We start from the raw sequence: 57671 nt of genomic DNA, 5'->3' as shown, positions 1-57671 counted from the left end.
TAATTCTCTTTTTAAGTCTAAAATTTGAATCTCACCAAAATGAAAAACACTGGCAGCAAGAGCGGCATCAGCTTTCCCTTTTTGAAATGTATCAACAAAATGCTGAACGTTTCCTGCACCACCAGATGCAATTATGGGAATGTTTACCAAATTTGACAATGTAGCTAAGGCTTTATCAGCAAAGCCTGATTTGGTTCCATCGTGATTCATTGAGGTAAACAGAATTTCTCCTGCACCACGTTGTTCAACTTCCAGAGCCCAGTCAAATAGCTTCAACTCTGTTGGAATAGTTCCTCCTGCCAAATGCACAAACCATTCACCATTGATCTCTTTTGCATCTATAGCAACCACAACACATTGGCTTCCAAACTTCTTTGACAATTCATTAATCAACTCTGGTCGTTTTACTGCACTAGAATTTATTGACACTTTATCAGCACCACAATGCAACAGATCATCAACATCTTCAACTGACGATATACCACCTCCTACTGTAAATGGGATATTGACATATTCAGCAACTTTTAGTACCATGTCATGCATCGTTTTTCTTCGCTCTTGTGTAGCAGAAATATCTAAAAACACCAATTCATCTGCACCGAGTTTAGCATATTGTTTTGCTAATTCAACCGGATCACCTGCATCACGCAGATCTACAAAATTGACACCTTTTACAGTTCTACCATTTTTAATATCCAAACAAGGAATAATTCGTTTAGTTAGCATAGTCTAAAAGTGTGTTTCTAAATCTCTTAATCTAATATGTCCTTCGTAAATAGCTTTACCAATAATAGCGCCTTCACAACCTAAATCCTCCAACTTGTTGAGGTCTTCTATAGATGTTACGCCTCCTGACGCTATAAGCTTTATATCTTTTGAACTTGACAAAATACGTTTATAGAGATCAAATGAAGGACCTTCAAGCATACCATCTTTAGAAATATCTGTACATATCACATAATTAATACCTTTACCTTCATAAGTCTTTATAAAAGGAATTACATCCATATCACTCTCTTCCTGCCAACCACTAACTGCAATTTTATCATTGTAACAGTCGGCACCAAGAATGATTTTTGTACCACCATATTTTGCAATCCAACTCTCAAACGTATTTGGATTTTTAACTGCTATACTTCCTCCTGTTATCTGTTTAGCACCAGAATTAAAAGCAATATGCAAATCTTCATCAGATTTAAGTCCGCCTCCAAAATCGATCTTAAGATTAGTCTTAGATGCAATCTGCTCCAACACTTTATAATTGACAATGTGCTTTGCTTTTGCTCCATCGAGATCAACCAAGTGTAAATACTGAATTCCCGCACCTTCAAAGGTCTTAGCGACTTCTACAGGGTTTTCATTGTATACTTTTTTAGTATCGTAATCGCCTTTTGTTAAGCGTACACACTTACCTCCAATAATATCAATAGCTGGTATTATTCTCATAATTCTATAAAGTTTTTTAAAAGTTGTTCTCCAGCCACACTACTTTTTTCAGGGTGAAACTGTACACCATAAAAATTTTCATTTTCCAAAGCTGAAGCATATTCTAATTCGTAATCTGAAGTTGAAATCGCCTGATTGCAATTTTCAGCATAATAACTATGCACTAAATACATATATTCTCCTTCATTAATACCTTTGAATAAATCAGATTTCAGATGTTTTATTGTGTTCCATCCCATTTGAGGAACTTTAACATCATTACTGAATCGTTTTACGTCGACATCAAAGATACCAAGACCTTTAGTGTTTCCCTCTTCGGTCGTATTACACATTAACTGCATGCCTAGACATATACCCAAAACAGGCTGTGTTAGCTTAGGAATAAGTGTGTCTAGTCCGCTCTTTTTCAACATATACATTGCAGAACTTGCTTCTCCTACACCAGGAAAAATCACCTTATCTGCAGCTTTGATAACTTTAGGATCACTTGTTAGTTTCGCATCAAATCCCAGTCGTTTAAACGTAAACTGGATGCTTTTTATGTTTCCAGCACCATAATTAATAATTACTAGTTTCATTATAACATTCCTTTAGTTGATGGAAGGATCATTTTCTCTACATCACGTTTTACAGCCATTTTAATCGCTTTTGCAAAAGCCTTAAAAATGGCTTCTATTTTATGGTGTTCATTAGTTCCTTCTGCTTTAATATTCAAATTACACTTAGCACCATCAGTAAATGACTTAAAGAAATGATAAAACATTTCAGTAGGCATTTTACCTATCATTTCACGCTTAAAATCGGCTTCCCATACTAACCAGTTCCTACCTCCAAAGTCAATAGCAGCCTGAGCAAAGCAATCATCCATAGGTAATGAAAACCCATAACGTTCAATTCCTAATTTATTACCAAGCGTTGTTGCAAATACCTCTCCTAAGGCAATAGCTGTATCTTCTATAGTGTGGTGTTCATCAACTTCAAGATCACCATCAACTGTTATATTGAGATCTAATTCTCCATGACGTGCTATCTGATCTAACATATGATCAAAAAAAGCGATTCCTGTATCGATATTGCTCTGACCTGTTCCATCGAGATTGAGATCAATTTTAATCTTGGTTTCATTGGTGTTTCTTTCAATACTACCTAGACGTGCGTCGGCTTTTAGAAAAGTATAGATCGCTTCCCAATCATTACTCTCTAAAGCTATAAAAGCATTCAATTCGTCACGTTTTACTGTAATTTCATCAGTTCCTAAATTGGTGTTGTCATTAATAAAAACACCTTTAGAGCCTAGGTTTTTAGCCAGCTCAATATCAGTTAATCGATCTCCAATAACAAATGAATTTGCAAGGTCATATTCCGAAGAAAAATACTTTGTCAATAATCCTGTATTTGGCTTTCTTGTTAGTGCATTATCTTTTGCAAACGTTCGATCAATAAATTGCTCCTCGAAAGTAACACCTTCTGATTCAAAAGTTTTTAAAATAAAGTTGTGTACTGGCCAAAATGTATCTTCTGGATACACATCTGTTCCTAAACCGTCTTGATTAGTAATCATGACAATCTCAAAATCCAGCTCTCTGGCAATTTTACTTAAATATTGAAATACTTTAGGATAGAATTCCAGTTTTTCAAAGGAATCTATTTGTTCATCTGCTGGCTCTTTGATCAAAGTCCCATCTCTATCTATAAATAATACTCTCTTCATAATTTTATTGTTGTTATGCTGAATTTAGTTCAGCATCTCATTATTTGTGTTAATCTGAAACGAGCTCAGAATAACAAATTCTAAAGTTCTTTTAGTGCTGTGATTAGCTTTATATTTTCTATTTGCGAACCGACTGTGAATCGTAAACAGTTCTCACAGAGTGGTTGTGTGGTTCTATTTCTTACTACAATACCTTTGGCTATTAATTCCGAATATCTTCTATTAGCATCATCTACTTTGACTAAAATAAAATTAGCATCAGATGGATAAACATGTGTTACAAAAGAGATGGTTTCTAATTCTAAACTCAACCAATCTCGCTGCTTCAAAATTCTTTGAATTTCCGTAGAAACTTCTTCTGGTACAGATAAGCGCTCTAGAGATTTAATCTGTGTGAGGGCATTAACATTGTATGGTGGTTTTATTCTGTTTAAAACTGAAATAATCTTGTTTGAAGCATAGCAAATTCCTAATCTAACTCCAGCCATGCCATAAGCTTTTGATAAGGTTTGAGTGACAATTAAGTTGGGATAATCAACTAGTCTACTGATCCAGCTTTCTGCATTAGAAAAATCGATATAAGCCTCATCTATCACCACTATACCTTTAAATCCAGAAATTAAACGTTCAATATCCTTAGCTTCAAAACTGTTAGATGTTGGATTGTTAGGTGAGCATAGAAATAATAATTTAGTTGATTCATTAGCTGACTGTAATATCTCATCAACTTTAGGATTGAACTGGTCATCTAGTTCAATTTTAAGTACTCCTATAGCATTTACATTGGCTAAAACTTCATACATACCGTAAGTTGGAGGCAATGTAATAATACAATCTTTATTTGGTTCGCAAAACGCTCTAAATATAAGATCCAACACTTCATCGCTTCCATTACCAAGAAGTATTTGTGCTTCTGTCACACCTTTCAATTCACAGATCTTAGCTTTAAGATCACGCTGTTGTGGATCAGGATAACGATTTACACCGTTTTCAAATGGATTTTCATTAGCATCAAGAAATACCATATCACCAGTTACACCTTTGTACTCATCTCTTGCCGAAGAGTATGGCTTCAGACGTTTGATATTATCTCTTACTAGTTCATCCAAGCTAAAATCTTCCATTATGTCAAATCTTTTAATCGTAGTGTAACTGCATTTTTATGTGCTTGTAAGCCTTCAGCTTCTGCCATTAACTCAATTGTATTTCCAATATTTAAAATACCTTCTTTAGAAATCTTCTGAAATGTGATGCTCTTAGTAAAGCTGTCCAGATTCACACCAGAGTAGGCTTTACTAAATCCGTTAGTAGGTAAGGTGTGATTAGTTCCAGATGCATAATCTCCAGCACTCTCAGGTGTATAGTTTCCTATGAATACAGAACCTGCATTTTCAATATTTTCAATGTAATACTGATCATTATTAGTACAAATAATAAAATGTTCAGGTGCGTACTCATTAATAATATCTAGAGCCGTTTCTTTAGTATCTACATAAATGAACTTTGAATTATCAATGGCTTTTTGAGCCATCTCTTTTCTTGGTAGCTCAAGCATCTGTTTTTCAATTTCGGTTTGAGTGCTTTTAATCAAATCTTTCGAGGTTGATACTAAGACTACCTGACTGTCAGCACCATGCTCAGCTTGACTTAGCAAGTCTGATGCTACATAACTTGCATTTGCTGAGTCATCGGCAACTACGAGTAACTCACTCGGGCCAGCTGGCATATCAATAGCAACGCCATATTTTGTAGACAATTGTTTCGCCACAGTCACAAACTGATTTCCTGGTCCGAAAATTTTATAGACCTGCGGAATAGTTTCGGTACCAAAAGTCAATCCAGCAATCGCTTGAATTCCTCCAACTTTGATAATTTTAGTGACACCACATAATTGCGCTGTGTATAAAATTTCATTTGCGATTTTACCTTCTTTATTTGGAGGAGAACATAGTATGATATCTCTACATCCTGCGATTTGAGCAGGAACAGCTAGCATTAAAACCGTTGAAAACAAAGGTGCTGTTCCGCCAGGAATGTAGAGTCCAACTTTTTGAATAGCTCGTTTTTCTTGCCAGCATTCAATACCTTTTGACGTATTCACAGTTACTCGTTCAGTTTTTTGAGCTGTGTGAAACGCTTCAATATTTTGTTTAGCGGTTTGGATTGCTAATTTCAAATCGGCTCCAATCAACTGAGACGCTTCATTGATCTCATTGACTGTTACTGTTGCTGTTTCTATTTGCGCTCCATCAAATAACTCTGTGTATTTAGATATGGCCTGATTACCGTGCCTTTGTACATCATTAAAAATCTCATTGACAGTGTGTTCAATATTCTCTACTGTTTGGGTTGGTCGTTGTAATAGCTCTGACCAATCTGCTCTATTTGGGTTGATTATTGTGTTCATTATAATACCATGTTTTCGATTGGACATACCAAAATTCCTTCAGCTCCGTTTTTTTTAAGCTCATCAATGACCTCCCAAAATTCATTTTTGTTGATTACAGAGTGAAGTGAACTCCAACCCTCTTTGGCCAAGGGCAATATTGTTGGGCTATTCATTCCAGGTAGGATATTGATAATGGCATCTAATTTTTCATTAGGCGCATTGAGAAGTACATATTTGTTGCGTCTTCCCTTTAAAACAGACTGTAATCTGAATTGAATCTTATTAAGAATCTGTTCATTTTCCGAAGAAATTAAAGGCGATACAGCTAATACAGCTTCTGATTTCAATAAAACTTCAACTTCCTTTAATCCGTTCTTAAATAATGTACTTCCACTGGATACAATATCTACAATTGCATCTGCCAATCCAATATTAGGTGCAATCTCAACAGATCCATTAATGATATGTAAGTTGGCATTGACATTATTTTTCTTTAAAAACTGATTTACTGTATTTGGATAAGATGTTGCTATACGCTTTCCTTCAAGGTCTGTAATAGAATTATAACTAACTCCTTTAGGTACTGCAATAGAAACTTTACAGGAAGAAAAACCAAGCTTTTCAATACTAGGAATATCGCTTCCTTTTTCTATTAAAACGTTTTCTCCAATAATAGCCGAATCAACAACTCCATCTTTTAAATACTGTGGAATATCTCCGTTTCGTAGGTAAAATACTTCTAAAGGAAAGTTCTTGGCTGATGCCTTTAACTGATCTTTTCCGTTGTCGATAGAAATCCCAATGGCTTTTAAAATCTTCATGGAATCATCATGAAGTCGACCAGATTTTTGAACTGCAATTTTTAATTTACTCATGTTTTAGTTTTACTTATTTGTATTTGAGTAAATCGATTAACGGACATTGTTATAGAAACAAAAAACCGTTTGATTTACTCAAACGGTTTTTAAATATGTTGAATTTATTCAATACATTCTCACCTCGCTTGAGCGCTAGTATGAAAATGATGATGATGTAGTTGAATAAAAGTCATTTGTTATTTTGTATACACAAAGGTTGCAATTTTTTATTTACAATTCCAAATCCTTTTCAAATTATTAAGATTAATTTAATATTCGTCTTATTTTGGACATGTAGTCCATGGATAAGCACATTGATCTTCAAAACTTAACCAACCTTCAACTTTTTCTTTCCCTACCATAAAACTAACCTTTGCCCATAAGTCGGTCGTCTCTGCAACAGCTACCAACTGAAAATTATCCACCTTGTGAATTTTGTTAGAATACTTAGTTGGTTCATCATAAAGATATACATGATGATTAACATCATAATTATCGACAGCTATTAAGAACCCTTGGGTTTTAACCCAATGATCTTCGTAATCAAAATCTTTAAAAGAGCTTGGTAATCTTTGAATATTTTTAATCTTAAACCATCCATATTCACTATCCAGTATAGCTATTTTATACCAAGAGTTTTTATCTTCTACATTGGATAAAGTATCTACAATTTTACCGTTTTTTGCATTGTAAATAAAGATAGGCTTTGCATTAGTTTTGTCGTAATATGACTCTACTAAATTGGTATAATGAAATTGCACCTGATCTTGTGCCAAAAGACTAAAACAAGAGATCAAAAAGACAAAAACGACCTTCATTAAATTGTTACTGATTTCCTAGAATGATTGGCATTCCAGAATCTCCTGAACCAATCACAATAACTTTGCTGTTTGGAGATTCTGACAATTTAATTGTTGCATCAATTCCTTTATCTTGCAAAATTTTATCGGTTAGTGATGCACTTAAAATTTTATTTGCATCGGCTTTACCTTGTGCTTCAATTCTAACTTTTTCAGCTTCTTTTTCAGCAGTAACTAATCTAAACTCATACTCTAGAGATGCTTGCTCTTGCTTTAACTTACGTTCAATAGCGTCCTTAATTGTTGGAGGTAAAGTTACATCTCGCACTAACACCTCATTTAATTGAACGTGCTGTTTATCAAGTATTTTTTTTGTTTCTTCAAAAATTTCAATTTGAATGGCATCACGTTTAGTTGAATACAAATCGTCTGGCGTATAACGTCCGATAACACTACGTGCCGCACTTCTAATAGCAGGTTGAATTACACGTTGCAAATAGTTTTCTCCAAGATTCTGGTGTAATTGTCCGAGTGTTGCATATACAGGCTGATACCATGCAGAAGCATCTATTTGAATCTCTAAACCGTTAGATGATAATACTTTCATCTTTTCAAATAGCTCCTGCTGTCTTACTTCATATACATATACTTTATTCCAAGGAGCAATAATATGAAAACCTTCTCCTAAAGGTGGCTCATCTGTAACAACTCCACCTCCAAAAGTCTTATATAAAACACCAGCTTCACCCGATCCAATCGTAACCGCTGATTTGGCTAATAATATGATTAATACAACTGCAATAAAAATAACTGGCAGTGCAATTTTTGGTAATTTTTCCATAGTTTAAGTTTTTTAAATTAGTCCGTTATATTTTCTAATAAACCACTCAGCAGCTAGACTTAATGCGATGAGTGCTAGAAGATATTTCCAATCTATCAAAGGTACGACTTTTTTAGTGCTTTTTTGAATAGTTGCAAATCTGGAATCATTTAATAAATCATCAATTACTGACGATGTATTATCAATGAAATAGGATTTTCCATTGCTATTATCAGCTAGACCCTGAAGCTTTGCCACATTAGCGTTTAAGAATTGTTGCTCAACGTTATATTCCAGAATCTTGAACTCGCCTGATCTAGATATATTTTCATTATTTACCTTTACGGTAAAGGTGTAATTTCCAGCTTCTAAACCACTTAGATCAACTTCGTAATTGGTATTTCTTAATACAAACGGAAGCAATCTGGTTTCGTTGGTATCTTTATTGAGTAGTGAAATAGTTAACGTCGCGTTATCTTCAAATTCGTAGTTTTTATTAAAGAACTGGGCAGTAATATTAACATTGTCATTACCATTGTAAAACGATTCATGATTCACGTTAAGTCGAGTACGTTGACGATTTGTACTCAAGTACTGAACAAGTTTTCCTATAAAGTTATCAAAGGTATTGAATGAGTTCTCATTGATAAACGCTTGAGCTCTCCATCTCCAAATACCTTCGCCAAGAATTAAAGCCTCTCTCTTATCATTAATCTCAAAAGTTGCAAAAAGCGGCTCATCAATGTCATTACCGTTTATGGTTTTATATAATATGGTTTCGTAAGGCACAGTAAATGATGTTTCTCCAAACTCTGCAAGTAAAGGTGGAAATTCACTAAAATTCAAATTATCAACAATAAATGTTGCGTAGTTTTGATTTAAAGTGGGTTGATATTCTTCAGTTTGATTGGTTTGTTGCTGCTTGTAATTGCTTTGCAACTGGTTTAACAAAGACCAATTTGTTTTTGTACCTGCAATGACAATTTTGTTAAGTTTTAGCTTTTCAATTTCATCAAATAAAGCCCTAAAATTATTAGTAGGTTGATATACGATAACTAACTGAAAATCATTAGACTTGTTTAAAAACTCTGTGGTCGATAAAATCTCAGCATTACGCTGCTCATTACTTTCAATCGACTTCTTAAGGGCTCCTAAATCTGGATGCAGTAGATCAGAAACTATTGCAACATTAGTTTTTTGATCAATGACTTCTACAGCAAAATTTTTAACGTTATTAATGGTATTCTTTTCATTGTCTAATGGGATCACTTGCGCTTTGTAACTCGTTACTCCTACTCGATTTGCTGGCAGTGTGAAATTAACAATTTGAGATGCAACAGATTTGCTGAACGTTATAGGTTTTGAAAACACTGTAGCATTTCCAACTGTAATTCTCAATTGTGTATTAACTGTGGAATTACCGTTATAAGTGGCGATGACTTCAACAGGAAATTTGTTCTTCAAATACGCATAGCGATTAACATTTAATTGCTGAATCTTAATATCTGTATAGGTTGTTGTATCACCAAGTATTACAGGAAACACAGACTGCTTATATCGTTTCGTCATATAGGCATAATCATTTCCGTAGGTTTGATTTCCATCGGAAATGAGCAAAGTTGGAGAGATGGAGTTATTATAAACTTCAGATAAACGTTCAAAAGCTAAAGCTAAATTGGATTGCTTTTCATTAAATGAAAGCGAATCTGTAGGGTTGATCTCTTTTCCGAAGCTATAAAACTCAAGATTGAAATTTTCGTTGAGAGCTTCATTAACTTTTAAACTATTAACAAAGCTTATTGCGGATTGTGATTGATTAAGGTAGTCTATCGATTCTGAATTATCTACAGCAACAATCAGATTTGGCTTTTCGTTATAATAAGTAGTTTTATCAAACTTAGGATTAACCAATAACATCAATACAGAAAACAGACTCACAAACCTAAGAGCCGTCAATAACCAGGCTCGCCTACCTTTAATTTTTGATTTGTAAGCATACTGAAAAAGCGCTAAAAATAGCGCTATGATTCCAGATAAAATGATATATACAATTGTGTCTGTCTGCAATTACTTGACTAGATATTAGGTTAACATTCCTCCATCGACATTCAAAGTCTGGCCAGTAACATAAGCACTCATGTCACTTGCAAGAAAAACACAAGCATTAGCAATGTCTTCTGGTGTACCACCACGTTTTAACGGAATAGCATTTCTCCAGCCTTTAACGGTTTCTTCATCTAATTTTGCGGTCATTTCGGTTTCGATAAACCCTGGAGCGATCACATTACTTCTTATATTTCTTGAGCCTAATTCTAAAGCTACCGACTTTGAGAATCCAATAATTCCAGCTTTTGAAGCTGCATAATTAGTCTGACCTGCATTACCTTTTACACCAACAACAGAACTCATATTGATAATAGATCCTTTACGTTGTTTCAGCATTGTACGTTGAACAGCTTTAGTCATATTGAATACAGATTTCAGATTCACTTCGATGACTTTATCAAAATCCTCCTCACCCATTCTCATCAATAGATTATCTTTAGTAATACCAGCGTTGTTGACCAAAATATCTATACTGCCAAACTCTTCTAATACATCTTCAGCTAGTTTCTGAGCGTCTTCAAAACTAGCAGCATTACTCTGATACCCTTTCGCTTTTATACCTTGGCTATTCAATTCTTTTTCTAATGCATTAGCAGCTTCTACCGAAGAACTATATGTAAATGCAATATTAGCACCATGTTGTGCAAAAACTTCAGCAATACCTTTTCCAATACCTCGACTAGCACCAGTGATAATTGCTGTTTTGCCTTCCAATAATTTCATATTTAATTTTTTAATAGTTGGTATTCAAATATAGCAATTACAAGTTGCATGAAATAAAAAAACCTCACAAAATCTTGTGAGGTTTTTAACAATATTCAATTACGATTATTTCTTCTCTTCAACCTTGTCTAATGGCTGAATCTCTAGTTTGATCTTTTTATACAAGTCTAATTGAGGACGTGTTAATATATCATTCATTTCTTTAGTTTCCACTTCTTGCATCTCATATAATAATTTTAATTTTTCCTTACCCTTATATGCGTTTTCAATTTTTTCTCTACGAATTAAAAATTCTTCAACTGTTTTTTGAAATAACATAAATTGCTTACCAGTTAATGATAATTGATCGCTATATGTTTGTGTGATTTTTACAGCCTTATCCTCCAGTTGCTCATTATTACTTTGAAGCATTGAGTCCTGAGCATAAGTATTGTATGTGATTAATGAGATTAATAATAATATCAGCTTTTTCATCTTTATGTGTTTTTAATTAGTATTTCAATATAATAACTACAATATTGATGATTAATCTTTGCTCATTCTGAATAAATATTGATTCAAAAAAAAAAGCAACTAAATCATTTAGTTGCTTTTTGTATTTTAAGTAGTATGATTATTACGCAATCACTTCAGCTACTTTCTTTCCTATTTCAGCTGGAGAATCAACCACGTGAATTCCGCAGTCTCTCATAATTGCCTTTTTCGCCTGAGCAGTATCATCACTACCACCAACTATGGCACCAGCATGCCCCATTGTTCTACCAGCAGGTGCAGTTTCACCAGCAATAAACCCAACTACAGGCTTTTTGCTTCCACTGTTTTGGTACCACTTAGCAGCATCAGCTTCTAACTGACCTCCAATTTCTCCAATCATAACAACACATTCGGTTTCAGGATCGTTGATTAATAATTCAACAGCCTCTTTAGTTGTTGTTCCAATAATTGGATCTCCTCCAATACCGATTGCTGTAGTAATTCCTAAACCTTGCTTTACAACCTGATCTGCAGCTTCGTAAGTTAAAGTACCTGACTTAGATACAATTCCTACCTTTCCTTCTTTGAATACAAAACCTGGCATAATTCCAACTTTAGCTTCACCTGGAGTAATTACTCCTGGACAGTTAGGGCCTACTAACCTACAATCTCTTCCTTTAATATAATCTGAGGCTTTAATCATGTCTGCAACAGGAATACCTTCAGTAATTGTAATGATCACTTTTATTCCAGCATCAGCTGCTTCCATGATGGCATCTGCAGCAAAAGCAGGTGGTACAAAAATAATTGTAGTATCTGCTCCTACAGCTTCCACAGCTTCTGAAACCGTATTAAAAACAGGCTTATCCAAATGTGTTTGTCCTCCTTTTCCTGGAGTCACACCTCCAACAACATTGGTTCCATACTCAATCATTTGTCCAGCATGAAATGTTCCTTCGCTTCCGGTAAAACCTTGTACAATTATTTTCGAATCTTTATTAACTAAAACGCTCATTTGTGTTTGTTTTATTTGATTTGTGTTTGTTTAATAGATGAATTTATAGTGTCAAATTTGCTTTGCAAAAATAAGTTATTGGATATAATTTTTAAACCTTTTTAAACTTTTATTTCAGCATAAGAATTTAAACTATCAGAACTATCATCAGCAAGCTGACTTATTTCATGACCACGATATAATTTATTGTCTTTAACTTCCCAAATAGAAATAAAATGCGCTAGGGCTTCTTCCTGCTCAGGCTTCTCTATTGGTGTGACATAGATTGTATATCTGGCAGTCACCATATTTTGATCTTCGAGTAAATGACTGATTCTATAGTTAAACGATAGGAACGCTTTCTTTAAACCCTCAAGCATAGTTTTAACGCCCTCATAGTCTAAAGATGTAAAGCCATTACTACTGTTCCACAACAATTTACAATCTTTATGGATTAGATCTATCGCATTATCAGCTTTGGCTAAATCCAAATCATAGAACGATCTAACAACATCTTTTGCAGTCATTTATAAGTTTTTTAATTTTTCTAAAATCTCAGGAATCTTTCGTATTGCAGCAATTTCTTTGTATTTACTTCTGAAATCATCAGCTGGAACACCAAAATAACTTTTATGTCCTTCAAGTGATTTACTTACGCCTGCCTTAGCAGAAATAACAGCTTTCTCTCCTATGGTAATTCCGCTGGTAATACCAACTTGTCCCCAAATGGTTACTTCATCTTCAATAATCACACAACCAGCAATCCCAACTTGAGAAGCGATTAAACATTTCTTACCAATGATAGTATCATGTCCAACTTGAATTTGATTATCCAATTTTGATCCTTCACCTATAGTTGTGTCGGCAGTCACTCCTCTATCAATAGTGCACAAGGCTCCAATATCAACATGATCTTCAATAACCACTCTACCACCAGAACGTAACTGGTCAAAACCTTCTGGGCGATTCTTATAATAAAATGCACTAGCTCCTAAAACGGCTCCAGCATGAATCGTGACATTATCACCAATGATGGTATCATCGTAGATACTTACATTAGAATGTATGATGCAATTTTTACCAATGGTGACATTGTTTCCTATAAAGCAATTGGGTTGAATAACTGTTCCCTCTCCAATAGTTGCTGTATCTGAAATCGCAACATTAGCTGTTTTAAACGGCTTAAAGTGCAATGTAAGTTTGTTGAAGTCTCTGAATGGGTCATCACTTATCAAAAGCGCTTTACCTTCAGGGCATTCTACTTTTTTGTTTATAAGAACAATAGTTGCTGCAGAGTCTAGTGCTTTATCATAATATTTAGGGTGATCGACAAAGACAATGTCTCCTGGCTCTACTACATGGATTTCATTCATTCCCAGAACAGGAAAGTCATCTGCGCCTACATATTCTGTATGTATAATATCCGCAATCTCTTTGAGTGTATGCTGTTTAGGAAATTTCATCTACTCCTTGATACGTTCTTTATAAGTTCCCTTTTCAGTTTCTATTTTAATCTTATCACCTTCATTAATAAACAAAGGCACATTTACTGAAGCACCAGTTTCAACAGTAGCAGGTTTTGTAGCATTGGTAGCTGTGTTTCCTTTAACTCCAGGCTCAGTATGTGTTACTTCTAAAATAACACTGGCAGGCATATCTACTGATAGCGGCATATTATCTTCTGTGTTGATCAAAACAGTTACAACTTCTCCTTCTTTCATAAGATCTGGACGATCTAAAGCAGCCTCTAATAATCGTATTTGAGTATAATCTGCTTCATTCATAAAATGATAAAATTCCCCATCATTATATAAGTACTGAAACTTATGTGTTTCCACTCGAACATCATCAATCTTATGTCCAGCAGAAAATGTATTATCGATCACTTTTCCAGTAGTGACACTCTTTAGTTTAGTTCTTACAAAAGCAGGTCCTTTACCTGGTTTAACGTGTAAAAACTCAATAATTTTGTAGATATCGTGATTGTATCTAATACATAATCCGTTTCTTATATCTGAAGTACTTGCCATTTCTTAGTTATTAAATTGTTTAAATATTATTTTCCGAAGAACACTTTAGTTTGATTTGAAATATCCTTTCATGATACCTCTATGAGAATTCTTTATAAACTGAAGAATCTCATCTCGTTCTGGAGTGGCTTCCATCTCAGCTTCAATTAAATCGGAAGCTTGAGAGTTATTATAATTTTTTTGATACAGTATTCTGTATATATCTTGTATTTCTCTGATTTTTTCGGTTGTAAATCCTCGTCTACGAAGACCAACTGAATTAATCCCAACGTAAGATAAAGGCTCACGAGCTGCTTTAACAAAAGGGGGTACATCTTTTCGTACTAATGATCCACCAGTAACAAAAGCGTGATTTCCGATAGAACAAAACTGATGCACAGCAGTCATACCTGCAAGAACAACGTAATCTCCAACTGTAATATGTCCAGCAAGTGTACTGTTGTTAGAAAAGATGCAATTATTGCCAACAACACAATCGTGAGCTACGTGGCAATACGCCATGATCAAACAGTTATTTCCTATGACTGTTTTCATTCTATCAGTAGTTCCTCTGTTGATCGTAACACACTCTCTTATAGTAACATTATCACCTATTATTGTAAGTGTATCTTCATCATTATATTTTAGGTCTTGAGGCACTGCTGAAATCACCGAACCTGGAAAAATATTACAATTTTTTCCAATGCGAGCACCTTCCATAATGGTAACATTACTTCCAATCCAGGTGCCTTCACCAATAGTTACATTACTATATATGGTTGTAAAAGGTTCTATGACTACATTCTTAGCAATTTTTGCTCCAGGATGTACATAAGCTAAAGGTTGGTTCATTTTCGTGATTTTATTTTTGATGCATAGGAGAAAATGTGTTCACCTATTAGGTTATCCAAACTATATCGTGCACTAATATGGGCTCGGTTCATTTTATTTTACTTTTGAAATTTGTGCCATTAATTCTGCTTCTGCACAGAGTTTTCCGTTAGCATAAGCGTATCCTTGCATGTGGCAAATACCACGACGTATTGGAGTGATGAGATCACATTTAAATATCAAGGTGTCACCTGGAACAACTTTCTGTTTGAATTTCACTTTATCAATCTTCATAAAGAAAGTAAGGTAATTTTCGGGATCAGGAACGGTACTTAACACAAGTATTCCTCCTGTTTGAGCCATGGCTTCAACAATCAACACTCCAGGCATCACGGGAGCTCCAGGAAAATGCCCTTTGAAGAATTCTTCATTCATCGTTACATTTTTCATCCCAATAACATGAGAATCTGAAAGCTCAAATACCTTATCTAATAATAAGAATGGTTGTCTGTGAGGTAACATATCCATAATTTGATTAACATCCATAAGTGGTTGTTGATTCAAATCAATTTGAGGGACATTATTACGACGCTCGTTTTTAATTATCTTGGATAATTTCTTTGCAAATTGTGTATTTATAAAGTGTCCAGGTTTATTAGCAATTACCTTTCCTTTAATTCGTGTTCCTACCAAAGCAAGATCACCAACAACATCAAGTAATTTGTGTCTTGCAGCTTCATTAGGATGATGCAATGTTAGGTTATCCAAGATCCCATTAGGTTTAATAGCCAATGAGTCTTTATTGAAAGCAACTTTAAGTTTTTCGGTGGTTTCAGGAGATAATTCTTTATCAACATAAACAATAGCATTATTGAGATCACCACCTTTTATGAGTCCGTGTTCCAACAACATTTCTAGTTCATGTAAAAAGCTAAAGGTTCTTGAATCTGATATTTCATCTTTAAAATCTGAAATATGATTCATTGTTGCATTTTGAGTTCCTAAAACTTTAGTTCCAAAGTCAACCATAGCAGTCACCTGGTATTCTTTAGCAGGCATAACAATAATCTCACTTCCAGATTCTTCATCAGAATAAGATATCACATCAGATACTACATATTCTTCTCTAAAATCATCTTGCTCGGTAATACCAGCTTTTTCAAGGGCTTCAACAAAAAACTTCGAAGAACCGTCCATAATAGGCGGTTCAGAAGCGTTTAGCTCTATGATTGCATTGTCAATATCTAAACCAACTAAAGCTGCCAGGACATGTTCTGAAGTTTGTATGGTTACCCCATTTTTTTCTAAACAGGTACCACGTTGTGTATTTGTCACATAATTCGCATCTGCTTCTATTACAGGCGAACCTTCCAGATCCACTCTTTTAAATGAATAGCCATTATTAGCAGGTGCAGGACAAAAGGTTAAAATTACATCTTTACCTGTATGTAATCCAACACCAGTTAACGACACCTCTTTTTCTATGGTTCTTTGCTTGACGTCTGTTTTAATTATTGCCATCTACTTTTTTTTCTAAATCATTAATAGTTTTAACAATCTTTGGTAAATTTTTAAAGTATACATAGGATTTGTTCCAATCTCCATAATTGAACGACGGAGACCCTTGCAATACTTCATTATCTTTTACATGTCTACCTATTCCAGATTGTGCTTGAACTCTAACATTATTACCAATTGTAATATGACCAGCAATTCCAACTTGTCCTCCAATTTGGCAATTTTCACCAATTTTAGTAGAACCAGCAATTCCTGTTTGGGCTGCAATTACCGTGTTTTTTCCTATTTCAACATTATGAGCTATCTGAATCTGATTATCCAGCTTAACACCTCTTCTTATTACTGTTGAACCTAATGTAGCTCTATCAATAGTGGTTGCCGCACCTATGTCTACAAAATCTTCAATAATTACATTTCCTGTTTGTGGCACTTTACTATACTCTCCATTTTCATCTGGTACAAAACCAAATCCATCTGCACCTATAATAACTCCAGAGTTGATCACACAATGATTACCAACAGTACATTCTGAATAAATTTTTGCTCCGGAAAATATAATTGTATGATCACCTATAGATACATTATCTCCGATATATGATCCGGGAAAAATTTTAACATTTTCACCAATGGTCACATTATCTCCAATGTAGCTAAAAGCCCCTACATAAATCTCATCTCCATAAGTAGCAGAATCAGAAATAAATGAAGGCTGCTCAATACCATGCTTGTTAAGTTTTACCTGATTGTAGTACTCCAGAAGCTTAGAAAACGATTTGTAAGCGTCCTCAACCTTGATTAGGGTTGTTGAAATATCGTTTTCTGGCTCAAATGTTTTATTTACAATAGTAATTGACGCTTTGGTCGAGTAAATAAATGACGTGTACTTTGGGTTTGCCAGAAAGGTCAAAGAGCCTTCTGTACCTTCTTCAATTTTTGAAAGTTTAGAAACTTCTACCTCAGGATCTCCTACGATATCTCCTTCTAAAATTCCAGCTATTTGTTGTGCTGTAAAGTTCATTCTCGCAAAAATAGGAAAAATGTGTTAAAGTTTATTTAGGATAACAGATATAATATTTAGTTACAGGTTTAGATAAGGCTTTGATACTAAATTGATCTGATGCTTTTGTGATATCTACAACTTTTCCTGTTTTTTGTAATATCTTAATATTCTGCTTTTTTGATTGATACGCCTGGTTTGAGATTTCATCAGTAAACACAAAGTATTTTGCATCTTCATTTGAAATATTATAGCGCTCAGTAAGGCTACTTATATGCTTGTTTAGTGTAGAAGCCTTTATAGGTTTATTCTTCAATTTTATCTTCAAAAGCTCTCTATTTATGATCATCTCACAGAGGTTTTTTAGAATGAAATCATCATGGTATTGCCAATCTTTCATTGCAGCCATAATATCCGTATCGTCCAATCTTGAAAAAATCTCAAGGGTGTTATCATCAAAATTTTTGGCAGTAATCTCATTTTTTAAAAAGAAATCCAAAGCATCACTAGCCCTAAGATGCACACCAGCATTGGTGAGTTCTTTAGCTCGTTTTAAAACACGAGTCAGTAATTGTTCGGCTACAAGGCCTGTCTTATGAAGATAGACTTGCCAATACATAAAACGTCTGGCTACTAAAAACTTTTCAACACTATAAATACCTTTTTCTTCTACAACCAATTTATCATCAACTACATTGAGCATAGTAATTAAACGTTCGCTATTGATATTCCCTTCCGCTACACCTGTATAAAAACTATCGCGTTTTAAATAATCGGCTCTATCCATGTCAAACTGACTTGAAATCAGCTCACACAAAAAGGGTCTGTGGTAATTTCCTTTAAAGATTTGAATGGCCAGCGTTAAACTTCCGTTAAATTCTTGATTGAGTTTTTCCATGAATCGCATCGATATCTCTTCATGTGATATACCATTTACGATGCTATGTTCCATCGCATGTGAGAATGGGCCGTGACCAATATCATGTAATAATATTGCAATATAAAGTGCTTTTTCTTCCGCTTCGGAAATGCTAACCTCCTTAAAACGAAGAACATTGACAGCTTTTTGCATCAAATGCATACAACCAATAGCATGATGAAAACGCGTGTGGTGCGCACCAGGATATACCAAATATGACAATCCCATTTGAGAGATGCGACGCAATCGCTGAAAGTATCTGTGTTCAATTAAATCGAAAATATCCGAATTTGGAATAGTAATAAATCCGTAAATTGGGTCGTTAAAGATTTTAAGTTTGTTGTTGGTCTTCAAACGCTAAGCTTTTACATTAATTTTAAACAAATATACATGAACACTATAAATATTCTTTGGGTTGACGACGAAATCGACCTTTTAAAACCTCATATCATCTTTCTGGAACAAAAACAATATAATGTCACAACGTGTCAAAGTGGTACAGAAGCTATTGAAATTATTGACGACACTAACTTTGATATTGTGTTCTTAGATGAAAATATGCCAGGATTAACAGGGCTAGAGACCTTAAATGAAATCAAAGAACGTCGTGCTAATCTTCCTGTGGTGATGATCACAAAGAGTGAAGAAGAATATATTATGGAAGAAGCTATCGGAAATAAAATTGCCGATTATTTGATCAAGCCTGTAAATCCTAACCAGATCTTATTGAGTTTGAAAAAGAATTTGGATCACTCTAGGCTTGTTTCAGAAAAAACAACATCCAACTATCAGCAGGAATTTAGAAAGATTGCCATGGATATGTCTATGGTGAACACTTACGAAGAATGGAGCGACTTATATCAGAAACTTATCTATTGGGAATTACAGCTTGAAGACATTGAAGATGTTGGCATGACAGAGATTTTGGAATCTCAAAAAAATGAAGCTAATGTACAATTTGGGAAGTTTATTGATAAAAATTATCCAGATTGGTTTGATCAAAATGCTGATGCACCAACACTATCCCACAATTTATTTAAAGACAAGGTTGTACCAGAATTAAGTAAGGATCAGCCTACATTACTAATTGTAATTGATAATTTACGATATGACCAATGGAAAGCATTTGAACCCATAGTCAACAACTACTACAAAAAAGATTCTGAAATTCCATTTTATAGTATTTTACCAACAGCTACGCAATATGCGAGAAACGCTATTTTCTCGGGATTAATGCCTTTAGACATGGAAAAGAAGCATCCCGATCTCTGGAAAAATGATATTGATGAAGGCGGGAAAAATATGCATGAAGCCGAATTCTTAGAAGCACAAATGAAGCGTTTAGGGTTGCAACATTTTAAAACAGAGTATCATAAGATTACCAATTTAAGAGCAGGTAAAAAACTGGTTGAAAATTTTAAAACACTCAAGGATAATGATCTCTCTGTTGTGGTTTACAATTTTGTGGATATGTTATCTCACTCAAAAACTGAAATGGATGTAGTCAAGGAACTAGCGTCAAATGACAAGGCATACCGATCTTTAACAGTGAGCTGGTTTAAGAATTCACCACTTTTAGAGATGATCCAGCAAGCTCAAAATTTAGGGTTTAAGCTTATTCTAACTACGGATCACGGAACTATTAATGTTAAGAATCCTTCGAAGGTTATTGGCGATCGTGATACCAGTTTGAATTTGAGATATAAAACAGGAAGAAGTTTAACCTATGAGGACCGCGAAGTTCTGGTTGCAAAAGACCCAAAAGCCATAAAGTTACCAGCTATAACGATGAGTAGCTCCTTTATTTTTGCAAAAAGCGATTACTTCTTAGCGTATCCAAACAACTACAATCATTATGTGAGTTATTACCGAAACACCTATCAGCATGGAGGAGTTTCGTTAGAAGAAATGATCATTCCATTTGTGGTAATGAATCCGAAATAGGTCGAAAATTCATTGATTTCCCGACTGTTAACAAATCCATGTATTGCAAAAAAATCCGACGAAATACACTTTTTTCTAGTTTTTTTGATAAATATTGCTTATTATTGCTCGTCAAATTAGGATAAAACTTTTTTGACAGACTCAAGTAATATGTCAAAATTATTGGAAATAACATATCAAATTGAAGACATTGACGCTGTAGCGCAACAGATTTTAGAGCATGTTAGTTCTAAAACACTATTGTTCTATGGCGATATGGGAGTTGGTAAGACTACGCTCATCAAAGCCATTGTAAAAGCACTTGGCAGTAATGATGAAGTGAGTAGTCCTACATTTTCTATCGTCAATGAATATGTTACAAAAGACAATGCTATTTATCATTTTGATTTGTATCGAATTAATGATGAAGAAGACGCCTTGAATTTTGGTTTTGAAGACTACTTATACACCTCAAATTGGGTGTTAATTGAGTGGCCTGAAAACGCTAAAAATTTATTACCAGAAGACGTAAATTGTATTGAGATTTATCATAAAAACGAGACCTCAAGATCCCTCAAATTGAGCCAGAACACAACATTAACCCAGAAAAACGCTATGGAGCAGTACAAAATTTAGAAAATAAATTGGCAACCTAACACCACGTCATTGTTAGAAATTACGGAAAAACCGTAACTATAAGTGATTATTAGGGCTGTTTTTAACAGTCGATTTAACTATTCAAAATGTAAGTGCTGCTTATATTTGAGTAATTAATTAATTTAATCCCTTATATTATGAAGACTAAAAAGTACGTACTAGCAATCGCGATTTTCGGTGGTATGTTGTTCACTGCTCACGCAACTGATTTAATCAACCTAGATGGACAAGTTAAAACCGAAATCGAAAAGAAAAAGCGAAAGCTTATCAAAAACACATAATAAAAATATTAATGTAAGTAGTCGTGCAGTTGTAGGAAGTATTCTTGGTACAATTATAGCTTCGACTCCCTTATTATTTTCATTACATGAAAGTGTTCCTGCCGAAAAGGTATGGGACACTTTTTTGTTTACTTACGATAGTCTTCTATGGGAAGATGCGCAATATGCAATGTGGGTATTAACTGGTAAGTTCATCCCTTTATTATTATTATTAATTTGGTTTTTCACAAATAGAAATTGGTGGTATCACGCTCTTTTAGTGCCAATTGTTATGTATATTTTTCAAATCGTTGGTACAATAAACGGTGATACTACTCATGTAGACGAATTCCAGCTTATATACATGCTTCCAATAATGGCACTTGTAATACCATCTATCTATTTAATACGAGCAAAAATGTTTAATAGACTAAATGAGGTTAATAAAACAATGCAAGAATTAGAAGATGAATTTATGATGAAACCGAAAGGAGTTTGGGGCAAAGTAAAACAATATTTTTAAACTTTGACATTTCTAATAAAAAAGCACAAATAACTAGTTATTTGTGCTTTTTTATTAGAAATCAATTTAGAAAATAATCTACAATTATTTGTTTTGGCAAAAAAAAATTACATTTGTATATATTTAATTATCATAACATACTAATTCTCCCTAGTTAACTATGAGTAAAACAATTAATAGAATTATGCAGGTTATTTCTGCACTTAATATGAGTGCCAGGCAATTTGACCTCTCTATAGGCACCGCAAATGGTTACATATTGCGAATGCAAAAAAACAATGCTTCTGTAGGCAGTGACGTTATAGAGCGTATTGTCAAAGAATACCCTCAAATTAATTTAGTATGGCTAATTACAGGTAAAGGCAATATGTTTGTAGACCAACCGTCTCGACCAAAAGTAAGAAGCAAGCAAGAGATTGAGACCTTCATCGATGATAAACTTAAATCACAGTGGTCTGATGAAAAGAAAGCACTTTTGGATGAAATTTTATCAGAAATCAACAATACAAAAGATTAGCTACTTAGTTTATCTCTTAGCCTAATTAATCTTGATAAGTATTCTTTGCTTTCTAAATAATCTTTATGTGTCTTTAGAGCTTTAAATTCCTTATCTATATATTTAAATTCTTTTTTTCTAAATCGTGATAGTTCATTCATTTGATTGTTAATCTCATTGTGTAATTCAGATTTAGAGTTGTTCTTTTTTGAATAATATCCAAATAGTTTAGATAGAGTAAATAAACTAAGGCAATATGGTATTATGATAAATAATGAAATATTGAAATCTAAATCTGAAAAATAATTATTTCTATCATTGATGAAACTAAGGAATTTGTAAATTTCAAAAGATAATGGGATTAATACAACCAACCTCCACCAATTCTTACAGGTTAGAAACCAAATAGAAATCAATAAAATGACTAATAACTTATAATTAAAAATCCATAAAAAATTCTGAATATCTTCAAAATAACCAGCATCAATTACAAAATATTTTGTAGACCAGATTTGGGCATCATTAGGTGATAACAAATACAAGAAGAACCCAAAAGGAGAAGCTATAACTAAAAAAATTACTATTACATCTTTACTAAGCTCCCTATCCATCATTAAACCTATTATGTAGTTTTAGTAATTTATTCAAATAATCTTCTTTACTATATTGCTTTCTATTCTCTTTTAAAATCAGAAAATCTTTTTCTATTCGCCCAATTATCGATTGGTTATTAGACGATACTTGACTAAAAACGGATTCTATCTCTTCATTAAGCTCGTCAATTAGAATTCTCGATTTAGAGTATAATCGCAGTTTGTTTAATAAAAAAAACACCAAAAAGATAATTGGAATAGTAACGGGAAAACTTATAATAAAATCAACTTCATCAAAAGTATCCACATTAGTATTAAAAAGTCCAATAAGCTTAAATATTTCCAGAATTAAAGGAATCAAAATTGAAATCCTCCACCAATGTTTACATGTGAAATACCAAATTAGTAAAAGAACTATTAAATGAATCTTAATGGCACAAAACCATAAAACTGTATCTAAATCATTCCCATATTCAATAATAAATCTTTTCAACTCTGAATCTGGCAACAAATATTGTACATAAAAAATATAAGGTGAAAGTGCTATTAGCACTATTACAATAATATCAACTAATTCAATTTTATTTCTGAAAACCATTTGTTCATAGAAAATTGTCTACAACGAATATAAGAAACTTATTTTGTAAAAAATGAATTTTTATTTGTAATTTGAATTTCCAATTCATAAGTCAATGAGCAAATCATTATCTCCTTTTACCAAAGCACAATTGTTACCACAAGAAGAAACGCTTGAAGTTTATAAAAAGAAAGGCGATCTTTTTATCGGAATTCCGAAAGAAACTCACTTTCAGGAAAAACGTGTTTGTCTTACACCTGATGCTGTATCTGCATTAGTGTCTAACGGTCATCGCGTAATGATCGAATCTGGTGCTGGGAAAGGTGCTAATTTTAATGATAAAGCGTATAGCGAAGCTGGCGCTGAAGTTACTAACGATACTAAAAAAGTATTCTCCTGCCCTATCATACTTAAAGTAGAACCCCCTTCACTGGATGAAGTGGAAATGATTAATCCGCAAACCTTGCTGATTTCTGCGTTACAACTTAAAACGCAACATAAAAAATACTTCGAAGCTCTAGCATCAAAACGAATTACTGCCTTAGCCTTTGAGTTTATTAAAGATGATGATGGTGCCTATCCTGCTGTTCGATCACTTAGTGAAATTGCAGGTACAGCCTCTATCCTAATCGCTTCAGAGTTACTATCTAATGTTAATGGTGGCAACGGACTCATGTTTGGAAATATCAGCGGAGTTCCACCTACCGAAGTACTTATTCTTGGCGCTGGTACAGTTGGAGAGTTTGCAGCTCGTTCAGCAATAGGCCTCGGTGCTAATGTTAAAATATTCGATAATTCCATCACTAAATTACGTTGTGTACAATCTAATTTGGGTCGTACCATTTATACCTCAACGATGCAGCCAAAAAATCTAGTAAAAGCTTTGAAACGCTGTGACGTTGCTATTGGTGCTATTCGAGGAAAAAACAGGTCACCAATTGTTGTAACTGAAGCTATGGTCAACACCATGAAAACTGGTGCTGTGGTGATTGATGTTAGTATTGATATGGGAGGATGCTTTGAAACTAGCGAAGTCACAAACCATGATAAACCAACCTTCGTTCATAATGGTGTCATACATTATTGTGTACCAAATATTCCTGCCAGATATTCTCGATCTGCCTCTGTATCAATTAGTAATATCTTTACACCTTACCTCTTAAAGATTGCTGAAGATGGTGGTATAGAAAATGCCATACGTTTTGATCGCGGATTAAAAAATGGGTTGTATTTTTACCACGGAATTTTAACCAATAAATCGGTTGCAGATTGGTTTGATCTCGACTGTAGTGATGTCAACTTGTTAATCTTCTAAGAAAAAAACATCAATCATATGAAATTAATTCATCGAATAGGTTACTATTTGGGAGGTTTTGCCATAGGTCTTATTATATTAGCATTCTTTTTAGGAGGAAAAAAAGCCTCGTGTTCCTATGGACCAAATGCCAGAACTATTAAAAGCATCAGTACTAAAAAAAAGCGTTTCTATTCTGAAGCAGCTCAAACTGCAATGCAAAATTACGATCTGGATACCCTAGCCATTTCTAAGCTTATCAAAAGTGGAGATGTTAACTTTTCTGAAAGTGATACAAAACCTAAAGATTGTAAGATCTACCTAATAGAGAACGAATTGAACGATAAAGCTATAGAACTTCGTGTGAAGAATTGTGAGGCAGATTCTTCTGCAACTGTACAGTCGGTTATTATAAAATAAAAACCATTGCTAACGTAAAACGCTAACAATGGTTTCTACCAACTAACATCAAGTAATTTTTTATCGTATTGGTATTTTTTTGATGACACTAGTATCATCGTAAATAAGTCTTACCATATAGATTCCTCTGGCATACGGACTCGTATTTATTTCTCTCACCATTTGAGATTGATTTTGCGATTCTGAAGGCGAAAATAATTCAGTGTAAAGAATCTTACCAGACATATCATAAATTGAAATGCCTTTAGCTGTTACATTTTGTAAACCATTTATTTTAACTTTTAAAAGATCACTTGTTGGCTCCTGGAATACTACAAAATCGAAATCTTCACTTTCCGGAGGTGTTTGAATCACATTACATTGGTCAACATAAACCGTAACAGTAGCTTCATCACTGTCTAAAGCATTATACACCAAAACAGAATACTCTGTATCTTCATCAGGACTTACCTCAATACTTTGTGTTGTTTCTCCAGTGTTCCATAAATACTCATCTCCACCTTCAGCTGTTAAGGTCACAGTGTCTTCAGAACAAATCGTTAGGTCTTCTCCTGCATATGCTTCAACTGTTTCAAATACATTTACAATAACAGCTTTAGTATCTTCACAATTATTTACATAACCTGTAACTTCATAAGTAGTTGTTGATGATGGGCTTACAGCAATATTCGGCTGTGTTGCACCATTATTCCAAAGGTAAGTATTTGCACCTGATGCAGATAAGGTTACAAACTCACCCTCTAGTATCATAACCTCTCCTCCGTTTGATATCACCACATTTGGATTTGGATTTACAGATACCATAACATCTGCGTCAGCTTGATATTGCCCTTGGAATACTGTAACAGAATAAGTTTGCGTATTGGCTGGATTTACTGTAATACTCTGAGTGGTTTCACCTGTACTCCATAAGTAGCTATCGCCTTCAGAAGCTGTTAATGTTGTTTCGTAACCTTGACAAATAGTTTGGTCAGAACCTGCACTAGCTGTAAATTCAAATGGCTCTACAATAACTGTCACTTCATCAGTAAATTCACATTGGTTTGAAAAACCTGTAACAGTATATGTTGTCGTTACCTCTGGTGTAACCGAAATAGTAGATGTTGTTTCTCCAGTACTCCACAAGTAAGATTCTGCTCCTGTAACTGATAAAGTCGTTGATTCTCCTTCAGTGATTGTGATATCAGCTCCAGCATTTGTTGCTGGCAACTCATCGACTGATACAGTAACACTAGCCTCATCTGAAGCAGTTTGCGATGTATTGAATGCTGTTACCGTATATATTGTTGTTACTGAAGGTGATACAGAAATACTTGATGTGGTTTCACCTGTATTCCATAAATAGGTTGTTCCACCTGTAGCTGTTAGTGTTGTACTGCTTCCTTCACATATTGAAACGTCGTTACCTGCATTAGCATTTACATTTTCTATTTCAACAGTTACAGTGATCTCATCTGTAGATTCACAACCGTTGGTTGTTCCTGTTACAGAATATACTGCTGTACTATTTGGAGATACTGTAATACTTGATGTAGTTTCACCTGTACTCCATAAGTAAGATGCTGCTCCAGTAGCTGTTAATGTTGTCGATTCTCCTTCAGTTATTGTAACATCACTACCTGCATCTACAATAGGTAGTGCATTAACGGTAACTGTTACAGTATCATCATCAGACTGATTACCAGACTCACTAAATGCAGTTACTGTATATGTTGTTGTAGTTGTTGGTGATACGTCTATACTTGCTGTTGTTTCACCAGTATTCCATAAATAAGTTGCTCCACCTGTAGCTGTAAGCGTTGTAGTGCTTCCTTCACATATTGTGATATCCTCACCAGCATTGGCTATAACAGTTTCAGATTGGACAGTCACAGTGACATCTGCGGATGCTTCACACCCATTAGAAAATCCTGTAACAGTATAAGTTGTGGTTACAGTTGGAGTTACTTGAATACTAGCTGAAGTAGCACCTGTTTCCCATAAGTAGGTATCCGCACCAGTGGCAGTTAATGTCGCTGATTCGCCTAACTCAATAGTTACATTGGTTCCTGCACTAACATCTGGAATCTGATTAACGGTAACAATCACTTCATCAGTACTTGAGCAGTTGTTTTCAAAGACTTCAACAGTATAAGTTGTCGTATCATTAGGACTAACTGTAATAGAAGGTGTGGTCGCTCCAGTGCTCCATACATAAGAAGTTCCTCCCGAAGCCGTCAAGGTTGTTACATTTCCGAAGCAGATATCAACATCTTCTCCAGCATCTGCAACAGGTATATCGTTAACTGTTACGATGACACTATCCTCTTCTGAATTATTTCCAGATTCACTAAATGCTGTTACTGTATAGGTAGTAGTTTCTGTTGGTGACACCTCTATTGATGGTGTTGTTTCTCCTGTACTCCATAAATACGTTGAACCTCCAGTTGCTGTAAGTGTAACGGTTTCTCCATTACAAATCTCAGTGTCAATTCCAGCGTTTGCATCGACACTGTCATCTTGCAAAAAAACGGTTACAGTATCTGTGTCTTCACAATTATTTGTTGTACCTGTAACTGAGTATGATGTATCTTGAATTGGATTAACAGTTATACTTTGTGTAGTCTCACCTGTACTCCACAGATAAGAATCTGCTCCAGTAGCTGTTAAGGTGACACTCTCTCCTAAAAATATAGTTTCGTTTGGGCCAGCATCAACAACAGGACTATCATTAACTGTTACCACTACTGCATCAGGTATACTTTCACAACCATTTTGTGTAGCGACTACAGTATAGGTGGTTGTTTCGTTTGGATTAACTGTTATCGACGATGAAGTATCTCCTGTACTCCATTCATAAGAAGTTCCGCCAGAAGCAGTCAATGTAACTGAACTCCCTTGACAGATCGCTACATCTTCTCCTGCATTTACTGTAGGAATCTCATTAACTGTAATTGTAATTGAAGCTTCAGTTGTACTATCATCAGAATGTGTTCCAGTAACTGTAAATGTTGTTGTTTCTGTTAAGGCCACAGTAAAACTTGATGACGTTTGATTGTCGTAATCCCACGCATAGGTTTCGGCTCCTGTTGCAGTTAAGGTTACTTCATCTCCAGCACAAATAGTTTCAAAATTTGCAGATACACTAACTTCATTTCCAGTAGTACCTTGTGTATCAAAATCAACACCATTTAAGAAATCCTCTATATCTGAGTATCCATTATTATTGGTGTCTGACTGACCATTATTATCCAAATTTCCGAAGTTATTCAACTCCCACTGATCTGGCATACCATCATTATCTGTATCATAACTACTTGGATGAGTATTGATAGGTGTTGTACTGATAGAGTTTAAAAATTCGGTTCTATGAGGCGTATTAAGTACAGTTTCTTGTGTATATTGATCCAGAACATCGTTTTGAACATTTGTAAGATAAATATCGTCTAGAAAATCAGTGTTATCTGCAACATCTCCATTAGCCAATAAACGAGCATTTACTCCAACATCATATTTGATATCATCAAAAGCATCTACAGCAGATAGGATTTCAAACGGATTTCCGAGTTGTGTAAATGGTGTTAGTGTTCTAAAATCTTCAGTAAGCGGACTCTCATTTCCAGCTCCAGAGTAAATTGTACCTGATGGATTGAATCTAAAACGCCACATTGGCCAGTTGTCTGCATTAGGATCTGTTAGCACATCACTTACATAATTACCCGATGTATATATGGTTGGAAAATTTGTTGGATTTGGATACCACAACATTCCTCTAATATCAAGATCGGCTGGTGGATCACTTCTAAAGTGAACATAATAATTATTAACGTGGTTAGCTTGAAAACCACCTTGTGGAACAGACATTCGTGTTCTCCAATTCCATACAACATTATTTATAACATCTACTCTACCATTAGATTGAAAATTTGGAAATCTGTGGCTACAGTTATAAAACATATTATTAATAAAACTCAGGTTTTCTGACAATTGTGGTTCTCCACCCATAATCATACCTGTTTTATTACTTTCAGCAAATAAATTTCTTTGCCATGTATAGTTACTTCCATTACCACTATCTGCTGCCTCATCTGTTCCCCATGAGAAAGAACAATGATCTATTATATAGTTGCTACAATTAAATATTTCAAAGGCATCAATCTCAGTTGAAGGATATGGTGAATAGCCTGGTCTGATACGAATATATCGCATTATGAGATTATTTACATTTTGAAATCTCAATCTGTAATTAGCAATAGTTATACCTCCTTCTGGTGCTGTTTGACCAGCAATGGTAATATTATCTTGGTTTGTGAAATAAATCTGACTAGTAAGGTTGATAGTACCTGAGACTTCGAATGTAATAATACCTCCATCAGTGTCTCTGGTATCTTCTAATGCTTGTCGGAAACTTCCTGATCCGGAGTTGTTTAAATTAGTAACTTTATAGACTGGCTTACCTCTACCTCCTGTAGCATATGCCCCAGCTCCAGAAGCCGTTGGGAATGCCAATTGCTCTTGAGCGAAAAAAGTTGAGGGAGTTAAAAAAATCAATAAAAACAATAAAATTAAGCTATAAGCTTGAATACCATGTATATGGTAGTAGGGTCTTGGGGATGTCATTTTCTATTAATTTGGGGCTTAATATGTTGGCAATCTATAGAATTAAATTCAAAAAAAACGTTTAAAGTATTTATTATTCGATTAGATGTATTTTTTTGAAGTATTATTCCTACTTATTGCTTTATATTTCCATTATTTGTAAATAATCAATTGTAATAAATACGACGAAATGATAGAAAAAGACGTTTAACAACAAAATTTTAACGTTTGTAGGAATTTATGTTCTAAAATCAGATGGGTTTATCATAAAAAGTAATTTCAAAATGGAGAATAAATAATCAACAATTGTACTTACTTTTATGCATTGATTATATTTAAAAATCTTTAAAAGTTTTAATGGATATAAAAGAATACATTCCAAGTTTAAAGCAGATACAGGGCAAAAGCTTTAAGTATTCCTTTACGGTGTTCACACCTGTCTATAATGCAGAGAACACTATAGATCGTGTTCACAATTCTTTACTGAAACAAACATTCAAAGATTTTGAATGGATTATCATAAATGATGGTTCCACCGATGAATCGCATAAAGTGATTTCTGAAATAGTAACGTCCTCGCCTCTTACTATTAAGTATATCAACAACGAAACGAACAAGCATAAAATGGCTTGCTTTTTTCAAGCTATAGATCAAGCAAATGGAGAGTTGTTCCTCACATTTGATGCTGATGACGAATGTTTACCATACGCTTTAGATACTTTTAAAACTGAGTATGATGTTTTAACTAAAGACGAACAGACAACAATTATTGCAATCACAGGATTGTGTAAAGATCAAAATGGTAATATGATAGGTGATGAATTCCCTACAAGCCCACTAATTAGTGATCCCTTTGAAGTTTCAGCAATTAAACGTATTAAAGGTGAAAAATGGGGATTTACAAGTACTAAACATTTGCAGAGTATCAAATTCAATGATTGCTTTATTGAAAATGGGTTTATGATGGAAGGCATCATTTGGACGCTCTTTGCAACCCATGGCTACAAAACAAAATATATCAATACTGTAGTGCGAATATATCACACCAATATTGAAAACTCTATTTCATCAAGTGCTAAACATAAAACCGCATTAGGAGCTGCAGTCTATCATACAGTTCTTTGTAATTGGTTTTTCAAATCATATGCAACCTCATCTCCTAAATTCTTTTTAAAAAACCTCTACTTTTTACTGTCAAAGTCTAAATATTTAGATTTAAACCTAAAAAACTACACAACATCTATTGATCCCTTTGTTATAAAATTTTTATTTGTACTATTATGGCCGTTTAGGAAATTTTTCAAGTAACCATTATTAAAAACACTTAAATTGTTGTCAAAATCTCGTTTTAAAGATTTAAAAAACAAATTTTTAAAAAACCCTATTGTTGCTAATGTTATTACAGTTGGAATTACTGTATTAATTGTTAGAGGAATTGGTTTTTTTAAAGAGATCGTTATTGCAGATAACTTTGGCCTTTCTGAGTTATTAGACACTTTTTTGATTGCTATTTTAGTGCCTTCATTTATTAGTGGTGTTTTTCTTGGATCGTTTAAAAGTGTGTTTATCCCAAATTATGTAAGCGAGCTCAAAACAGGGAAAAACCATGGTGCATTTCAAAGTACTAGTTTTATCATTACTATTTTTGTTGCTCTACTTTTCTTTCTAATCGCTTACCTATTTACAGATGTGTATCTGGAATCCTTTTTTGCAGGCCATACCCAACAGTATTACGAACTCATTAAAGTACAGTTTTACTACGTTGCTCCAAGTATTCTATTTTGGGGATTTTCGTCCTTAATAAGTGGAATGCTCACTATTGACGACGAGTTTACCTATTCTTCAATAGCCACAATATTCACACCTATTTCCATCATTATTTGCTTGTTTTTTTTCAAGGAGGAATTAGGAAATATTGTATTAGCATTAGGAACATTAATAGGAAGTTTTCTCAGCTTTTTGTTTTTACTGTTTGTCGCTCTCAAACGACATATTTTACACCTTAATAAACCCGACTTTGCCTCAGTTAATATCAAGGTCTTAATTAGGCAATTACCTGCAAAACTGTCATCGAGTTTACTTACTGGAATCAATCCTCTGGTTGATCAATTTTTTTCTGCTCAATTAATTGTTGGTTCCATCGCAGCTTTGAATTACGGAATTAAAATTCCTGCTTTTGCTATTGGCATCTTTGGTATTGCTCTTGGTAATGTATTGTTGCCCTATTTTTCAAAAAGTGCTATTGACAATAAAAAAGAAACCTTTAAAAAATTAAAACGTATTCTGAAATTTTTGATTTTAGGTAGCGCTCTAGTAATGGTAGTCCTACTTCTATTATCATTCCCTATTATAAGTTTGGTATTTGAAAGAAACGCTTTTACGGCATCAGATTCAGAGGTTGTTTCTAGAATTCAACAGATGTATCTTTTACAGATTCCTTCATATGTTACAGGACTCATCATGGTGAAATTCCTAACCTCAATAAATAAAAATTATTTTATGGTACTCACATCGGTAATATCTCTGGTGATGAACTTTACACTAAACTATATACTTATTGATACTATGGGAGTTTACGGATTAGCACTTTCAACATCTTTGGTTTCTATTATCAATAGTATCATTTTATATCTTTACATTAGTCACTTAAATAAATTGCATGTTTAACATTGTAACACCTACATATAATAGAAAACATACACTAGATCGCGTATACAACTCTCTACTGAATCAATCTTGTAAAGATTTTATTTGGATCATAGTTGATGATTGCAGCTCAGATGATACACATGAGCTTGTAGAAGATTGGATGAAGCAATCAAAAATGGAAATTCAGTACCATGTACTTCCCACAAATCAAGGAAAACCAAGTGCTGTAAATTTCGGACTTCAGAAATGTAATCGAAAATACACTATAATTGTTGATAGTGACGACAGTTTTGTACCAAACACCTTAAAAGATCTAAAAGAGATCTGGTCTTCGATTGATGCATCTAAAAGTAATATAGCTGCTGTATGGACATTAGTTCTTGATGAAGACGGAAATGTAAAAGGTGATGCATTTCCGGAGGATAAATGGCAAGTTAATTTTGAGCAACGTGTTCTGAATAGAAATAAGCAATTAACAGGTGATAAATGGCACAGTTGGCGAACAGAGATTTTGAAAAAACACCCTTTATATTCTCAACCCAATTGCCATATTGGAGAAAGTCATACATGGAATACAATTAATAAAAAGCATGATTTTCTCTGCTTTAACATTGCTCACCTCACTGCTCACTATTCTGAAGTGAGTTTGATCAATTCAAAAAAATCGAGAAAACGATTGGCAAAAGGATACTACTACAGTTCATATTATGGTTTAAAAGATGTTTCTGTATCTGAAATCATCAAACATAAGTTCTACCGTAGCTTAGCATTTGAATACATTAAATCTAGGTTGTATTTTTCAGATAAAAAACTAAAATTATCTACTGGCAAATACCTAGTGTCGTTATTTATTTTCTTAGCTTCAATGCCTGTTAGACTACTTAAGAAAGTATTATGAAATTATTAAAATACGTCACTTTAATAATGCTGCTATGGGGAATTCCAAGTTTCTTCTCATACGATCAATCTATTGGTAGTATGTTGAGTTATCTCACTTATGGATTACTATTGGTGTATTATTTGTTAAGTGCTAAACGGAAATTGTTAATTCCGTTTCTAATTTTAGGTATTTCCTATTTTTTAATTAGTGGTTACACTTTCGTCAATGATGTAGAAGATTTCACATATAAACTCATAAAATATATCATACTAATAATATCAGGTGCAGAATTAGCAAGAAACACCACTAAGAAAGAGTTCTTTATACTTGCCATATTAGGTAGTTTGAGCATTCTTGTTCACGCAGTAGCGTTTCCCAATGGATATGGTCGCTATAGTGGATTTTACCTAAATCCAAATGGCGCTGGTTTTATTTGTATCATTGGATATTGTTTAAGTTATGTTATTGATAATAAAAAGCTGAGGCTCTTTGGACAATTTGTACTCACATTTGCTGGAATCATTACCTTTTCAAGAACTTTTATTTCACTCTGGCTAGTCATAAGTGTCATATCGGTTATTGCAGATCGAAGAAATTCATTGACTTTTGGTTTAGGTGCTGGTGCTATAATAATTGTATTAAGTCTTGCCAGCTTACTGAAATTTAATGCTGTGCGGTTTTCGGCATTTGAAGGGCTTTTTACAGACCAGTCTGAATCCAGTATCTCAACTATTCAACAAGGTTCAAGATTAGAAACCTGGTCTGAGTACTATGACCAAATTACCAATAACCCATTTTTTGGTAATGGTTTTCAAATGTTGAGCGGTTTAAACCCTACAAAACAAGGCGTACACAACACATTTTTAATGGTTTTAGGTGAAGCTGGTATATTTCCGCTTCTCATGATGATAGGTATTTATGTTTTCATGTTAAAACGAAGTGTCGAGCAGTTTACTCCAGATCCACATAAACTTATGCTTACCATTTCAATGGTTGGTATCTTAATGATCATGCACAACTATTTTGATAACAGTCTAATTCTATTTACTTCTATCTGGATATTTGTAAGGCTCTTACACGAAGAGAATCAAGAGGAAACGATCAAGGAAGAATTAATTACTAAAACAATTTAGCTTTGACTATAGTTCATATTTCAAGTTCTTTAGGCGGTGGAGGTGCCGAACAAATGGTCCTCCAATTAGCAAAAAGCTCTACACCTCATATTAAAACCATCGTTTTCTCAATTTCTAGTGTAAATACATTAGAGCCCAAGTTCAAGGAACATGACATAGAATACCATTTTTTAAATATCACATCTTTTAAAAATTCAAGTTTAAAGATCGGACTTAAAAAAATGCATCATATCATTAAGGATTTTGATGGTGTTGTTTTTCATTGTCATCAATTTCATGGAGTAGCATTAGGAATGCTCTACAGACTGTTTTTTAAAAGGATACCTATTGTATTCACCTTACATTCAAGTACAATAGAAATATACCCAAGAAAAGTAATTCTATTCTTAACCAAATTACTACGGAAAAAAGATATTGTCTTTAGTAACAACGCTAAACTATGGTATTTGAAAAACAGTGCTGTTATACCAAATGGAGTAGATTTTGAAAATCTATCAGTAAAATCTGAAAGAACTATCAGTCCAACTCAACCCTTTTCTTTTCTTTATTTGGGAAGGCTGAGCGATGAAAAGAATCCTATCTACATGATAAGTGCTGCAAAAAAACTCAGAGCGGCAGGAATTACAAATTTTGTTTTTGATGTGGTTGGTGAAGGTAAGTTACAACCACAACTATTACATCTTATTGAATTAGAAGCCAAAGATCACTCCGACTTTAAAAAGCATTTTAATTGTCATGGCTTTAAGAGTGACATCAAGCCTTATCTAAGATCTGGAAACGCACTAATTTTACCTTCTAAGTGGGAAGGAATGCCAATGGTTATCATTGAGGCTGCTGCTGCAAAACTTCCAATTATTTCCACTCCTGTTGGTAGTATTCCTGATTTTTTAAATCAACATAATGCCTATGTATCAGATTTAGAACATTTTCATGACTCAATGATAAATTGCGTTCAAAATTATAATTCTGCACTTGAAAAAGCTGAACTGCTATACAGTCAAATGAAGAAAACCTATAATATTGATGAAGTTTACGAAGCGCATTTAAAGCTTTATGAATCTGTATCCTAGCTAGTCTATTTTCATTTCATAGTCTAAAACAACCTTTAATAGTCTTTTTTAAGTAAAAGTGAATATAATATCTATTTTTGTTCCGAACATAAACTCCCAAATATCTAAATTTTATGTGTGGAATATACGGATCAACCTTACCATATAGTGAACAACAGGTCAAAGACAAGCTCAAAAGAACTGCGTTCAGAGGTCCAGATAAAATGGGTTGGCAAACCTACAAAAACAAACACAACGTTATTTTTGGGCATAATAGACTCTCTATTATAGATTTAGACCACAGATCTGATCAACCATTTACTTATAGCGATAAAATACATATCGCTTTTAACGGTGAGATCTACAATTTCCAAACGCTTAAGCATGAATTACATCAAAAAGGTTATAGTTTTCGTACAACATCAGATACAGAAGTTATCTGTGCTGCTTACCTAGAATATGGTGAGGAATGCATACATCACTTCAACGGTATGTTTGCCTTTGTTATTTACGACGAAATAAAACAGTGCTTTTTTGGAGCTAGAGATCGTTTAGGACAGAAACCGTTTTACTACTATCACAACGGAAAAGACTTTGAATTTTCAAGTCAGTTGTCTTCAATACAAATGTTCAATGACAATTTAACCATTTCAAAAGATGCTATTGGTTACTATTTATCCTGGGGAAATGTACCAGATCCCATGTCTATCTTTAATGAAATTAAAAAGCTTAAAGCTGGTCATTCACTTAATTTCGATTTAAATACTGGCGATATTAAAATCAAACAATACTGGGACATTGATTACCACGGAACACACAAATACAAAGGGTCTTTTAAAGATGCAAAAGGAGATTTAGATAGCTTGCTTAAAGATGCTGTAAAAAAACGTCTTTTTGCCGATGTACCTGTAGGTGTCTTTTTATCTGGTGGTGTTGATTCCTCTCTCGTTGCAGCACTAGCTAACGAAACCTCTACATCGAAAGTAAAGACCTTTTCAGTAAAATTTAATGAAAAAGGATTTGATGAAAGTGTCTATGCACAGCAAGTAGCAGATCATTTAAAAACAGAGCATCAGGTTATTGAATGTAATTATAATGAAGGTATTGATCTCATTGAAAATTTCTCATACTATTATGACGAACCTTTTTCAGATTCTTCTGCAATACCATCAATGTTACTTTCTAAACACACCAGACAAAAAGTAACTGTAGCTTTATCTGGAGATGCAGGTGATGAAAGTTTCATTGGATACCATAGATATGACTGGATTACTAATGGTAATAAGCTTTTAAAGATCCCTCGCCTAGTGCGTAAAATGGCTGCACCAATTGTAAAAATGTCGCCAAATTACAGACATAAAATAATTTCTGAAGTTTTAAAAGTAAAAGATGTCAACGATGCATATCTTATGGCAATGACAGGTACAGACTCGTCTTGGTATGATTTTCCAAATTATGCGAAAGTTGATGAGCAAAAATATCTCAGACATACTCATAAGGGTTTATTAGAACGTGTCTCTGATTTTGATTTAAAAACCTACCTTAATTGGGATATTAATACTAAAGTTGACAGAGCATCAATGGCATACTCGCTAGAAGTTAGAGCGCCTCTACTCGATTATCGTGTTGTGGAATTTGCCAGATCGCTTCCTACAAATTTTAAAATGCAAGGGTCTAATAAAAAACGTTTGCTAAAAGAAGTACTGTACGATTATGTCCCTGAGAAAATTTTTGACAGACCTAAAGCTGGTTTTACTATGCCTTTTGCAAATTGGTTTAGAGAAGATTTAAAAGATTTTGTTTTAGACGAACTTAATGATGAAAGCTTAATGGATATTCCGTTGATTCATCAGGATAAAATTAAAACTATCATTAATGAACACATGACCAACAAACGAAATAGATATCCAATCATCTGGAAACTTCTCGTTCTGAAACAATGGCTCAAAACTAATGGTAAAGGTTACTCAATAGTATAATAATGTCAACACAAAACTCAAGAATAAAAATACTATTTATACTCCCTTCTCTCAAAGCAGGTGGAGCGGAACGTGTCATTTCATTTGTATCTCAAAATTTAGATAAAACTAAATTTGAATCGGTCTTGGTAGTACTTGGCACTAAAGAAACTGCGCTTTACAAAATAGAAGGTATTGATGTCCATTTCCTAAACAGACCAAGGCTTAGAAAGGCCATAAGACCACTGTTTAACATTATTAATGCACAAAAACCTGATATTGTATTAGGATCAATAGCGCATGTCAATCGTATTTTAACAATTTTCAGACCGTATTTTAAATCCACACTTTTTGTAGGCAGAGAAGCTAGTCTTAACGGAATTATATCTAAATATACAGTCAATAAAGGCTTTAAATATCACAGGCTTTATAAAAATTATCATAAAAACCTTGATTTAATTGTTTGCCAGTCCCATGAAATGGCAGAAAACGTCAAAAAGCGATTTAGAATTTCCGAAGAAAAAATAAGCGTTATCAATAACCCAATCTCAAGCAACTTGCCTTTGAGGTCCTTACCTATCAATGCAAATGAACCAAGAGAATTAATCACGATTGGCAGATTGAGTTTAGAAAAAGGTCACAAACGAATTATGGAAACGCTTTCGAAACTTGAAGTTCCTTATAGATATACTATAATTGGTGATGGCGACCAAAAAGAGCAGTTAATAGCTTTAGCTGATGAACTTAATATTTCTGATAAGATAAGATGGATTGAATATACCGACAATGTCTCGAAATATCTATCTGAAAGTGATCTGTTTTTACAAGGTTCGTTTGTAGAAGGTTTTCCTAATGCGCTCCTAGAAAGTTGTGTCATTGGAACTCCTGTACTAGCATTTCGAGCGCCTGGTGGTACTCAAGAAATTGTTGCACACAACACTAATGGCTACTTAGCAGAAAATGAAGACGACTATTTAGCCTATTTAAACAAAGCCTTATCTCAACAATGGAACGCTAAGAAAATTAAAAACTCAGTAGTCGGAAAATTTAACAGCGATGTCATTTTAATGCGTTACGAAACCACTTTTGAACACCTAATAGCTAATCAGAGAAGCCAGTAAAATGAAGAAAATTTTAATTGTACTTCCAACAGATTCATTAGGTGGCGCAGAGAACTACCTGAAAATGATTGCTATTCATTATAAAAATGATGATGTAGATGTATATTCATTTAAAAATAATGAAAGAGGTCGATGGGATGATATTAAAGATTTTACCAATCTTAGGTTTATATCTAAAACTCACGAGATTGTTGGATTGATACAATTTTTCTTTATCATGCTTTTCAAAAGAAAAAAATACGATTATATCTTCACATCACAGGTCTACGCCAATGCAATGGTAGGGATTATGAAATCATTGGGCATCTTAAAATCAAAGTATTTCATTGCCAGAGAATCTACTTCAATTTTTATCAGATTTAAAGGCAAACAACTTAAGTTTTATAAAAACATCATCAACTTAGGCTACAGAAAAATGGATGTATTAATTTGTCAAACAGAATTAATGAAACAACAATTCTCTGAGCATTTTAGTAAAATAGAAAGGCGAACTAAAGTTAGTGTAATTCCCAATCCTATTGATTTAAAGCTTTCAAATACTCTGGCTTCGGTTGAATTAGAAACTACGCTACCTGATGAATATATTGTTTCTGCAGGACGATTAATCGAACTTAAAGGTTATGATTTGCTTATTGACGCATTTTCAAAATTAAAAGCAGAACATCCAAATCTAAAATTAATCATATTAGGCGAAGGAGGATTACTGGACACCTTGCAAACACAAGCTAAAGACCTAAACATAAGTGATTCAGTTATATTTCGAGGTTTTGTAAAAAATGTATATGCGTATTTTAAACAGGCAAAGATGTGTGTAGTATCATCACGTATTGAAGGCTTTCCAAATGTACTTTTGCAAATGATGTCTCAAAACTCTAACGTTGTCAGTACACTTTGTGCAGGTGGTATTGAACACATAGAAGGTGTTTACACATGCGAGCCTAACAATGGAAAAGCTCTTTTTGAAGCTATGAAAACTTGTTTTGACACTGATAATACAAGTATTAGAGCTATTTTTGATAGCTATTTGAACTCAAGAAGCATAGAGTCCTTTTTAGATATTATTGATTCACAAGTAAAGAATTAGATCATGAAAAAACTAATTCGTATCACCACAGTTCCATCCTCTTTAAGAACACTCTTAAAAGGTCAGTCTCGTTTTATGAGTCAGCACTATGAGGTCATAGGTGTTTCTGGTGATGGTGATGCTTTAGCTGAAGTTAGACAAAATGAAGGCATCAAAACTCATGTGGTTGAGATGACAAGAACCATAACACCTCTTAAAGACTTAAAAGCAGCCTATAAACTCTATAAGTTTTTTAAAGCTGAAAAGCCTTTTATTGTTCATACTCATACACCAAAAGCTGGCACCTTGGGTATGCTTGCTGCTAAGATGGCTAAAGTACCTCACAGACTACATACCATAGCTGGATTGCCATTACTTGAAGTTTCAGGTAAAAAGCGTAAACTTCTGGATATCGTCGAAAAATTCACCTATAAATGCGCCACAAAGATTTTACCTAATTCTTATGGATTAGAGCAAATCATTATTGAGAACAAGTACACATCACCAGAAAAACTTTTGGTAATTGCTAACGGAAGTTCCAATGGCATAGACACTAAGCATTATGATACCGCTTTAGTTTCCAAAGAAAAAAAAGAAGCGCTAAAACAAGAACTTGAAATTACAAACGATGACATTGTATTTATCTTTATTGGTCGGATAGTAAAAGACAAAGGCATTAATGAGCTAGTGAATGCTTTTGATAGATTATCAAAGAAACAATTGAATTGTAAGTTGCTTCTGGTAGGTCCCAGAGAAAACCATTTAGATCCTTTGTTACCTGAAACCGAAAAACGAATCGCAGAAAACAACCAAATTTTAGCTGTTGGTGTACAAAAAGATATCAGGCCATACGTTGCTATTTCGCATGTGCTCACTTTTCCTAGTTATCGTGAGGGCTTTCCAAATGTCGTTCTTCAATGTAGTTGTATGGGTTTACCTGCTATTGTTTCTAATATTAACGGCTGTAATGAAGTTATTGAAGACCAAGTTAATGGCTTGGTTATTCCTGTTAAAAATGAAATGGCTCTGGAAAACGCAATGCAGTTTATGATCGATAATCCTCATGAGCGACGAGAAATGATCCAACACACACGCACTAGAATTATTGATCGATATGAACAGGAATTTGTGTGGAACGAACTATTAAATTATTACAAGAGTTTACATTAATGGCATTGTATAGAAACATCATAAAGCCTTTTTTCGACACTATTGCTGCTAGCATTGGGTTTATATTGTTATTTCCAATCTTTGCTATAACATGGTTAGTACTTATGATAAAGAACAATGGCAAGGCATTTTTCTATCAGAAGCGACCAGGAAAAAATGAGCGTATCTTTAAGATCATCAAGTTCAAAACCATGAACGATAAAACCGATGCTAATGGCGAACTACTTCCACCATCAGAACGCTTAACAAAAGCTGGTATCTTCGTTCGGAAGTACTCACTCGATGAGATTCCGCAATTACTTAACGTTATTAAAGGTGATATGAGTCTTATTGGTCCCAGACCATTGTTAATTCGCTATTTACCACGATATAATGACTTTCAAAAACAACGGCATAATATAAAACCAGGAATTACAGGTTGGGCACAGGTAAATGGTAGAAATGCCATAAGTTGGGAACAAAAATTTGAATACGATGTGTGGTATGTCAAAAACATGTCACTATTTTTAGATATAAAAATTCTATTTTTAACAGTATATAAAGTGTTTAAGAAAGACGGAATTTACAGTGTAGAAAACGATATAGTTCCAGATTTTACAGGAACAGCATCAAATGAACAATCATCTCATGGCAATTAACCTATTATTTACTTGCGCAGGACGACGCAATTACTTGATCAACTATTTTAAAGAGGCTATTAAAGGTCAGGGAAAAATCATTGCAGCAGATATGAATCTCTCTGCTCCTGCTATGGTTGACGCACATTTAGCCATTTTAGTTCCTAGTATTTACAATGACAATTATATTGAAGAGCTAAAGAAAATCATCATTGAGCATCGTGTTTCAGCAGTCATTTCTTTAAACGACCTAGAATTACCTATTCTTGCAAAGCATAAAGACGAATTAGAAGCTACAGGCACTAAAATTATAGTGTCTAATGAGCATATCATCAATATTGCTTTTGATAAAGTAGAAACATTCAAATTTCTAAATGATATTGGCTTAAAGACGCCTAAAACCTTCACCAACTTAGATGATGCCTTTGCTGAAATTGATAAAGGACGTCTTAACTACCCTCTGGTTGTTAAGCCTCGTTGGGGAAGTGCATCTATTGGTATAGATTTTCCTGAGTCTGCTGAAGAATTAAAACTCGCATTCCAACTACAGCATATCAAACTCAAAAAGTCCATTCTTAATACAGCCAGTAAACAGGATATGGAACACGCCATTCTTATTCAAGAGAAGTTAGATGGAAGAGAATTTGGTATGGATATTGTCAATGATTTTAACGGAAATTACTTCGGGACTTTTGTTAGAGAAAAACTTAATATGCGTTCTGGTGAAACTGATAAAGCAGTGTCTGTAATCGATGAAAGATTTGAACAAATAGGAAAGAAAATTTCCGAGCATCTCAAACATATTGGAAGTCTGGATTGTGATGTTTTTATTACAAACAATCAACTTTACGTACTTGAGTTAAACCCAAGATTTGGAGGAGGTTACCCGTTCTCACATGAAGCAGGAATTAATACCGCTGCCATTTATATTGAATGGCTAAAAGGCAATACTAATGTGGATGCTTTTAATAATTATGTTTCCGGAAAACAATTTGCAAAATGCGACAGAATGTTAGAGATAAAACCAACTAACTAAAGATTACTTTCTGGGCCTTTTCTGAACCTACAATCACAAACTCATTGCTAGTATTGTGTTTAAATACTTTTATGTTTGCTACAGACTCAGGATTAGCAAACAAAAATGTGTACACAAATTGTTTTAAAAAACGATACGTTTCAGATCTGAAATCTATAGTACTATAGGCATCCGAAGGTGTAAAATCAGTGATTTTTTCAAATTTAAAATTTTGATAAGATGTATCCTTCTCCTTACCTTTTAGTAAAAACTTATATTTTCTGTACAGTTCATTGACTTTCTTTTTCCTCAAATAAAGCTTCAACCTGTAGTAAGTTTCAGCATACTTAGCTCTTACAACCGATTTTAAAGATTTTGAATCGTACAATACATGGTAATTAAAATCATAGACCAGATTACTCCATTTGTGTTTATAATCAAAATCTCCTTTAGAAAAATCAGAAATACGATAGTTGTGCTCAAAACACCATTCCAGCAATTTAATAATTGACGTTTTTCCAATACTGAATTTATAGTAATCTGGATCAAAAACAGTTATGGTCTCAAAAAGAATATCTTCAGCATGAAAATTAAGTGTAATTCCTATTGGTGTTGTTTCATTGTAGATTACCAATAATGATGCTCTTTGTTCCTGCAACATTTTAAAAACTAACTCTCTGTAGTAATTCCATTTATTAGAACTCAGATGATGATAGTTGGTTTGCTTATCTGCAAAACGTTTACTGAGTAACTGATAGAATTGTTCAAAAAGCACATCAAAATCAGCTTGAGACATAGCTTCATTTATAAACGAATAGCTGATATCAAAACATTGTTCTAATCGTCTTTTATTTGAGCGAAACTCTCTTCTGTTTTTAGAACTAAATCGCGAATTTATATACTCATCTTGATCATTAAAATTTGTAATATCCATCAAAAAACCCTGATACTGAAATAAGGTCTTTAACTTAAGCGAACTATCTGCAGGTGGTTTAAATTCTTGCAAATCAAAATATGCAGGCACATCATACAGCAGAAATGTTTTCCCTTTGTAATCATGCTTAGAATAGTCTAAAGAATAAGAAATTCCTTTGGTTAGATTTCGTCCTGCGTTGATATAGATACCGTCACGTGAATTCTTTACAAACTTTACACCTTTAATAAAATCAAAAGCCTCCAGATCTTTTCCGTGATTGAAGTGTTTAGCCCAAATAGATTCAAAGCTAGATGATGTAAAAGGATTGATTTTCATTGAATTATAAAAGCATCTAAAATTCAATGCAAAAGTAACATTTTTGATACGTATTAATCAATTAAGAGAATTAAAAAATAAATTGTTTATTTTAATTATTTTTAACCCCATTATGAATTAAGCTATGAACGGTCATTTTGTTGTGTCTTTGGATTATGAGATTCATTGGGGAGTTTTTGATAAAAAATCTGTCAATGACTATAAAGAGAACTTAGAGAATGTTAGTAAGGTTATTGACAGGCTTTTAGACATGAGTAGCAAATACGACGTTAAACTCACCTTCTGTACAGTAGGTTTATTGTTTGCCAAAGACAAAAACGATCTCTTACATCATCTTCCACAAAATAAACCCACCTACTCATTAGAAAAGTTGAATCCGTATCAATTACTAGATAGCATTGGTCATGATGAAACAGACGATTCATTTCACTATGCGAACTCCAAAATTAAAGAGATAAGAGATAATGGCAATCATGAAATAGGAACGCACACCTTTTCTCATTTCAATTGTCATGCGCCAGGACAAACACCTGAACAGTTTGATGAAGATCTTAAGGCATCTATTAACATTGCAAAAGCTTTGGGAATTACGATTAAAAGCATTGTTTTTCCTAAAAATCAAATAAATCCTGATGATGCAGCAGACAAACCTTATTTACAGGCTTGCAAAAAGTATGGAATTACCAGTTTTAGAGGAAAGGAAAAATCGTTTATATATAACATTCATAGCACCAAAACATACCGGAACCTATGGATATTTAGAGCATTAAAGCCATTAGATGCATATGTTAATCTTACAGGCACTAATACCTATGATGCGAGAGCATTTGCTGACAGCGGGATGCTTTACAATATACCCTCAAGTCGTTTTTTGAGGCCTTTCAACAGAAAACTTAAATATTTTGAACCTCTTAAACTTAAGCGAATAAAAAAGGCAATGACCTATGCTGCCAAAAACAACCAAGTCTATCACTTATGGTGGCATCCACATAATTTTGGTAAGTATACAGAAGAAAATTTTAACACCCTCGAAACTGTTTTTAAAACCTACAAAGCCTTGCATGAGACTTACGGTTTTCAAAGCGAAACGATGACAGGTTTAACAGATAAGGTGAAGTCTGCTTTATAAACAAATACCTTTTCCTACAAATCTTTTGTTTATAAGTCAACGTCAAAAATTGTTTTTTATCGTGTTTATTTGGTTGTTCTTATGGTATTAACGCATATTTAGACAGAATTTTCAGAAATAATGAGTTGTACAACGCGTCATTTCTTTAATTTCAAACCCCAATCCCTCGCTAGACAATACTGTTGAATAGTAATAAACTTACTTAACAAGTTGATTATGGAATCAAAAATTTGGTTGTCAACTCCACATATGAGTGGAAAAGAGCAATCTTATATTAATAATGCTTTTGAAACAAACTGGATCGCTCCTTTGGGGCCTCATGTGAATGGTTTTGAAAGCGATATCCAAAACTATCTCAAAGAAGATAGTCATGTTGCTGCGCTATGTTCTGGCACAGCTGCTATTCATCTTGGTCTTATTTTATTGAATATTGGTAAAGATGATGAAGTAATTTGTCAAAGTAAGACATTTTCAGCTTCAGCAAATCCAATTATATATCAAGGCGCTACTCCAGTATTTGTTGATAGTGAAGCTGACACTTGGAACATGTGTCCTGAGCAACTGGAAATTGCAATAAAAGATCGTATATCCAAAGGAAAAACACCAAAGGCTATAATTGCTGTTCATCTGTACGGAATGCCATATAAAGTAGAAGCTATTCATAAGATTGCTAAAGCTTACAACATTCCTGTTTTAGAGGATAGTGCCGAAGCTCTGGGTAGCTCCTATAAATCAGTGAAGTGTGGGACTTTTGGAGATATCGCTATATTGTCGTTTAATGGAAATAAAATTATTACAACATCTGGTGGAGGCGCTATAGTCACTAAAGACCTTAAACTTAAAGAGAAAGCTGTGTTTTTAGCTACTCAAGCCAGAGAGAAAGCTGTTGAATATTTACATACTACAATTGGTTATAACTATAGACTATCCAATGTTCTTGCTGGAATTGGCAGAGGTCAGATGGAAGTTTTAGATGATCGTGTGGCTGCTCGCAGACGCAATTATGAGTTTTATAAAGACAGTTTCAAAGCTATAGATGAGTTAAGGTTTATTGATGAGCCTAGCGACTATTTTTCTAACAGATGGTTGTCTTGCATGTTAACGCCTTCAGAAACCGTAAGAGAAGGAATTAGAACTGCATTAGAAGCCTCAAATATAGAAACCAGACCACTTTGGAAGCCTATGCATCAACAACCTATTTTCAAAGATGCACCTCAGTATCTCAATGGTGTCTCAGATGATTTATTTGAAAAAGGCCTATGTTTGCCTAGCGGTTCCAACTTAACTGAAAATGAATTAAATAGAGTAACATCTGCAATAAAAACGTATTTTAGAGCATGATTAAAAGTTTACTTCAAAATATTTCGCATAAATATGCATCCAGATGGTTGGTAATGCTTTTCGATTTAAGTATCGTAGCATTTACCTTCATTGCTGCATATGTTATACGTTTTAATTTTATTCTAGACTTTGATTTTATTACAATGTTCAAGCAGATCCCCTTTGTGGTTTTAGCTGCTTTAATCAGTTTTCTTTTAGTTGGTTCGTATAAAGGTGTTGTTAGATTTACAGGGTTTAAAGATGTTATCAATATTATCATTGGCGTCAATATTTTAGCTACCATTCTTATTGTAACAACCTTTTTTAGCAGACGCTTTCATTTTGATGGGATTTTCAATATTTCCGGATCGATTATTTATATTCATTTACTACTCAATATCCTTTTTCTAGTAGGTTTCAAGTTGTTTATAAAATCTATGTATAATAAGCTTATGCAGGATTTTAAAACCCAAAGACGTGTTTTGATCTTTGGTGCAGGGAATTCTGGAATGATCACATATGATGCTATTACAAATGACCCGAAGAATAGCCATCAAATTATTGGGTTTATTGATGACAATGATAGTAAGATTGGTAAAAAGATAAATACCTTATCGGTATATAGCTTGGATAAAATCACTCCGAAGTTTATAGAAAAGTACGGTGTTGAGGAAGTTATCATTTCTATTCAAAATATTGAATCTTCAAGACTATTACAGATTTCTGGCCAGTTATTTGAATTGGGGCTGAAAGTTAAAATTGTACCACCTGTCCAAAATTGGATTGATGGCGACCTTAGTGTTGGTCAAATTAAAGAGGTTAATATCGAAGACCTGCTAGGACGTGATCCTATTTCTATAACCAATCCTGCATTGATAGACGAGTATGAAAATCAAATCATTTTAATAACTGGTGCTGCTGGTTCTATTGGTAGTGAAATTGCTAGAAAAGCAACACATTATAACTATAAAAAATTAATTCTTATAGACAGTGCTGAATCGCCATTGTACGAGCTTCAGCAGGAATTTATACAAAATGGTGTAAAGAACTTCATTTCCATTGTAGCAGATGTAAGAGACTTTAGACGCATGGAAAAACTATTTCAAATCCATAAACCTAAAATCATATTTCATGCTGCAGCATACAAGCATGTACCATTAATGGAAAACAACCCTTATGAAGCCGTTAGTGTTAATATTGGCGGAACCAGACATGTCGCAAGTCTTTCAGTAAAGCATGGTGTCAATAAATTTGTATTGATCTCCACAGATAAAGCGGTAAATCCAACCAATGTAATGGGAGCAACAAAACGTATTGCAGAGCTTTATGTAAATTGTTTACAAGGAAAAGGAAAGACAAAATTCATTACCACTCGATTTGGAAATGTATTAGGGTCTAACGGTTCTGTTATTCCATTATTTAAAAAACAAATTGAAAATGGCGGACCGCTAACTGTTACTCACAAAGAAATTACACGATATTTTATGACCATTTCCGAAGCATGTCAGCTTGTATTAGAAGCGGCAACTATGGGTAATGGAGGTGAGATCTTTGTGTTTGATATGGGTGAATCTGTTAAAATCCATGATTTGGCAAAAAATATGATCATTCTTTCTGGATTAAGATATCCAGAAGATATAGATATTAAAATTACAGGTTTACGCCCAGGTGAAAAAATTTATGAGGAGCTATTAGCAGATGGTGAAAACACAAGACCTACATATCATGAAAAGATCATGATTGCTAAAACCAAACCTTTAGATATTTTAACCATTAGTGATAAAATCTCAAGTTTATGTGCTGTTAATTCTAAGTCTCAAAATCTAGAGATTGTATCCATGATAAAAGATATAATTCCCGAATATATTTCCAACAACTCAAAATATGAGGTTTTGGATTCAAAAAAATAAGCTAAACCAAATCAAACAAAACATTATGCGTCAAAATTTCAACCACATATTTCGAGTATTTCTTGTACTCTCTTTAGCCATTTTATCCTCATGTGGCTCGAGAAAAGAGATCATCTACTTTCAGGATGAACCTATTACAGATCAAAGTTTAAGTGAGCTGGATAATATTTATGAAATCAAGTATAAACCCAACGATTTACTAACTATTGATGTTTCAGCAGAAGTTGCAGAATCGGTTGCAGCATTTAATTTACCTGTAGTTAGCTACAATGCTAATAATGCCAGTGTTGTAAACCAAGCCAACATATTGAGACAAACCTATTTGATTGATAAGGATGGTAATATTGAGTTTCCAGTATTGGGAACTGTAAAAATTGGAGGTCTTACCAGAGTTGAGGCCACTCAAATGCTCAAAGAAAAAATAGGTGAATACGTTAAAGAGTTTATTGTAAACATTCGTCTTGTCAATTTCACCATCACTGTTCTTGGTGAAGTTAATCGTCCTGGTGCTTACACTGTTCAAGATGAACGAATCTCATTAACAGAGGCTTTAGGTTTAGCTGGTGATTTAACTATCTACGGAAAGCGAGATAATATATTCTTAATTCGCGAAATAGATGGAAAGAAAAAGTATGCAAAGTATGACCTTACCTCTATCAATGTTGTAAACTCACCAGTGTATTATTTATCACAGAATGATGTTATTTATGTAGAACCAAATAATGCCAGAGTTAAAACATCATCTTACAATCCTAATACACCGTTGGTCATATCTGCTGTATCAACATTAGCAACTATTGCAGCAATTTTCATTTTTCGAAACTAACATAGTATAAACACATTATTATGTCGCAAAATTCCCTTACAAATAAAGATACTATTGTTAACCTGTTTGAGTTATATCTATCCAAATGGAAGCTCATTCTGGTTTGCCTGTTTATAGCATTGGCCATTGCGTTTTTAAAAATCAGGTATAGTACTTTTTTATATGAAGCAAATGCTACTATCAAATTAAAAGAAGACGAGAACTCAAGGAGTTTATCTGAAATATCCTCACTCCAAAATGGCATGTTAGGAACTACCTTGCCTAATGTCACAGATGAAATTGCAGTCATCCGCTCACGATCGATTCTTACTGAAGTTGTAAAAGACCTTAAACTCAACATCAGGTATTTTGTTAGTGGTAAATTAAAGAATCAGGAAGTTTACTCAAATCCTCCAATGAATGTCAATTTCTTTATGAGTGATTCCATTGTTGAGAACATTAATAAATCACTGTTTATAAAAGTCATATCAGAGCAACAGTTTGAACTCTCTAAACTCAACACCAATAAACTATTGGAATTTAATGATGGAGAAACTACAACCCATAGTTTTGGTGACAAGGTAAGCGCTTCTATTGGCGAATTTGTTATCACACCTAATATTGGAACTTACGGTTCTGAACCTGGTTCTTATGTTGAAATTAGCATCAGACCGCTACATAGTGTTGTTGAGGAGTATTTAACCAAGCTACAGATTAGTACTACTGAAAACTCTAACGTGATTAGGTTATCTCTAAAGGAGAGTATTAAGGAAAAAGCTCGTTTAATATTAGACAAGGTCATAGAAAAATATAATGCAGATGTTATTAATGACAAGGAGCTAATTGTAAAAACAACATCAGAGTTTATTACCAATCGTTTAAATGTTGTGTCCAACGAATTGGAACAAGTGGATTTTACTGCCGAAAAACTACAAAAAGACAACAGGCTTACTGCGCTATCTGCTCAATCTAACATCTTTTTAGAAAGCGAACGTCAAACCGATGCCAAGATCAACCAAACCAGTAATCAATTGCAATTGGTTGAATTCATGAGTGAACGTCTTAACGATGATAGTGTAGAAACCGATCTGCTACCTGCCGATATTGGTATTGCAGATAGTGATGTCGCACAAATTACCAAAAGTCATAATGAATTAGTGTTGCAACGGGATCGTATTTTAAAAAATTCAAGTGATAAGAATCCAACTGTTGTTAAATTAAACGATCAGATAAATGCATTAAAGAACAACCTTGATCAGAGTTTAAATAATATTAAGAGAGCAAATGAAATCACGCTGAGAAACCTGAATAGAGAAGAAAGCAGAATTCGCGGACAAATTTATTCTGCACCAGGAAAAGAGCGTCAGTTTAGAGATATTAAACGTCAGCAAGATATTAAAGAATCACTCTACCTCTATTTATTAGAAAAGCGTGAGGAAACAGCCATTACTCTTGGTATGTCAACAGCTAATGCAAAGGTCATCGATTATGGCTATACCAATGAAGATCCTGTTTCACCTAAGAAAAAGGTCATCTATCTGGCTGCTATATTACTCGGACTTTTTGTTCCTGTATCATTTGTCTACGCTAAAGATCTTATTGACACAAAAGTGCATAACAAAGAAGATGTATTGCGATTGATCAAAGCACCTTTTATTGGTGACATTCCGAAATCGGAGAAAAAATTAAAAGTCGTTAACAAAGTAGATTATTCTCCAAAGGCTGAGGCTTTCAGAATTATCAGAACCAATATTGATTTCATGTTGCAAAAAGTAGATAGCCCTTGCAAAACAGTATTTGTAACCTCTACTTCAGCACAAGAGGGAAAATCTCATACTACGACCAATCTGGCCAGTTCATTTTCATTTTCAGAAAAGAAAGTATTACTAATTGAAACTGATATTAGAGTCCCAAGAGTTAATGATTATTTGAATATGAAAACAGATAAAGGGCTTACAGATTTCATTTCAGATAAAAGTTTAAGCATTGAAGATGTGACTGTAAAGGTAAAGGATAATCCATTTTTAGATGTGATTCCTTCAGGATCTATTCCGCCTAATCCAGCAGAGTTATTAATGAGTGATCGTGTGAACTATCTTTTTGAAAACGTCAAAAAGCATTACGATTATGTTATTGTTGATACAGCAGCTGTTGGTTTGGTAACCGATACCTTGCTTATTAGTGAACATGCCGATATATTTATATATGTTGTAAGTGCAAATAATATTGATAAGCGTCAATTACACATAGCGCAAACCATGTATGAAGAAAAACGTTTGCCAAATATGGTAACGCTTCTTAACGGAACGATTAAAAAGAAAGGTTACGGTTATGGCTACGGAAATAATCCACATCGAAATAAAAAATGGTACAAACCATTCTAATACCCTATCTAAACGACATAAAAAAATCTGCAAGTATATTGCAGATTTTTTTATTTATAGCTTCCGACGCTTCTTTTCCTGTTTGAGTAAATTGAGCTCCCGACTCGTTTGTCCGGCGACAGATGTATTTTCCTCAGCGCGTCTTATGAGGTAAGGCATAACATCCTTTACTGGTCCGAAAGGCACATATTTAGCAACATTATACCCTTGTTTTGCTAGGTTGAAACTGATATGATCACTCATTCCGTAGAGTTGTCCGAACCATACATTATTATCTTTTTTATTAATACCAAGCTGCTGCATGAGGTCCATTGCCAGATAGCAGCTTTGCTCATTATGAGTTCCAATAAAAATGGAAATAGTATCCAGATTATTGAGCATGTAAGTCATACAGGTATTAAAATTATCATCTGTTTCCTGTTTAGTCTCACAAATAGGAGATTTGTACCCTTTATCTTCTGCTCTATCACGCTCTTTCTCCATATACGCACCACGAACAATTTTAAAGCCCACTTTAAAACCACCAGCTTTAGCACGTTCATGAATTCCTTTTAGATATTCCAAACGATCCCAACGGTAGGTCTGCAAAGTATTATACACAATAGGTTTTTCGGTATTGTACTTTTGCATCATCGTTTCGCAAAGGTCGTCTGCAGCATCTTGCATCCAACTCTCCTCTCCATCGATCAATACTTCCACATCCTTCTCTTTAGCAAGACGGCAAACCGTATCAAATCGTGCGACGATTCTATCCCATTCGGCTTGTTCTTCAGCAGAAAAAGGAACACCTTCACCTTTCTTCTGATACAAATAAAAACGTCCGAATCCTGTAGGCTTAAACACCACGATAGGCATTGCTTCTTTCTCGTCAGCAAACTGTACGATTTTGAGTATTTTATCTCTGGCTTCATCAAAGGTAGCTTCTTCTTCCTTCCCTTCTACCGAATAATCTAAAACCGAACTCACGCCTTTAGTGAACATCTTATCAATAACTGACAGACAATCATCCTCATTAACTCCACCACAAAAATGATCAAAGACAGTAGATCGAATTAACCCTTCCACTGGGAGATTTGCTTTAAGAGCAAAATTAGTTGCTGCAGTGCCAATTCTAACCAGCGGCTGATGGGAAATCATTTTAAATAAAAAGTAAGCGCGTTCTAACTGAGAATCATTTTTAAGGGCAAAAGCCACTTCAGTATTATCAAAAAGCGTGTTTGTCTTCATTTGTTAAAAATATATAACAAAAATAATTATTCGGTAGTTATTATTTTACTAAAAGTCGCTAATTTTCCACTTTCTTAGACAATCCACAAACAGGTATGAATTCCATAGAAACCAAAACCTATAAGGTTCATTTTAATACTAAGGCCTATGAAGCGCTCAACACATACATTGAAACCCATCGTTTTTCAAAAGTATTTATTTTAGTAGACACCAATACGCATGAGCATTGTCTAGCAAAATTTATGTCGTATTTAGAAACAGATATTGCGATTGAAGTGATTGAAATTGAAGCTGGTGAAACTCACAAAACCATAGATACCTGTGTTGGTGTGTGGAATGCATTATCAGAACTGGAAGCAGATCGTAAAAGCCTCCTTCTCAATCTTGGAGGTGGTGTGGTGACCGATCTTGGCGGATTTGTAGCCTGCACCTTCAAACGCGGCATCAAATACATCAATATTCCAACATCACTACTAGCAATGGTAGATGCTTCGGTAGGTGGAAAAACAGGTGTAGATCTTGGTAATTTAAAAAATCAGGTAGGCGTTATCAGCTCTGGAGATATGGTTATTATCGATACTTCGTATTTAGATACTTTACCTCAAAACCAGTTACGTTCTGGTTTAGCCGAAATGTTAAAACACGGCCTCATAAGCGACAGAGCTTATTTTGATAAACTGACTGATCTTTCGAAGCTCACATTAAAAGATTTGGATGTTTTGATACATGAATCTGTTGTGATTAAAAAAGATATTGTAACGAAAGACCCTTTAGAACAAGCTGAACGTAAGCATCTTAATTATGGTCACACACTTGGTCATGCTATAGAATCGTATTTTTTAAGTCATCCAGAAAAAGAGGAACTCTTGCATGGAGAAGCTATTGCTATTGGTATGATTCTGGAAACCTATATTTCTGCTGAGTTATTAGATTTCCCAAAAGCAGATCTGGATTATATCACCAATGCCATTACTGCCACTTATGCACCTGTGCCTATAGTGCCTAGAGATTATGATGCCATTATTGATCTGTTGAAGTATGATAAAAAGAATGAACACGGAAATATCAATTTTGTATTGCTCAAACAGATCGGACAGCCAAAAATCAATTGTCTGGTTGATAATGATTTGATTAAAAAAAGCTTCGAATACTATTCCAACTCTTAGCCACAAAACCAATAGAGACATACATTTATAGATTATTTTCTCTATATTTGATTATATAAGTTATAGCACATGTCAAATAAAACTCACATAACAATAGCTATTGAATCCATTGAAGGTGCATCTTATATAACCATTTCCTTTTCGTACAATTCGGAAATCATTGAGTGCTTAAGACAAATTCCTACAGCCAGGTGGTATCCTCCAAAGCGAGTTTGGTTAGTTGCGTATTCTAAAGAACATTTAAACTTGGTTCGTGGTGTTTTATCGAAGATAGCTCATCTGGAAGACACTGATCAACTTGATGCTAAGCCTAAGCGTGATCTATATTTGAGGGAAGATCAAAAGAAACTTTTGAATGCCTTTTATCGTTATTTACAAGGCAAACGCTATAGTAAGAGCACTATTAGAACTTATGTGTTTGCAATTGCTGATTTCTTATCGTTTTACCATGATACCGAATTAGAAAGCTTGGATAACCGAGCTGTAGAATTATATATTGAAAATGTATTTATAAAGCGTCGTTATAGTGTAAGCACTCAACGTCAATTTATTAGTGCCTTAAAACTATTTACAGTTTTTAAGCCTACAACAAACATTGATGATTTGGCACTAGTAAGACCAAGTAAATCAAAACGTTTACCTGTGGTGTTATCGCAAGAAGAGGTTATTGATTTGATTCGATCAACGAGAAACTTAAAGCATCGTGCCATAATAGCGCTGCTCTATTCTTGCGGATTACGTATAAGTGAATTAATTAACTTAAATCTATCCGATTTTGATATTGACAGGCGGCAATTATTGATACGAGATAGTAAAGGGCGTAAAGACCGTTATGTTAGTTTAGCTGAGAGCTTTTTGCCGATTTTATCTAATTACTTTAGTACTTACCGACCTAAGCGATATTTTGTTGAGGGTATGAATGGGTCGAGATATAGTCCTGGAAGTGTTAGGCAATTTTTGCGACGCAGCAGTCAGTTAGCAAGGATTAACAAGGTGGTTACACCACATACGTTACGTCACAGTTATGCGACTCATTTATTGGAGCAAGGTGTTGATTTACGTCATATTCAATCTTTATTAGGTCATGCCCGTCCAGAGACGACTATGATTTACACACATGTGACACGTAAGGATTTAATGCAAATATCGAGTCCGTTAGACGTGATTGTCAAGCAATTAAAGTCTGCGCAAAAAGAGCAAACAAATGTTCTGTTATCCCGAAACATATAATGATTAATGTATATATTTGAAAAGATATAACTAGTTACCTGTAATTATGAAAAACCTACTTCAAATTAAATATCTGATTTTAATTATTACAGTCTGCACGTTAAATATTTCGTGTTCTCAAAGTGTGTTGGAATCGAAATATTATTTTGTGAATAGTGGAAAACTATTTTCCATTGAACAACAAAATGATACTCTTTATGAATATCGTTGTGATGCAAATTTTGATTGCAGAACAAAGGCTCGAAAACATTATAAAATCATTAAATCCAAACAAAAAGGAAATCTGACTTTACTCGCTGTGGAAAGATTAGACTCAATTCCACTTTCTGCTAAACCAATAAGAGACAATCGATTCTTCATAATCGGAATTGAAAAACTATCTGAAAATAAAATCAAGCTCATTAACGAAGTTACAAGCTATACTCAAGATTCAATTTCAAAAATGCCTTTTGAATTGAGTCTTTTGGATAATAAATTTGGCTTTACTTATTACGAAGAAAATTACTTAAAATCATTAAACAGTGATTTTAAAATTGACAAAGAATTTGCTCAGGAATTATCAGAATCTATTAAGTCCTCGAATGTAGAATTAATGGAACTTTACCAAAATACAAAAACTGGAGATTTATATGCTTCTGGAATAACAGCTGAATTAATTGCAAGGGAAATGACAAAACGGAATTTAAGTCCAATACTTGCGAAAAAGAAAATGAATGAAGCTAATCGTGAGTAACTACAGGTAACAACGTGTATAATTAATTGCTGCGCAAGTGCTTTAAGTTTACCAAATATTCCTACAAATTACTATCTTTAACTAATTGATTAGTTGCGCACAAGCCTCGCTCCTGCCAACGCTGTTTTTGCCTACCTCCTTGCAGTCGGCTGATTCGGCAAAAGCTAAACTAGAGCAAGACCCTAAGATCGCAACTAAATCATACACAAACACGTTGGCAACAAGCTAAAAAAGCAATTCTGATTTTAAAATTTGTTATGACTTTGAAAATTAAATATCTTCTAATTATTATACTACTTTGTAATTATTCTAATAGTCAAAATCTAGTTATAGAAACTCCGACTTTTGAATCGCCTGAAAATAAATACTTTAAAATATATGAAGAAGATAAAATTTATAACCCAATTTATTTAAATGGCAATGTAAAAACTGTAGAGCGTAAGTACGAACAGCACAGTTCTATCTATGGTAACATTGCTAAGGATACCAAAATCTACATGTACAAATTAAACGATTCAAAACAAATAATTAGCTACGTGAGTTCAAACGAATATGATGACAAAACAATTGAATCATTCAACATAAAAAATGAATTTACAACTAAAAAAGATACCATTATAAATCAAGATATAACTGAATATACTTTTAAAAAAGGATTGTTAACTTTAGAAAAGGAAACCGATAGATTTCATGGATCGATAGATAGCATTGTTTATAACTACAACCACTATAATAAATTAATAGAGATTAAACATTATCAATCTTATGGAATACACAAAACAGATGAAAATGGTAATGTAGACGAAAATAATATAGTTTTTGACGAATTTGAAATAAAAGTCTTTGAAAAAGTTACATATAACGATAGTAATAATCTTATTGAAAAAAACAAATATATAATTGGTTATGATATAATTGAACATTACAGAACTTCATACTTATACAATGACGTAAACCAGTTAAAAACTGATGAAAAAGTTTTTAAAAAATATCATAGAGATTATAATAATGAGCAAGGCGATAATCCAATAAACTGGTATTTAAAAGAAATTAACTTAACGGATTATAATCCACTAAGTTGGAAAACTACTTACGAATACGATAATAAAAATAGAATTATTAAATATGTAGAAACCTTCGTACAGGATTACGGAAAAAAAGAGCAATTTGTATGGGAAAACGGAAACTGTACTATAGATTATGATGACAAATTACATGTTAGAACAATTAATACTATTACTACAAAAAAGTCAAGTTCGACTTCTGAACCAAAGATAAGAGAACTAAATTATGAGTATTTCTTTGACGATTTAAATAACCCAGTTAAAATACTAAATTATATAGTTCAATTCAATGAAAAAATATTGGATAAATCTACAATATTGAACATTACTTACTTTTAAGAACTAATTGATAATTAAAAAGCCAGTTGCCAACAACGTGTATAATTAATTGCGGTTTGCTGACTAAGGGCAGAATCTTTTCTTACAATTTACTATATTGTTACTGCGGAAAATGAATCGTGTACTTGCCCGCAACTAAATCATACACAAACACGTTGGCAACAAGCTTGACCCGTCCTGAATAAAGGCTACATAATTTCAAACATTATGTATAAAAATGACAAAGTAATCAGACGGTATTCAGAACCTTTTAAATTGAAAATTTTAGACGAACTTACAATTGGAAAATTAAACAAGTATCAATTAGGTAAGGCTTATGGAATTGCACCAACTACCATTAATGAATGGATTAGAAAGTACAACCGTAAAGACCTTATGAACACTAGAATAACAGTGAAAACCAAAGACGAAATAACACGTATTAAAGAACTTCAAAAAGAGATTGAACAACTAAAAAAATTGTTATTAAAAAAAGACTTAGATGCAATGATTCAAGATTCATACCTGGAAGTTGCTGCCGAAGATCTTGGCTATAAATCTGT

General features: G+C 33.9%; 52 protein-coding genes (1 of these 52 running past the window's edge). 27 read left to right on the top strand and 25 right to left on the bottom strand.

Going from position 1 to position 57671, the window contains the following annotated elements:
• The 20 genes from hisF to Q0951_RS10145 all read right to left on the bottom strand — a co-directional run.
• A protein-coding gene (gene hisF, locus Q0951_RS10240) for an imidazole glycerol phosphate synthase subunit HisF (protein WP_299336566.1) crosses the window boundary here: on the bottom strand, positions 1–726 show its 5' portion. Its footprint begins 30 nt before the window's first position; the window shows 726 of its 756 coding nt (coding positions 1–726); its start codon is at positions 724–726; the stop codon falls past the left edge of the window.
• A gap of 3 nt (positions 727–729) precedes the next feature.
• Complete coding sequence (hisA, locus tag Q0951_RS10235; RefSeq protein WP_299336564.1) at positions 730–1446, bottom strand: 1-(5-phosphoribosyl)-5-[(5-phosphoribosylamino)methylideneamino]imidazole-4-carboxamide isomerase; 717 nt, start codon at positions 1444–1446, stop codon at positions 730–732.
• Positions 1443–2024 carry an imidazole glycerol phosphate synthase subunit HisH gene (hisH, locus tag Q0951_RS10230; RefSeq protein ID WP_299336562.1) on the bottom strand — a complete coding sequence of 194 codons (582 nt, stop codon included), beginning with the start codon at positions 2022–2024 and terminating at the stop codon, positions 1443–1445. The genes hisA and hisH overlap by 4 nt, the downstream gene beginning before the upstream one ends.
• The gene (hisB, locus tag Q0951_RS10225; protein WP_299336561.1) at positions 2024–3157 is read right to left on the bottom strand and encodes a bifunctional histidinol-phosphatase/imidazoleglycerol-phosphate dehydratase HisB; all 1134 of its coding nucleotides are present in this window, start codon (positions 3155–3157) and stop codon (positions 2024–2026) included. Before hisB ends, hisH begins: the two co-directional genes overlap by 1 nt.
• Positions 3158–3237: 80 nt before the next feature.
• The gene (gene hisC / locus Q0951_RS10220) at positions 3238–4281 is read right to left on the bottom strand and encodes a histidinol-phosphate transaminase (RefSeq protein WP_299336559.1); all 1044 of its coding nucleotides are present in this window, start codon (positions 4279–4281) and stop codon (positions 3238–3240) included.
• On the bottom strand, positions 4281–5564 hold the full coding sequence (gene hisD / locus Q0951_RS10215; RefSeq protein WP_299336557.1) for a histidinol dehydrogenase: 1284 nt from the start codon (positions 5562–5564) through the stop codon (positions 4281–4283). The genes hisC and hisD overlap by 1 nt, the downstream gene beginning before the upstream one ends.
• On the bottom strand, positions 5564–6421 hold the full coding sequence (hisG, locus tag Q0951_RS10210; RefSeq protein ID WP_299336555.1) for an ATP phosphoribosyltransferase: 858 nt from the start codon (positions 6419–6421) through the stop codon (positions 5564–5566). The genes hisD and hisG overlap by 1 nt, the downstream gene beginning before the upstream one ends.
• 263 nt (positions 6422–6684) lie before the next feature.
• Positions 6685–7221 carry a hypothetical protein gene (locus Q0951_RS10205; protein ID WP_299336553.1) on the bottom strand — a complete coding sequence of 179 codons (537 nt, stop codon included), beginning with the start codon at positions 7219–7221 and terminating at the stop codon, positions 6685–6687.
• Positions 7222–7228: 7 nt separating this feature from the next.
• Positions 7229–8044: a prohibitin family protein gene (locus Q0951_RS10200; RefSeq protein WP_299336552.1), complete on the bottom strand. Its 816-nt coding sequence runs from the start codon at positions 8042–8044 to the stop codon at positions 7229–7231.
• A gap of 12 nt (positions 8045–8056) precedes the next feature.
• Positions 8057–10090 carry a VWA domain-containing protein gene (locus Q0951_RS10195; RefSeq protein ID WP_299336550.1) on the bottom strand — a complete coding sequence of 678 codons (2034 nt, stop codon included), beginning with the start codon at positions 10088–10090 and terminating at the stop codon, positions 8057–8059.
• Between the two features lie 15 nt (positions 10091–10105).
• Positions 10106–10852 (bottom strand): 3-oxoacyl-[acyl-carrier-protein] reductase, encoded by a 747-nt coding sequence (fabG, locus tag Q0951_RS10190; RefSeq protein WP_299336548.1) that lies wholly within the window; start codon positions 10850–10852, stop codon positions 10106–10108.
• A gap of 105 nt (positions 10853–10957) precedes the next feature.
• Positions 10958–11326, bottom strand: a complete 369-nt coding sequence (locus Q0951_RS10185) for a hypothetical protein (RefSeq protein WP_299336546.1) — start codon at positions 11324–11326, stop codon at positions 10958–10960.
• Between the two features lie 142 nt (positions 11327–11468).
• Complete coding sequence (gene sucD, locus Q0951_RS10180) at positions 11469–12341, bottom strand: succinate--CoA ligase subunit alpha (protein ID WP_299336544.1); 873 nt, start codon at positions 12339–12341, stop codon at positions 11469–11471.
• Positions 12342–12442: 101 nt separating this feature from the next.
• A complete protein-coding gene (locus Q0951_RS10175; protein ID WP_299336542.1) occupies positions 12443–12847 on the bottom strand; it encodes a nuclear transport factor 2 family protein in 405 nt (134 codons plus the stop codon).
• Positions 12848–13783: a UDP-3-O-(3-hydroxymyristoyl)glucosamine N-acyltransferase gene (locus tag Q0951_RS10170; protein ID WP_299336540.1), complete on the bottom strand. Its 936-nt coding sequence runs from the start codon at positions 13781–13783 to the stop codon at positions 12848–12850.
• On the bottom strand, positions 13784–14350 hold the full coding sequence (efp, locus tag Q0951_RS10165) for an elongation factor P (RefSeq protein ID WP_299336538.1): 567 nt from the start codon (positions 14348–14350) through the stop codon (positions 13784–13786).
• Between the two features lie 45 nt (positions 14351–14395).
• Positions 14396–15181: an acyl-ACP--UDP-N-acetylglucosamine O-acyltransferase gene (gene lpxA, locus Q0951_RS10160; protein WP_299336536.1), complete on the bottom strand. Its 786-nt coding sequence runs from the start codon at positions 15179–15181 to the stop codon at positions 14396–14398.
• Positions 15182–15274: 93 nt separating this feature from the next.
• Positions 15275–16681 (bottom strand): bifunctional UDP-3-O-[3-hydroxymyristoyl] N-acetylglucosamine deacetylase/3-hydroxyacyl-ACP dehydratase, encoded by a 1407-nt coding sequence (locus Q0951_RS10155; RefSeq protein ID WP_299336535.1) that lies wholly within the window; start codon positions 16679–16681, stop codon positions 15275–15277.
• Positions 16668–17696, bottom strand: coding sequence for a UDP-3-O-(3-hydroxymyristoyl)glucosamine N-acyltransferase (lpxD, locus tag Q0951_RS10150; RefSeq protein WP_299336533.1), 1029 nt, complete (start codon positions 17694–17696; stop codon positions 16668–16670). The genes Q0951_RS10155 and lpxD overlap by 14 nt, the downstream gene beginning before the upstream one ends.
• A 31-nt stretch (positions 17697–17727) precedes the next feature.
• Positions 17728–18948 carry an HD domain-containing protein gene (locus tag Q0951_RS10145; protein ID WP_299336531.1) on the bottom strand — a complete coding sequence of 407 codons (1221 nt, stop codon included), beginning with the start codon at positions 18946–18948 and terminating at the stop codon, positions 17728–17730.
• Between the two features lie 36 nt (positions 18949–18984).
• Between Q0951_RS10145 and Q0951_RS10140 the strand changes: the two genes are divergently transcribed.
• The 4 genes from Q0951_RS10140 to Q0951_RS10125 all read left to right on the top strand — a co-directional run bounded on the left by Q0951_RS10140 (position 18985) and on the right by Q0951_RS10125 (position 22474).
• Positions 18985–20538, top strand: coding sequence for a bifunctional response regulator/alkaline phosphatase family protein (locus tag Q0951_RS10140; RefSeq protein ID WP_299336529.1), 1554 nt, complete (start codon positions 18985–18987; stop codon positions 20536–20538).
• A gap of 150 nt (positions 20539–20688) precedes the next feature.
• A complete protein-coding gene (gene tsaE, locus Q0951_RS10135) occupies positions 20689–21153 on the top strand; it encodes a tRNA (adenosine(37)-N6)-threonylcarbamoyltransferase complex ATPase subunit type 1 TsaE (RefSeq protein WP_299336528.1) in 465 nt (154 codons plus the stop codon).
• A 243-nt stretch (positions 21154–21396) separates the two neighbouring features.
• Entirely contained in the window at positions 21397–21957 is a 561-nt protein-coding gene (locus tag Q0951_RS10130; RefSeq protein ID WP_299336526.1) for a hypothetical protein, read from the top strand.
• A gap of 160 nt (positions 21958–22117) precedes the next feature.
• Positions 22118–22474 (top strand): hypothetical protein, encoded by a 357-nt coding sequence (locus Q0951_RS10125; RefSeq protein ID WP_299336524.1) that lies wholly within the window; start codon positions 22118–22120, stop codon positions 22472–22474.
• On the opposite strand, the gene Q0951_RS10120 is transcribed toward Q0951_RS10125, so the two are convergent.
• On the bottom strand, positions 22471–23067 hold the full coding sequence (locus Q0951_RS10120; RefSeq protein WP_299336522.1) for a hypothetical protein: 597 nt from the start codon (positions 23065–23067) through the stop codon (positions 22471–22473). The two genes, Q0951_RS10125 and Q0951_RS10120, sit on opposite strands and share 4 nt — an antisense overlap.
• Positions 23057–23407 (bottom strand): hypothetical protein, encoded by a 351-nt coding sequence (locus Q0951_RS10115; RefSeq protein ID WP_299336520.1) that lies wholly within the window; start codon positions 23405–23407, stop codon positions 23057–23059. Before Q0951_RS10115 ends, Q0951_RS10120 begins: the two co-directional genes overlap by 11 nt.
• 331 nt (positions 23408–23738) lie before the next feature.
• On the opposite strand from Q0951_RS10115, the gene Q0951_RS10110 reads away from it, so the two are divergent.
• Together Q0951_RS10110 and Q0951_RS10105 are read left to right on the top strand one after the other, a co-directional pair.
• The gene (locus Q0951_RS10110) at positions 23739–24938 is read left to right on the top strand and encodes an alanine dehydrogenase (RefSeq protein ID WP_299336519.1); all 1200 of its coding nucleotides are present in this window, start codon (positions 23739–23741) and stop codon (positions 24936–24938) included.
• A gap of 18 nt (positions 24939–24956) precedes the next feature.
• Positions 24957–25337 (top strand): hypothetical protein, encoded by a 381-nt coding sequence (locus tag Q0951_RS10105; RefSeq protein ID WP_299336517.1) that lies wholly within the window; start codon positions 24957–24959, stop codon positions 25335–25337.
• A gap of 60 nt (positions 25338–25397) precedes the next feature.
• On the opposite strand, the gene Q0951_RS10100 is transcribed toward Q0951_RS10105, so the two are convergent.
• Positions 25398–29936 carry a T9SS type A sorting domain-containing protein gene (locus Q0951_RS10100; RefSeq protein ID WP_299336515.1) on the bottom strand — a complete coding sequence of 1513 codons (4539 nt, stop codon included), beginning with the start codon at positions 29934–29936 and terminating at the stop codon, positions 25398–25400.
• A gap of 336 nt (positions 29937–30272) precedes the next feature.
• Here Q0951_RS10100 and Q0951_RS10095 point away from each other — a divergent pair, with 336 nt between their 5' ends.
• From Q0951_RS10095 to Q0951_RS10045, 11 genes are all read left to right on the top strand, one after another.
• Positions 30273–31223 carry a glycosyltransferase family 2 protein gene (locus Q0951_RS10095; RefSeq protein ID WP_299336514.1) on the top strand — a complete coding sequence of 317 codons (951 nt, stop codon included), beginning with the start codon at positions 30273–30275 and terminating at the stop codon, positions 31221–31223.
• A gap of 24 nt (positions 31224–31247) precedes the next feature.
• Positions 31248–32582, top strand: coding sequence for a murein biosynthesis integral membrane protein MurJ (murJ, locus tag Q0951_RS10090; protein ID WP_299336512.1), 1335 nt, complete (start codon positions 31248–31250; stop codon positions 32580–32582).
• Positions 32575–33462 (top strand): glycosyltransferase family 2 protein, encoded by an 888-nt coding sequence (locus Q0951_RS10085; protein WP_299336510.1) that lies wholly within the window; start codon positions 32575–32577, stop codon positions 33460–33462. Before murJ ends, Q0951_RS10085 begins: the two co-directional genes overlap by 8 nt.
• On the top strand, positions 33459–34577 hold the full coding sequence (locus tag Q0951_RS10080) for an O-antigen ligase (RefSeq protein ID WP_299336508.1): 1119 nt from the start codon (positions 33459–33461) through the stop codon (positions 34575–34577). The genes Q0951_RS10085 and Q0951_RS10080 overlap by 4 nt, the downstream gene beginning before the upstream one ends.
• 2 nt (positions 34578–34579) lie before the next feature.
• Positions 34580–35647, top strand: coding sequence for a glycosyltransferase (locus Q0951_RS10075; protein ID WP_299336506.1), 1068 nt, complete (start codon positions 34580–34582; stop codon positions 35645–35647).
• A gap of 113 nt (positions 35648–35760) precedes the next feature.
• The gene (gene asnB / locus Q0951_RS10070; protein ID WP_299336504.1) at positions 35761–37605 is read left to right on the top strand and encodes an asparagine synthase (glutamine-hydrolyzing); all 1845 of its coding nucleotides are present in this window, start codon (positions 35761–35763) and stop codon (positions 37603–37605) included.
• Between the two features lie 2 nt (positions 37606–37607).
• Positions 37608–38705: a glycosyltransferase gene (locus Q0951_RS10065; protein WP_299336502.1), complete on the top strand. Its 1098-nt coding sequence runs from the start codon at positions 37608–37610 to the stop codon at positions 38703–38705.
• Position 38706: 1 nt separating this feature from the next.
• On the top strand, positions 38707–39789 hold the full coding sequence (locus Q0951_RS10060) for a glycosyltransferase (RefSeq protein WP_299336501.1): 1083 nt from the start codon (positions 38707–38709) through the stop codon (positions 39787–39789).
• Between the two features lie 3 nt (positions 39790–39792).
• Positions 39793–40938: a glycosyltransferase family 4 protein gene (locus Q0951_RS10055; protein ID WP_299336499.1), complete on the top strand. Its 1146-nt coding sequence runs from the start codon at positions 39793–39795 to the stop codon at positions 40936–40938.
• 5 nt (positions 40939–40943) lie between these two features.
• Positions 40944–41576, top strand: a complete 633-nt coding sequence (locus Q0951_RS10050; RefSeq protein ID WP_299336897.1) for a sugar transferase — start codon at positions 40944–40946, stop codon at positions 41574–41576.
• On the top strand, positions 41566–42591 hold the full coding sequence (locus Q0951_RS10045) for an ATP-grasp domain-containing protein (protein ID WP_299336497.1): 1026 nt from the start codon (positions 41566–41568) through the stop codon (positions 42589–42591). The genes Q0951_RS10050 and Q0951_RS10045 overlap by 11 nt, the downstream gene beginning before the upstream one ends.
• On the opposite strand, the gene Q0951_RS10040 is transcribed toward Q0951_RS10045, so the two are convergent.
• Positions 42584–43822, bottom strand: coding sequence for a GNAT family N-acetyltransferase (locus Q0951_RS10040; RefSeq protein WP_299336495.1), 1239 nt, complete (start codon positions 43820–43822; stop codon positions 42584–42586). The genes Q0951_RS10045 and Q0951_RS10040 overlap by 8 nt on opposite strands.
• Positions 43823–43946: 124 nt before the next feature.
• Here Q0951_RS10040 and Q0951_RS10035 point away from each other — a divergent pair, with 124 nt between their 5' ends.
• The 5 genes from Q0951_RS10035 (at position 43947) to Q0951_RS10015 (ending at position 51370) form a co-directional block, all read left to right on the top strand.
• Entirely contained in the window at positions 43947–44951 is a 1005-nt protein-coding gene (locus Q0951_RS10035) for a polysaccharide deacetylase family protein (RefSeq protein ID WP_299336494.1), read from the top strand.
• Between the two features lie 216 nt (positions 44952–45167).
• Positions 45168–46292 (top strand): aminotransferase class I/II-fold pyridoxal phosphate-dependent enzyme, encoded by a 1125-nt coding sequence (locus tag Q0951_RS10030; RefSeq protein ID WP_299336492.1) that lies wholly within the window; start codon positions 45168–45170, stop codon positions 46290–46292.
• Positions 46289–48181 carry a nucleoside-diphosphate sugar epimerase/dehydratase gene (locus Q0951_RS10025; RefSeq protein ID WP_299336490.1) on the top strand — a complete coding sequence of 631 codons (1893 nt, stop codon included), beginning with the start codon at positions 46289–46291 and terminating at the stop codon, positions 48179–48181. The genes Q0951_RS10030 and Q0951_RS10025 overlap by 4 nt, the downstream gene beginning before the upstream one ends.
• Positions 48182–48206: 25 nt before the next feature.
• On the top strand, positions 48207–49007 hold the full coding sequence (locus Q0951_RS10020; RefSeq protein ID WP_299336488.1) for a polysaccharide biosynthesis/export family protein: 801 nt from the start codon (positions 48207–48209) through the stop codon (positions 49005–49007).
• A gap of 20 nt (positions 49008–49027) precedes the next feature.
• On the top strand, positions 49028–51370 hold the full coding sequence (locus tag Q0951_RS10015; RefSeq protein ID WP_299336487.1) for a polysaccharide biosynthesis tyrosine autokinase: 2343 nt from the start codon (positions 49028–49030) through the stop codon (positions 51368–51370).
• Positions 51371–51424: 54 nt separating this feature from the next.
• Here the strand turns inward: Q0951_RS10015 and Q0951_RS10010 are convergent, their stop codons facing one another.
• On the bottom strand, positions 51425–52597 hold the full coding sequence (locus Q0951_RS10010; protein ID WP_299336485.1) for a proline dehydrogenase family protein: 1173 nt from the start codon (positions 52595–52597) through the stop codon (positions 51425–51427).
• A gap of 95 nt (positions 52598–52692) precedes the next feature.
• Here Q0951_RS10010 and aroB point away from each other — a divergent pair, with 95 nt between their 5' ends.
• The 5 genes from aroB to Q0951_RS09985 all read left to right on the top strand — a co-directional run.
• A complete protein-coding gene (gene aroB / locus Q0951_RS10005; RefSeq protein WP_299336483.1) occupies positions 52693–53763 on the top strand; it encodes a 3-dehydroquinate synthase in 1071 nt (356 codons plus the stop codon).
• Positions 53764–53832: 69 nt separating this feature from the next.
• Positions 53833–54993: a site-specific integrase gene (locus Q0951_RS10000; protein ID WP_299336481.1), complete on the top strand. Its 1161-nt coding sequence runs from the start codon at positions 53833–53835 to the stop codon at positions 54991–54993.
• 148 nt (positions 54994–55141) lie between these two features.
• Positions 55142–55726, top strand: coding sequence for a hypothetical protein (locus Q0951_RS09995; protein ID WP_299336480.1), 585 nt, complete (start codon positions 55142–55144; stop codon positions 55724–55726).
• Between the two features lie 257 nt (positions 55727–55983).
• Positions 55984–57129, top strand: coding sequence for a hypothetical protein (locus Q0951_RS09990; RefSeq protein WP_299336478.1), 1146 nt, complete (start codon positions 55984–55986; stop codon positions 57127–57129).
• A gap of 255 nt (positions 57130–57384) precedes the next feature.
• Positions 57385–57671: transposase (locus Q0951_RS09985; RefSeq protein ID WP_299336477.1), on the top strand; the 287-nt coding region annotated here is incomplete at its 3' end.

The sequence above is a fragment of the uncultured Psychroserpens sp. genome, from assembly GCF_947501425.1.
Lineage (GTDB): Bacteria > Bacteroidota > Bacteroidia > Flavobacteriales > Flavobacteriaceae > Psychroserpens.
This window is presented reverse-complemented; position numbering and strand designations above follow the sequence as displayed.

What these genes read in the sequence shown, in the direction of transcription:
- Q0951_RS10110 (WP_299336519.1), top strand. Translation starts at nt 23,739, where the DNA reads ATGAGCAAATCATTATCTCCTTTTACCAAAGCACAATTGTTACCACAA.
- Q0951_RS09990 (WP_299336478.1), top strand. Translation starts at nt 55,984, where the DNA reads ATGACTTTGAAAATTAAATATCTTCTAATTATTATACTACTTTGTAAT.
- asnB (WP_299336504.1), top strand. Translation starts at nt 35,761, where the DNA reads ATGTGTGGAATATACGGATCAACCTTACCATATAGTGAACAACAGGTC.
- Q0951_RS10200 (WP_299336552.1), bottom strand. Translation starts at nt 8,044, where the DNA reads ATGGAAAAATTACCAAAAATTGCACTGCCAGTTATTTTTATTGCAGTT.
- Q0951_RS10155 (WP_299336535.1), bottom strand. Translation starts at nt 16,681, where the DNA reads ATGGCAATAATTAAAACAGACGTCAAGCAAAGAACCATAGAAAAAGAG.
- Q0951_RS10120 (WP_299336522.1), bottom strand. Translation starts at nt 23,067, where the DNA reads ATGATGGATAGGGAGCTTAGTAAAGATGTAATAGTAATTTTTTTAGTT.
- hisB (WP_299336561.1), bottom strand. Translation starts at nt 3,157, where the DNA reads ATGAAGAGAGTATTATTTATAGATAGAGATGGGACTTTGATCAAAGAG.
- hisD (WP_299336557.1), bottom strand. Translation starts at nt 5,564, where the DNA reads ATGAACACAATAATCAACCCAAATAGAGCAGATTGGTCAGAGCTATTA.
- Q0951_RS10095 (WP_299336514.1), top strand. Translation starts at nt 30,273, where the DNA reads ATGGATATAAAAGAATACATTCCAAGTTTAAAGCAGATACAGGGCAAA.
- hisG (WP_299336555.1), bottom strand. Translation starts at nt 6,421, where the DNA reads ATGAGTAAATTAAAAATTGCAGTTCAAAAATCTGGTCGACTTCATGAT.
- Q0951_RS10010 (WP_299336485.1), bottom strand. Translation starts at nt 52,597, where the DNA reads ATGAAGACAAACACGCTTTTTGATAATACTGAAGTGGCTTTTGCCCTT.
- efp (WP_299336538.1), bottom strand. Translation starts at nt 14,350, where the DNA reads ATGGCAAGTACTTCAGATATAAGAAACGGATTATGTATTAGATACAAT.
- Q0951_RS10205 (WP_299336553.1), bottom strand. Translation starts at nt 7,221, where the DNA reads ATGAAGGTCGTTTTTGTCTTTTTGATCTCTTGTTTTAGTCTTTTGGCA.
- Q0951_RS10035 (WP_299336494.1), top strand. Translation starts at nt 43,947, where the DNA reads ATGAACGGTCATTTTGTTGTGTCTTTGGATTATGAGATTCATTGGGGA.
- Q0951_RS10040 (WP_299336495.1), bottom strand. Translation starts at nt 43,822, where the DNA reads ATGAAAATCAATCCTTTTACATCATCTAGCTTTGAATCTATTTGGGCT.
- Q0951_RS10025 (WP_299336490.1), top strand. Translation starts at nt 46,289, where the DNA reads ATGATTAAAAGTTTACTTCAAAATATTTCGCATAAATATGCATCCAGA.
- Q0951_RS10125 (WP_299336524.1), top strand. Translation starts at nt 22,118, where the DNA reads ATGAGTAAAACAATTAATAGAATTATGCAGGTTATTTCTGCACTTAAT.
- hisH (WP_299336562.1), bottom strand. Translation starts at nt 2,024, where the DNA reads ATGAAACTAGTAATTATTAATTATGGTGCTGGAAACATAAAAAGCATC.
- Q0951_RS10130 (WP_299336526.1), top strand. Translation starts at nt 21,397, where the DNA reads ATGGACAAGTTAAAACCGAAATCGAAAAGAAAAAGCGAAAGCTTATCA.
- Q0951_RS10045 (WP_299336497.1), top strand. Translation starts at nt 41,566, where the DNA reads ATGGCAATTAACCTATTATTTACTTGCGCAGGACGACGCAATTACTTG.
- hisC (WP_299336559.1), bottom strand. Translation starts at nt 4,281, where the DNA reads ATGGAAGATTTTAGCTTGGATGAACTAGTAAGAGATAATATCAAACGT.
- Q0951_RS10030 (WP_299336492.1), top strand. Translation starts at nt 45,168, where the DNA reads ATGGAATCAAAAATTTGGTTGTCAACTCCACATATGAGTGGAAAAGAG.
- tsaE (WP_299336528.1), top strand. Translation starts at nt 20,689, where the DNA reads ATGTCAAAATTATTGGAAATAACATATCAAATTGAAGACATTGACGCT.
- Q0951_RS10170 (WP_299336540.1), bottom strand. Translation starts at nt 13,783, where the DNA reads ATGAAATTTCCTAAACAGCATACACTCAAAGAGATTGCGGATATTATA.
- lpxA (WP_299336536.1), bottom strand. Translation starts at nt 15,181, where the DNA reads ATGAACCAACCTTTAGCTTATGTACATCCTGGAGCAAAAATTGCTAAG.
- Q0951_RS10000 (WP_299336481.1), top strand. Translation starts at nt 53,833, where the DNA reads ATGTCAAATAAAACTCACATAACAATAGCTATTGAATCCATTGAAGGT.
- Q0951_RS10020 (WP_299336488.1), top strand. Translation starts at nt 48,207, where the DNA reads ATGCGTCAAAATTTCAACCACATATTTCGAGTATTTCTTGTACTCTCT.
- sucD (WP_299336544.1), bottom strand. Translation starts at nt 12,341, where the DNA reads ATGAGCGTTTTAGTTAATAAAGATTCGAAAATAATTGTACAAGGTTTT.
- Q0951_RS10100 (WP_299336515.1), bottom strand. Translation starts at nt 29,936, where the DNA reads ATGACATCCCCAAGACCCTACTACCATATACATGGTATTCAAGCTTAT.
- Q0951_RS10105 (WP_299336517.1), top strand. Translation starts at nt 24,957, where the DNA reads ATGAAATTAATTCATCGAATAGGTTACTATTTGGGAGGTTTTGCCATA.
- Q0951_RS10080 (WP_299336508.1), top strand. Translation starts at nt 33,459, where the DNA reads ATGAAATTATTAAAATACGTCACTTTAATAATGCTGCTATGGGGAATT.
- Q0951_RS10185 (WP_299336546.1), bottom strand. Translation starts at nt 11,326, where the DNA reads ATGAAAAAGCTGATATTATTATTAATCTCATTAATCACATACAATACT.
- Q0951_RS10015 (WP_299336487.1), top strand. Translation starts at nt 49,028, where the DNA reads ATGTCGCAAAATTCCCTTACAAATAAAGATACTATTGTTAACCTGTTT.
- hisA (WP_299336564.1), bottom strand. Translation starts at nt 1,446, where the DNA reads ATGAGAATAATACCAGCTATTGATATTATTGGAGGTAAGTGTGTACGC.
- Q0951_RS10065 (WP_299336502.1), top strand. Translation starts at nt 37,608, where the DNA reads ATGTCAACACAAAACTCAAGAATAAAAATACTATTTATACTCCCTTCT.
- Q0951_RS10085 (WP_299336510.1), top strand. Translation starts at nt 32,575, where the DNA reads ATGTTTAACATTGTAACACCTACATATAATAGAAAACATACACTAGAT.
- Q0951_RS10175 (WP_299336542.1), bottom strand. Translation starts at nt 12,847, where the DNA reads ATGACTGCAAAAGATGTTGTTAGATCGTTCTATGATTTGGATTTAGCC.
- Q0951_RS10060 (WP_299336501.1), top strand. Translation starts at nt 38,707, where the DNA reads ATGAAGAAAATTTTAATTGTACTTCCAACAGATTCATTAGGTGGCGCA.
- aroB (WP_299336483.1), top strand. Translation starts at nt 52,693, where the DNA reads ATGAATTCCATAGAAACCAAAACCTATAAGGTTCATTTTAATACTAAG.
- Q0951_RS10140 (WP_299336529.1), top strand. Translation starts at nt 18,985, where the DNA reads ATGAACACTATAAATATTCTTTGGGTTGACGACGAAATCGACCTTTTA.
- Q0951_RS10055 (WP_299336499.1), top strand. Translation starts at nt 39,793, where the DNA reads ATGAAAAAACTAATTCGTATCACCACAGTTCCATCCTCTTTAAGAACA.
- lpxD (WP_299336533.1), bottom strand. Translation starts at nt 17,696, where the DNA reads ATGAACTTTACAGCACAACAAATAGCTGGAATTTTAGAAGGAGATATC.
- fabG (WP_299336548.1), bottom strand. Translation starts at nt 10,852, where the DNA reads ATGAAATTATTGGAAGGCAAAACAGCAATTATCACTGGTGCTAGTCGA.